At 71.2% G+C, this 55922-nt stretch carries 44 protein-coding genes (1 of these 44 only partly in view); 27 read left to right on the forward strand and 17 right to left on the reverse strand.

All coding sequences use genetic code 11. The features are described from left to right. From purE to IEY55_RS19940, 4 genes are all read left to right on the forward strand, one after another. Positions 1-335, forward strand: partial view of a 5-(carboxyamino)imidazole ribonucleotide mutase gene (gene purE / locus IEY55_RS19925; RefSeq protein ID WP_189060055.1) — the 3' portion only. 142 nt of this gene lie to the left of the window's left edge; 335 of the gene's 477 nt are visible here — the last part of the coding sequence; its start codon lies off the left edge, out of view; it ends in the stop codon at positions 333-335. A 159-nt stretch (positions 336-494) separates the two neighbouring features. Then, a complete protein-coding gene (locus IEY55_RS19930; RefSeq protein WP_189060013.1) occupies positions 495-1658 on the forward strand; it encodes an acyl-CoA dehydrogenase family protein in 1164 nt (387 codons plus the stop codon). A gap of 181 nt (positions 1659-1839) precedes the next feature. Next, entirely contained in the window at positions 1840-2697 is an 858-nt protein-coding gene (locus IEY55_RS19935) for an alpha/beta fold hydrolase (RefSeq protein ID WP_229686561.1), read from the forward strand. A 269-nt stretch (positions 2698-2966) separates the two neighbouring features. Further along, on the forward strand, positions 2967-3407 hold the full coding sequence (locus tag IEY55_RS19940; RefSeq protein WP_189060015.1) for a DoxX family protein: 441 nt from the start codon (positions 2967-2969) through the stop codon (positions 3405-3407). On the opposite strand, the gene IEY55_RS19945 is transcribed toward IEY55_RS19940, so the two are convergent. From IEY55_RS19945 to IEY55_RS19955, 3 genes are all read right to left on the reverse strand, one after another. After that, on the reverse strand, positions 3379-4125 hold the full coding sequence (locus IEY55_RS19945) for a TIGR03089 family protein (protein WP_189060016.1): 747 nt from the start codon (positions 4123-4125) through the stop codon (positions 3379-3381). The two genes, IEY55_RS19940 and IEY55_RS19945, sit on opposite strands and share 29 nt — an antisense overlap. 75 nt (positions 4126-4200) lie before the next feature. After that, positions 4201-5550, reverse strand: coding sequence for an LCP family protein (locus IEY55_RS19950; protein WP_229686562.1), 1350 nt, complete (start codon positions 5548-5550; stop codon positions 4201-4203). A gap of 148 nt (positions 5551-5698) precedes the next feature. Continuing rightward, on the reverse strand, positions 5699-7417 hold the full coding sequence (locus tag IEY55_RS19955) for an LCP family protein (RefSeq protein WP_229686563.1): 1719 nt from the start codon (positions 7415-7417) through the stop codon (positions 5699-5701). A 340-nt stretch (positions 7418-7757) separates the two neighbouring features. Between IEY55_RS19955 and rfbB the strand changes: the two genes are divergently transcribed. Both rfbB and rfbD read left to right on the forward strand, forming a co-directional pair. Continuing rightward, on the forward strand, positions 7758-8744 hold the full coding sequence (gene rfbB / locus IEY55_RS19960) for a dTDP-glucose 4,6-dehydratase (protein ID WP_189060019.1): 987 nt from the start codon (positions 7758-7760) through the stop codon (positions 8742-8744). Between the two features lie 159 nt (positions 8745-8903). Further along, positions 8904-9842: a dTDP-4-dehydrorhamnose reductase gene (gene rfbD, locus IEY55_RS19965; RefSeq protein WP_189060020.1), complete on the forward strand. Its 939-nt coding sequence runs from the start codon at positions 8904-8906 to the stop codon at positions 9840-9842. Between the two features lie 31 nt (positions 9843-9873). Here rfbD and IEY55_RS19970 read toward each other — a convergent pair whose 3' ends face one another. The 3 genes from IEY55_RS19970 to IEY55_RS19980 all read right to left on the reverse strand — a co-directional run bounded on the left by IEY55_RS19970 (position 9874) and on the right by IEY55_RS19980 (position 14568). Continuing rightward, entirely contained in the window at positions 9874-10974 is a 1101-nt protein-coding gene (locus IEY55_RS19970) for a glycosyltransferase family 4 protein (RefSeq protein WP_189060021.1), read from the reverse strand. After that, positions 10961-13501, reverse strand: coding sequence for a glycosyltransferase (locus IEY55_RS19975; protein WP_373290031.1), 2541 nt, complete (start codon positions 13499-13501; stop codon positions 10961-10963). Before IEY55_RS19975 ends, IEY55_RS19970 begins: the two co-directional genes overlap by 14 nt. A gap of 107 nt (positions 13502-13608) precedes the next feature. Beyond that, a complete protein-coding gene (locus tag IEY55_RS19980; RefSeq protein ID WP_189060023.1) occupies positions 13609-14568 on the reverse strand; it encodes a glycosyltransferase family 2 protein in 960 nt (319 codons plus the stop codon). A gap of 554 nt (positions 14569-15122) precedes the next feature. Here IEY55_RS19980 and IEY55_RS19985 point away from each other — a divergent pair. From IEY55_RS19985 to IEY55_RS19995, 3 genes are all read left to right on the forward strand, one after another. Then, positions 15123-16256, forward strand: coding sequence for a glycosyltransferase family 4 protein (locus IEY55_RS19985; RefSeq protein WP_189060024.1), 1134 nt, complete (start codon positions 15123-15125; stop codon positions 16254-16256). A gap of 194 nt (positions 16257-16450) precedes the next feature. Beyond that, entirely contained in the window at positions 16451-17581 is a 1131-nt protein-coding gene (locus tag IEY55_RS19990) for a glycosyltransferase family 4 protein (protein ID WP_189060056.1), read from the forward strand. A 29-nt stretch (positions 17582-17610) separates the two neighbouring features. Beyond that, positions 17611-18522, forward strand: a complete 912-nt coding sequence (locus tag IEY55_RS19995) for a glycosyltransferase family 2 protein (RefSeq protein ID WP_308424771.1) — start codon at positions 17611-17613, stop codon at positions 18520-18522. 387 nt (positions 18523-18909) lie between these two features. Here the strand turns inward: IEY55_RS19995 and IEY55_RS20000 are convergent, their stop codons facing one another. Next, on the reverse strand, positions 18910-19311 hold the full coding sequence (locus IEY55_RS20000; protein ID WP_189060062.1) for a hypothetical protein: 402 nt from the start codon (positions 19309-19311) through the stop codon (positions 18910-18912). 113 nt (positions 19312-19424) lie between these two features. Here IEY55_RS20000 and manB point away from each other — a divergent pair, with 113 nt between their 5' ends. The 3 genes from manB to IEY55_RS20015 all read left to right on the forward strand — a co-directional run bounded on the left by manB (position 19425) and on the right by IEY55_RS20015 (position 24571). Then, positions 19425-20537, forward strand: coding sequence for a mannose-1-phosphate guanylyltransferase (manB, locus tag IEY55_RS20005; RefSeq protein ID WP_189060025.1), 1113 nt, complete (start codon positions 19425-19427; stop codon positions 20535-20537). Positions 20538-21754: 1217 nt separating this feature from the next. Beyond that, positions 21755-22684 (forward strand): DNA-3-methyladenine glycosylase family protein, encoded by a 930-nt coding sequence (locus tag IEY55_RS20010; RefSeq protein ID WP_229686565.1) that lies wholly within the window; start codon positions 21755-21757, stop codon positions 22682-22684. A gap of 426 nt (positions 22685-23110) precedes the next feature. Next, positions 23111-24571: an acyl-CoA synthetase gene (locus IEY55_RS20015; RefSeq protein WP_189060026.1), complete on the forward strand. Its 1461-nt coding sequence runs from the start codon at positions 23111-23113 to the stop codon at positions 24569-24571. 504 nt (positions 24572-25075) lie between these two features. Here the strand turns inward: IEY55_RS20015 and IEY55_RS20020 are convergent. The 4 genes from IEY55_RS20020 to IEY55_RS20035 all read right to left on the reverse strand — a co-directional run bounded on the left by IEY55_RS20020 (position 25076) and on the right by IEY55_RS20035 (position 29055). Next, positions 25076-25615 carry an NUDIX hydrolase gene (locus IEY55_RS20020; protein ID WP_189060027.1) on the reverse strand — a complete coding sequence of 180 codons (540 nt, stop codon included), beginning with the start codon at positions 25613-25615 and terminating at the stop codon, positions 25076-25078. Positions 25616-25936: 321 nt separating this feature from the next. Further along, the gene (locus tag IEY55_RS20025) at positions 25937-27349 is read right to left on the reverse strand and encodes a coenzyme F420-0:L-glutamate ligase (protein ID WP_189060028.1); all 1413 of its coding nucleotides are present in this window, start codon (positions 27347-27349) and stop codon (positions 25937-25939) included. Continuing rightward, complete coding sequence (cofD, locus tag IEY55_RS20030) at positions 27285-28277, reverse strand: 2-phospho-L-lactate transferase (protein ID WP_189060029.1); 993 nt, start codon at positions 28275-28277, stop codon at positions 27285-27287. Before cofD ends, IEY55_RS20025 begins: the two co-directional genes overlap by 65 nt. A 25-nt stretch (positions 28278-28302) precedes the next feature. Then, positions 28303-29055 carry a site-2 protease family protein gene (locus IEY55_RS20035; RefSeq protein ID WP_189060030.1) on the reverse strand — a complete coding sequence of 251 codons (753 nt, stop codon included), beginning with the start codon at positions 29053-29055 and terminating at the stop codon, positions 28303-28305. A 239-nt stretch (positions 29056-29294) separates the two neighbouring features. On the opposite strand from IEY55_RS20035, the gene IEY55_RS20040 reads away from it, so the two are divergent. Beyond that, positions 29295-29543, forward strand: a complete 249-nt coding sequence (locus IEY55_RS20040) for a WhiB family transcriptional regulator (protein ID WP_189060059.1) — start codon at positions 29295-29297, stop codon at positions 29541-29543. 201 nt (positions 29544-29744) lie between these two features. Further along, complete coding sequence (locus IEY55_RS20045) at positions 29745-33095, forward strand: glycosyltransferase family 2 protein (RefSeq protein WP_189060031.1); 3351 nt, start codon at positions 29745-29747, stop codon at positions 33093-33095. Between the two features lie 38 nt (positions 33096-33133). Here IEY55_RS20045 and IEY55_RS20050 read toward each other — a convergent pair whose 3' ends face one another. After that, the gene (locus IEY55_RS20050; protein ID WP_189060032.1) at positions 33134-33601 is read right to left on the reverse strand and encodes a metallopeptidase family protein; all 468 of its coding nucleotides are present in this window, start codon (positions 33599-33601) and stop codon (positions 33134-33136) included. Positions 33602-33693: 92 nt separating this feature from the next. Between IEY55_RS20050 and IEY55_RS20055 the strand changes: the two genes are divergently transcribed. From IEY55_RS20055 to IEY55_RS20100, 10 genes are all read left to right on the forward strand, one after another. Then, the gene (locus IEY55_RS20055) at positions 33694-34044 is read left to right on the forward strand and encodes a DUF3499 domain-containing protein (RefSeq protein WP_189060060.1); all 351 of its coding nucleotides are present in this window, start codon (positions 33694-33696) and stop codon (positions 34042-34044) included. 532 nt (positions 34045-34576) lie between these two features. Next, positions 34577-35926, forward strand: a complete 1350-nt coding sequence (locus tag IEY55_RS20060; protein WP_189060033.1) for a phosphomannomutase/phosphoglucomutase — start codon at positions 34577-34579, stop codon at positions 35924-35926. An 18-nt stretch (positions 35927-35944) separates the two neighbouring features. Next, positions 35945-36175: a Trm112 family protein gene (locus tag IEY55_RS20065; protein WP_189060034.1), complete on the forward strand. Its 231-nt coding sequence runs from the start codon at positions 35945-35947 to the stop codon at positions 36173-36175. A gap of 2 nt (positions 36176-36177) precedes the next feature. Continuing rightward, positions 36178-37254, forward strand: a complete 1077-nt coding sequence (locus IEY55_RS20070; RefSeq protein WP_189060035.1) for an SIS domain-containing protein — start codon at positions 36178-36180, stop codon at positions 37252-37254. A 55-nt stretch (positions 37255-37309) separates the two neighbouring features. Next, positions 37310-38548: a mannose-6-phosphate isomerase, class I gene (gene manA, locus IEY55_RS20075; protein ID WP_189060036.1), complete on the forward strand. Its 1239-nt coding sequence runs from the start codon at positions 37310-37312 to the stop codon at positions 38546-38548. A gap of 134 nt (positions 38549-38682) precedes the next feature. Continuing rightward, entirely contained in the window at positions 38683-39900 is a 1218-nt protein-coding gene (locus IEY55_RS20080; protein WP_229686566.1) for an RNA-guided endonuclease InsQ/TnpB family protein, read from the forward strand. 5 nt (positions 39901-39905) lie between these two features. Next, positions 39906-40745 carry a 4Fe-4S dicluster domain-containing protein gene (locus IEY55_RS20085; protein WP_373290035.1) on the forward strand — a complete coding sequence of 280 codons (840 nt, stop codon included), beginning with the start codon at positions 39906-39908 and terminating at the stop codon, positions 40743-40745. Between the two features lie 43 nt (positions 40746-40788). Next, positions 40789-41709, forward strand: coding sequence for a cation diffusion facilitator family transporter (locus tag IEY55_RS20090; protein WP_189060038.1), 921 nt, complete (start codon positions 40789-40791; stop codon positions 41707-41709). A gap of 220 nt (positions 41710-41929) precedes the next feature. Continuing rightward, positions 41930-43453: an amino acid permease gene (locus IEY55_RS20095; RefSeq protein WP_189060039.1), complete on the forward strand. Its 1524-nt coding sequence runs from the start codon at positions 41930-41932 to the stop codon at positions 43451-43453. 856 nt (positions 43454-44309) lie between these two features. Beyond that, positions 44310-44870, forward strand: a complete 561-nt coding sequence (locus IEY55_RS20100) for a fascin domain-containing protein (protein ID WP_189060040.1) — start codon at positions 44310-44312, stop codon at positions 44868-44870. 219 nt (positions 44871-45089) lie between these two features. Here the strand turns inward: IEY55_RS20100 and IEY55_RS20105 are convergent, their stop codons facing one another. From IEY55_RS20105 to IEY55_RS20120, 4 genes are all read right to left on the reverse strand, one after another. Further along, complete coding sequence (locus IEY55_RS20105; RefSeq protein WP_189060041.1) at positions 45090-46385, reverse strand: Dyp-type peroxidase; 1296 nt, start codon at positions 46383-46385, stop codon at positions 45090-45092. Beyond that, positions 46369-46986, reverse strand: coding sequence for a copper chaperone PCu(A)C (locus IEY55_RS20110; RefSeq protein WP_189060042.1), 618 nt, complete (start codon positions 46984-46986; stop codon positions 46369-46371). Before IEY55_RS20110 ends, IEY55_RS20105 begins: the two co-directional genes overlap by 17 nt. Positions 46987-47008: 22 nt before the next feature. Next, positions 47009-47632 (reverse strand): SCO family protein, encoded by a 624-nt coding sequence (locus IEY55_RS20115; RefSeq protein WP_189060043.1) that lies wholly within the window; start codon positions 47630-47632, stop codon positions 47009-47011. Positions 47633-48311: 679 nt separating this feature from the next. Continuing rightward, the gene (locus tag IEY55_RS20120) at positions 48312-49169 is read right to left on the reverse strand and encodes an aldo/keto reductase (RefSeq protein ID WP_189060044.1); all 858 of its coding nucleotides are present in this window, start codon (positions 49167-49169) and stop codon (positions 48312-48314) included. A gap of 155 nt (positions 49170-49324) precedes the next feature. On the opposite strand from IEY55_RS20120, the gene IEY55_RS20125 reads away from it, so the two are divergent. Beyond that, the gene (locus tag IEY55_RS20125; protein WP_189060045.1) at positions 49325-50659 is read left to right on the forward strand and encodes a glutamate mutase L; all 1335 of its coding nucleotides are present in this window, start codon (positions 49325-49327) and stop codon (positions 50657-50659) included. Positions 50660-51062: 403 nt separating this feature from the next. Here the strand turns inward: IEY55_RS20125 and IEY55_RS20130 are convergent, their stop codons facing one another. Continuing rightward, on the reverse strand, positions 51063-53513 hold the full coding sequence (locus IEY55_RS20130; RefSeq protein WP_229686567.1) for a hypothetical protein: 2451 nt from the start codon (positions 53511-53513) through the stop codon (positions 51063-51065). A 191-nt stretch (positions 53514-53704) separates the two neighbouring features. On the opposite strand from IEY55_RS20130, the gene ahcY reads away from it, so the two are divergent. Further along, positions 53705-55168, forward strand: coding sequence for an adenosylhomocysteinase (gene ahcY, locus IEY55_RS20135; protein WP_189060046.1), 1464 nt, complete (start codon positions 53705-53707; stop codon positions 55166-55168). A 231-nt stretch (positions 55169-55399) separates the two neighbouring features. Beyond that, the coding region (locus IEY55_RS20140) for a YjdF family protein (protein WP_229686568.1) at positions 55400-55922 on the forward strand (523 nt) is incomplete at its 3' end.

Raw genomic sequence — 55922 nt, forward strand, 5'->3', positions numbered from 1 at the left:
GCGGGCTGCGCGTGATCATCGCCGGGGCCGGGGGAGCAGCGCACCTGCCCGGCATGGTGGCGTCGGCCACCGTGCTGCCGGTGATCGGTGTGCCGGTGCCGCTGAAGCACCTCGACGGGATGGACTCGCTGCTGTCGATCGTGCAGATGCCGGCGGGCGTTCCCGTGGCGACGGTCTCCGTTGGTGGAGCACGGAACGCCGGCTTGCTCGCGGTGCGCATGCTCGCTGCCACGGATTCCGCGCTACGTGAGCGGATGGCGACGTTCCAGGCCGACCTGGAGCAGCTGGTTCTGGAGAAGGACGCGGCCCTCCGCAGCCGACTGGCGCAGGGCTGAGGCCCAGGGAGCCGGCACCGACGCCGCAATGGTCGCGCCCCCGTTCGGGCGATCTACGCCGGGGTGGTGCGGGCCGATGCGATGCAGGGCACACGTCCGTTCGATGTGAACGAGGGCTAACATCGCGGGCAGCGATTCGGCTACCCGGAGGTAACAACGGTGGACCCGAGCTTCGGCACCTACCAGCTGGCCGAGGAACACGAGGCGCTGCGGGAGGCGGTTCGTGCGCTCGCCGAGAAGGAGATCGCGCCGCACGCGGCCGCGGTCGACGAGGAGGAGCGCTTCCCCACCGAGGCACACGATGCCCTGGTGAAGGCCGGCTTCGCTGCGGTGCACGTGCCCGAGGTCTACGGCGGCCAGGGCGCCGACTCGGTCGCCACCTGCATCGTCATCGAGGAGGTCGCCCGGGTCTGCGGATCGTCCTCGCTCATCCCCGCGGTGAACAAGCTCGGCACCGTGCCGATCCTGCTCTCGGCCGCCGAGGAGCTGAAGAAGCAGGTGCTGCCGACGATCGCCGGCGGTGAGGCGATGGCCTCCTACGCGCTCAGCGAGCGCGAGGCCGGCTCGGACACCGCCGCCATGCGCACCCGCGCCCGGCTGGACGGCGACCACTGGGTGCTCAACGGCACCAAGTGCTGGATCACCAACGCCGGTGAGTCGGCCTGGTACACCGTGATGGCGGTCACCGACCCGGACGCGGCCAAGCCATCCCAGGGCATCTCCGCGTTCGTGGTGCACAGGGACGACCCGGGTTTCGAGATCGGCCCGAAGGAGCGCAAGCTCGGCATCAAGGGCTCGCCGACCCGGGAGATCTACTTCCAGGACTGCACCATCCCCGTCGACCGCATCATCGGTGAGCCGGGCACCGGCCTGAGGACGGCGCTCGCCACCCTGGACCACACCCGGCCGACCATCGGCGCGCAGGCGGTGGGCATCGCACAGGGTGCGCTGGACGCCGCGATCGCCTACGTCAAGGACCGCAAGCAGTTCGGCAGGGCCGTCGCCGACTTCCAGGGCGTGCAGTTCATGCTCGCCGACATGGCGATGCGGGTGGAGGCCGCGCGGCACATGGTCTACGTCGCGGCGGCCCGGGCCGAGCGCGGCGAGCCGAACCTCGGCTTCATCTCGGCCGCGGCCAAGTGTTTCGCCTCGGACGTGGCCATGGAGGTGACCACCCAGGCGGTGCAGCTGTTCGGCGGCGCCGGCTACACGCGGGACTTCCCGGTCGAGCGGATGATGCGGGACGCCAAGATCACCCAGATCTACGAGGGCACCAACCAGATCCAGCGCGTCGTCATGTCCCGCGCCCTGCTCAGGGCCTAGATCACCGATCGTGCCGAGGGCCTGGAGGCGTTGGCAGCCAAAGATCGGGCCGCCGATGAGCCGTCCGTCGTCTGCACGGTCTGACCTATGCTGCTTACCTGCCGGCTCCCGGGCTTTGCACCCGGGAGCCGGCAGCATGTTGGCGGCACGACGGAAAACAAGCGAACACTGGGGGTGTTTCGTGGCCGAGAAGATCGTCCACGTCGGTGACGTGGACATCTGGAGTGAGGCGCTGGGCGAACCAGGTGCGCCTCCGCTGCTGCTCATCATGGGGGCGAACGCGTCGGCCATGGGCTGGCCGGACGAGTTCGTCGAGCTGCTCGTCCAGGGTGGACACCGGGTGATCCGATACGACCACCGGGACACCGGGCGGTCCACCCACATTCCGCCCGCGGACGCGACCTACGAGATGGCGGACCTGGCGCGCGACGCCCTGGCCGTGCTCGACGCCCACGATGTCCGGTCGGCCCACGTCATGGGGATGTCGATGGGTGGGCTGATCGGTCAGCTCCTGGCTGTCGACCACGCCGACCGGCTCCGCTCGCTGACGCTCGCCCTGACCGGTGCGCTGGACATGGGCACGGTGGACGACACACCGCCGGACGCGGAGCGGTTGGAGGCAATGCTCGCGCTGAGCACACCGGGCGGGGACCACGAGTCCGAAGTGGATCGACGCGTCGCGTTGTGGCGGGCGCTGCACGGCACCGTCCTGCCGTTCGACGAAGCGGAGTACCGGCGCCTGGAGGAGCGGGTGATCGCGCACGCCGGGACGTTCCTCCCCGCTACGGGGCACATTCGGCTCGCTTCCATCCCCCTGGAGCGAGGTGGTGATGATCTGCGCGGGTTGATCACGCCGACGCTGATCATCCAGGGCACCGAGGACCCGTTCTATCCGACCGGCTATGGCCGGTACCTCGCGCAGTTGATCCCGGGCGCCGTGCTCGAGCTGATCGACGGCCTGGGGCACAGCCTGCCGCGAGCAGTGCACAAGAAGGTCACCGACCTCGTGCTCGCACACACCCGGCAGCACGTGGCGTAGGAACAATTTCCTGGTCCACGCCGTGGTGGTGGCGCCGCAAGCGCCCCACCACGGCGTCCCTCCGAGGGCACTGCCACCTTGAACGCTGATCAGTGACCAGCGCCACGGGTCATTAGTTGAGATTTCATTCAATGATAGGCAGGCTTGTGCCATGCGTCCCGCTTGCGGTTGCATGCCACCGCAACGTTGCGCATCTCTCGCTCTCCGAGCACGGCCTTCCACCCGACCAACGCCATCACTGCCGCCGCGCAGATCCGGAGGAGATGACCATGCGGTTGCCGGAACCCGTTCGTGACCTTGTCCTGCTGCTCGCCCGGGTCGCGCTGGGCGCCGTCTTCATCGCCCACGGGTGGGACAAGCTCGCCAACAAGGGCATGGACAACGTGACGACCGCCTTCGAAGGCATGGAAATCCCGATGCCGGCGCTGTCCGCCTGGTTCGCCGCGCTCGTCGAGCTGGTCGGTGGCGCGGCCCTGATCGCCGGCCTGCTGCTCCCGCTGGCCGGCGTGCTCCTGGCGGCCAACATGCTCGGCGCGCTGTTCCTCGTGCACCTCGAGGGCGGGCTGTTCCTGCCCCAGGGCTACGAGTACGTGCTCGTGCTGGCGGTGACCGCGCTGGCCCTCGGGTTCAACGGCGGCCGGTTCAGCCTCGACCGGGTGTTGTTCCGCCGGTGGTTCACCGTCAACAGCACGGAGCCGACAACTGCCTGATCCCGGGCACCGTCACGCCCAACGTGGCGGTGACCCGCTCGTTGGTTGCCCTGGCGGGCAGCGCCGCGGGGTCCGGATGGTTCACCTGGACCAACGATGCGCTGGCCGCCAGTACCGCGAGCAATCCGTCGAGCAGGTTCTCCGGGGTGTCCCAGTCCATAGTGGACAAGACGCGCTCGTTGCTGTCCAACCCAAGATTGGTTGCACGCTTGCGGGAAGACGCAATCACTTCGTCCACAGTGGATCCATCGAGCGCGGCAGTATCACCCTGGACGGGGAACAACGGCTGGAACGTGTCGCCATGCACCCGCGCGGAGGAGATGTAGTCGACCATCCCGGCCGGCGGCCCGGACAACCCGCGGCCCATCGCGTCCAACGACACCGCGGCAACCAGCTCGGCGCCGGGTGCCGCGCCCGTGGGCGGCACGAAAGCGACCGCGGCGCCCGCCGGATCCATCGTGACCTCGGCACCGCACCACCACGCCCCGAGCAACACGCCCACCGTCTGCCAGTGCGCCGGCAGCAGCACCGCCACCGTGCCTCCCGGCTCGACGTCCAACTCGTCCACCAGCCAGTTCGCGGTCTTGGCGGCCCAGTTGGCGGTCGTTGCCCAGGACAGCTCGATCCGTGCGCCGGTGGCGTCGTCATAGTGCGTGATCAGGGGTCGACCGGGCTCGCTCCGCAGCACCGGCCCCAACAGCCCCTCGGTGACGCTCATCCCAGCAACGCTCCTCGTCTCGCACGGGCGGCCGCGCACAACTTAGCTTGCTCGGTCGAGCAAGGAGCAACGCCGTCAGTTCACGCAGGGCACGCCGCCGGTCGTGATGGGTTCCCCGGCCGGTGGCGCGGGGGACTTCGGCACGGGCTCGCCCTCCGGGCGGAACGCCCGAGGACCCGTCAGTCGGTCAGTGCCCGGTGCCGCAGCGGGCGAGGACGTCGACGCGCCGGGCCGAGCCGGCTCAGCAGCCGCACCGCGGGCGAGGCCGGCCACGAACCGGTGCACCTTCTCCCGGTCGACGGTGATGATGTTCTGGCCGCGCTCGTTCCGGGCGCCCACGGCCTCGACCGGGATGGTGACGAACCGAACGCTCCCGCCCGCGATCTCCTGCATCCGCTGCGCGAACCGCAACACGTCCCAACGCTCGTCGATCACAACCGACTTCTGCGCCGCCTGCAACAGGCCGTCGAGCTTGCCCCGGTCGGTCAAGGTGCCCGACGACAGCACCCTGTTCGCGGCGGATGCCATGAACGCCTGCTGCCGCACGATCCGGTCGAGATCACCGCGGGGCAACCCGTGCCGCTGCCGGACGAAAGCGAGCGCATCCCCGCCGGAGATGGTCTGGTTCCCGGCACGGAAACTGGCGCCGGAGTTCGGGTCGCTGGTTGCCTGGTTGAGACATACCTCCACGCCGCCCAACGCCTCGGTGAGCAGGTAGAAACCGTAGAGGTTGACCTCGGCGTAATGATCGACGCGGCTGCCGGTCAGCTCCTGCACGGCCTGCACCAGAGCTCGCCGGCCCTCCTGGTCCGACCCCGTCGCGATCTTGGCCTCGTCGCGCTCGCCGGCATCCCGCATCCGTTGCGCCACGCGAAACTTGGTCGCCCCATAGGCGGCGTTGATCTTGTCCTCGCGGTAGTTCGGGATCGGCACGTAGGTGTCCCGGGGAATCGACACCGCGTGCGCGCGGCCACCGTTGTGCGGCACGCGAAGCAGGATGAGCGTATCCGTATTGAGCGTGTCGGTGCTCTCGGTGCGCAACAGCTCGAGAACGCTCTGTGGCAACGGATTGCCCTGCGCGTCGGTTCGGCTGTCGTTCCCCACCAACAGGATGTCCGTGGCGCCGTCGTCCTCCGGACCGCTGTTGGGAATGTCGTCCAGTACGTTGGTCGTTGTCACGTTCTCGTTGAACCGACCAGCGGTCGACCACGCGATACCCGTTGCGGTCAACGCAACCGCGGATGTCAACGCGAGCAGCGTGCGTCCCGCAGCGCGTGCTACCCGCCGGACCCGGCCACCCGCCCGGGCCTGCGCATTGCCCGGTCCATCCGCGTCGACACCCGTGGCATGCCCGGAATCCACCTCCGCCGACGGCGCGGGCCGTGCTGTCTCGTCCCGCTCCGGCCTCGTCGGGCGGTCATCCACGAATGTCCTCCTCACGCGCCGCCGGCCGGCCACCGGCGTTCCCCCATCAGCAGAGGCTAACCAGGACGGGTGTCGTGGGAGAAAAGGGTGCCTGCCTGGAGTAGCACCACCACCAGCGGAAACCACCACCATGGTGGAGGGTGTGGGCTCAGTTCACGCAGACGACGCCGTTCGCGGTGATCGGCTTCTGCTCCTCCGAAGGCTGCGGTGCCGGGGACGGCGACGGTGGAACGGCAGGCGCACGGCCGTCCGGCCGCAACAGGCCGGAGCCGGCGAAACCACTCCCGTTGCCCGGACCGGAATAGTCGGTGCCCAGCAACACCTGCACCCGGCTCGGGGGCAGGGTCGTGTCCAGCTCGGAAGGGAGATCACCGAGCAGCTCGGCCAGCCGGCGACCGGCGGCCTCCATTCCCTTGGCGTACCGCACCACGGAAACCGAGCGCGGGCTCGCCGCGTTGCCCGCGTCCCCGCGCCCGAAGCCCTGCGCGCCCACCGCGTCCAGCACACGGGCCGCCAATCCCGGAACGCCCGTGCCGTTACGCACGTCGACGGTCACCGACGCCGGGTTCACCTCCAGCGCCTCCGCCGCCGACCGGTCCTGCCTTGGCTTGGCCCCGATCGCGCTGGCAACGAAGTCCCGCACCTGCACCGGGTCGACCTTGACGGCCACGCCGTCGCTGGCGGTCTGCAACTCGGTGGAAAGGACCGGGATCGTCTGGAAGGAGATCTCGCCGCCGGCGATGCCCTGCATCTGCCGGGCGAAGCCGAGAACGTCCCAGCCCTGGTCCAGCACCACCGACTGCTTGACCGCGTCGATCAACGCGTTGAGCTTGCCGCTGTCGGTCAGCGTGCCGGTGGACAGCATCTTTCTGGCCAGCCCGGCCATGAACACCTGCTGCCGCACCACGCGGTCGAGGTCGCCGCGGAGCAGGTTGTGCCGCTGCCGGACGAAGGCGAGCGCGTCGCCACCGGAGATCGTCTGCGGGCCGGCGGGGAAGTTCGCCCCGGAGAAGCTGTCCCGGGTCGGCTGGTTCAGGCACACGTCGACACCGCCCACGGCCTTGGTGATCTTGTAGAAGCCGAGCAGGTTGACCTCGGCGTAGTGGTCGATCGTGGCGCCGGTGAGCTTCTCGATCGTGCGGATCAGCGCCAGCCTCCCCTCGGCCTTGGCCTTCTGCTCGGCCTCGCGACCGTCCATCCCCTGCTGCTTGAGCTCGGCCACCTTGTCGTTCTTCGCCCGGCCGAAGGCCGAGTTGATCTTGTGCTTGCCGTAGCCGCCCGGAATGTCGACGAAGGAGTCGCGCGGGAAGGAGATGCCCACCGCCTTGCGCCCGTCGTTGGGGATGCGGACCAGGATCAGGGTGTCGGTCAGCTCGCCGTCGTTGTCCCCGGCCCGCAGCTGCTGCAGGACCTCGCTGGGCAATGGGTTTCCCTGCGCGTCCGTCCGGCTGTCGTTGCCGACGAGCAGGATGTCCGTGGCGCCGTCGGCGGGCTTGGGGCCCTCCCGCCGGGCGATGACGTCGGTCGTGATCAACCCGTCGGTCAGGTTGTTGTACTTCGTCCAGGCAAAACCTGTGACGCTTATCACCGCAATCGAGACCAGGGCGACCACGGTCTTGCCCGCGGTCAGCGCGGCCCGTAGCGAGCCACCCCGCCGGGGCCGAGGGCGTGCCTGCCCGCGCGGCGGGCGGCCCGCACCCGACTCGCGGGTCCGGGAGGTACCGCGCCGGCCGTTCCCGGCCGGCCTGGAGGCGCTCCGACGCGGCTCACCGGCGACCGAGCCCGCCGCCGACACCTGGCCGCTGCGGGCGTGCGGCCGCGGCGTCCGCAGCCGCCCCGGCAGGTCGGCGGACGAGCCCCGGCCCACCCCCGGGGACGGACGGCCGATGTGCCCACGGCGTGCTCCTCGACCGGGGACCCCACCTGTCCCCCCCGGCCGCGGCGGCCGTTCGTTCACGCGCACCTCCCGAACACAGGCAGTAGCCGACGCCAGGTCGGCATGTCGTCGGCCCCACCCGGCGACTGCCACCGGACCGACGCGCGAGCACACCGGACCGGGCATCCAGGCTAACCAGCCGACGCCTCGGAACCGGGCGTTTCCGTCCTAGAGGGGACGTCGGTCAGGGGGCCAGGGTTGCGTTTGACATGACACACTGCGACCGACACGCGGGCCGGGGGAGCCCGCGCGGGTGGCCGAGGAAGGTGCGATGCGGATTCTGGTGACTGGGGGTGCCGGGTTCATCGGCTCCCACTACGTGCGTCAGCTTGTGGGGGGTGCCTACCCACGGCACGCCGACGCCGAGGTGGTCGTGCTGGACAAGCTGACCTACGCGGGCAACGAGGCCAACCTGGCACCGGTTGCCGACAACCCGCGGCTACGCCTGGTCCGGGGTGACATCTGCGACGCGGAGCTGGTGGGCAAGCTCATGACGGGCGTGGACCTGGTGGTGCACTTCGCCGCCGAGTCCCACGTCGATCGCTCCATCCTGGGCGCGGCCGAGTTCGTGGTGACCAACGTGGTGGGCACCCAGACCCTGCTGCAGGCGGCGCTCGACGCCGGCGCCGGCCGGTTCGTGCACGTCTCCACCGACGAGGTGTACGGCTCGATCGAGGACGGCTCGTGGCCGGAGGAGCACCCCCTGGAGCCGAACTCCCCCTACTCGGCGTCCAAGGCGTCCTCGGACCTGATCGCGCGCGCCTACCACCGCACCCACGGCCTGCCCGTCTGTGTCACGCGCTGCTCGAACAACTACGGGCCGTACCAGTTCCCCGAGAAGGTCATCCCACTGTTCGTGACGAACCTCATGACGGGGAAGAAGGTTCCGCTCTACGGCGATGGCCTCTACGTGCGGGACTGGCTGCACGTGGACGACCACTGCCGCGGTATCCAGCTCGTCGCGGAGAGCGGCCGTCCCGGTGAGATCTACAACATCGGCGGTGGTACCGAACTGACCAACAAGGAGCTGACCGGGCGGCTGCTGGAGGCGATGGGCGCCGACTGGTCCATGGTGGAGCAGGTGCCCGACCGCAAGGCCCACGACCGCCGCTACTCGGTCGACATCACCAAGATCAGCCAGGAGCTGGGATACCGGCCGCAGGTGTCGTTCGACGAGGGCCTGGCCCGGACGATCCGGTGGTACCGGGCCAACCGCGAGTGGTGGGAGCCGCTGAAGCGGCGGGCCGCGCTGGGCTGAGGCGCCCGCTTCCGGCGGTGATCCGGCCGGCTGTCCGGCCGGGCGGATGTGGCGCCCGACACTGACCGGCCGGCGGGCGTCCGGCACACTGCTTTCCGCTTTCTCATTCGCGCCCGCCGGCCGGTGCGGGTGCGTGGCCAAGAGCACGGGAGCTTGACCATGACGCACGTCCTCGTCCCGGACCGGACGTCACCGGCGCTGGCGATCCTCGTCCCGGGTGGCCGGGGCCAGCTCGGGCGGGACCTCGCCGTCGCGGCGGACTCCGAACCCGCCGTGGAGTTCCTGGACGCACCGGGCTCGGGCGAGCTGGACGTCACCGACCCCGAGGCCGTGCGCGACTCGGTGGCCACGTTGGCGTCCTGCGCCCGCGACGCCCGGGCCCGTCCCGTGGTGGTCAACGCCGCGGCCTACACCGCCGTCGACGCCGCGGAGTCCGATGTGGACACCGCGTTCGCGGTGAACGCCGAGGGGCCGAAGCTGCTCGCCACGGCGTGCGCCGAGCGGAATGTTCCGCTGATCCATATCTCCACCGACTACGTCTTCGCCGGCGACAGCGACCATCCCTACGAGCCGACCGGTCCGACCAGCCCGGTGTCCGTCTACGGCAGGAGCAAGCTCGGCGGAGAGCGCGCAGTGCTGGGAACGTGGGATCGGTCCTGGGTGGTGCGCACCTCCTGGGTCTACGGCCGGTACGGCAAGAACTTCGTGAAGACCATCTGCCGGCTGGAAGGCGAACGCGACATACTGTCCGTCGTGGACGATCAGCGCGGATCGCCGACCTGGACGGCGGATCTCGCCTCCGGTTTGCTCGAGCTGGCCCGTCTCGTGGTGACGGGCAGGGCGCCGGAACAACGCGTTGTGCACTGCACCAATGCCGGTGAGACGACCTGGTTCGGTTTCGCGCGGGCAATTTTCCAGGAGCTGGGCAAGGATCCCGAGCGGGTGCGGCCGTGTACGACGGCGGACTTCCCCCTGCCCGCGCCGAGGCCGGCCTACTCGGTGTTGTCCAACGCTTCCTGGTCGGCCGCGGGACTCACCCCGCTACGGTCCTGGCAAGAGGCACTCTCCGCGGCGTTCGCCAGCGGTGCCTTCGCCTGACCACGGATCCCTTCCCGGCAGGAGTGCCGGATCAGCCGGCGGCGCGGCGATAGGCGGCCACCGTGGCTTCGGCGCAGCGGTGCCAGGTGAACTCGGCGGCCCTGCCTCGCCAGGCGGCGAGTGTCTGCGGATCCTTGGGGGCGTTCATCGCCTTGCCCAGCGCATCCGCCAACGCCTCCAGGTTCCCTACCGGGACATGGAATGCGTTGCCGGCCGACACCTCGCGCAATGCCGGAACGTCGGAGCAGACGACCGGAACGCTGCAGGCGAGCGCTTCCAGCACCGGGAGGCCGAAGCCCTCGTCCCGGGAGGGAAGAACGAGGGCCCTCGCGCCCGCGACAACGCTACGAAGGTCCACATCGGACATGTAGCCGGTGCGCAGCACGCGATTGGGCTCCAGGGCGAGTTGCGCGTGACCACCCGGGCCCGCGAGCACCAGCGGCGGCAGATCGGGCCGGGAGCGGTGGGCCGCCAGCAGGTTCGTCAGACCCTTCCGTGGCCCGTCGGCACCCACGAACAGCAGGTACTCCGCCGGCAGCCCCACCCTTCGCCGAAGCTGGTCCCCGGGCGGCCGGGCCGCGAACCACGCCGGATCCACGCCCAGCGGCGTCACCGTCACCTTGTCCGCGGGCACGTCGAGGCGGTCCATCACCACCTCGGCCACCGCCCGGGTCGGCGTGCAGATCACCCGGGCCCGCCGGGCAGACTGTCGCACGAGCTCCGGCAGGTCCCGCTCAGCCTCGGGCAGTTCGCTGGGTACGTCGAGGAACGCCAGGTCGTGGATGGTCAACACGCCGCGCGCCCGCGCCGACGGGGGCAGCACGAAGTTGGTCGCGTGCACCACGTCCGCGGGCCCGGCGAGCAACTCGATCGGCGGGAACGGCGCCCGCAGCCACGAGCGGCGCAGCAGCCGGGCGGACGCCGGGAGCCCCCGTGCGCGCAACCGGTGCGGCAATACGGACCGCAGCGCCCGCCAGCCCCGAAGCGTGAACGCAACCGCCCGTACATCGATGTCGGGCATGCTCGCCAGCTCCTCGGTGAGCGCTGCGGTGTACCGCCCGACACCGGTGCGGTGCCCCAGCAGCGGGGTACCGTCCACCAGCACCCGGACCCGGCGCCTACTTCGTGCCATGCGCACCACCGCTGCCTCGCAACCGTTCCCCGGCAAGCCGGCGCAACCGGCCCGCGGCCCGCCGCGCCACCTCGGTCGGCCCACCTTGGTCGAGATACTCCCGCAGCAGGCCCAGATCCCGACGCAGGCGGCCGGCCGGTGTCAGCGGCGCCGTGCGCACCAGCGGTGCGCTCCCGCGCAGCCGGTCGGCGGCCGGCCGGGGGTCACGGCAGAACGCCACTAGCGGGGAAAGCACGTTCTCCCAAGTGAAACGCTCCCGCACGACCGCGATCCGATCCCGGCAGCCAGCGGCGAACTCCGCGTCGTAGAGCACGTTTTCCAGCGCTGTGGACAAGGCCCTCGGGTCCTCCGGCGGCACCACGACGCCGAGCCGTTCCCGACGCACGAGATCGGCGAACGAGTCGCCGTCGGTTGTCACGATCGGCAGGCCCGCCCACAGGTAGTCCAACACCCGGGTGCGGAACGCGAACTCGGTCTCCACGTGCTCGAAGTGCGTGGTGACACCGCAGTCGCCGTCGAGCAGGTAGTTCTGCCGCTCCCCGTAGGGAACCCATGCCTCGTTGAAGAACACGTGCTCACCGACGAGGCCGAGCCGACGGGCCAGCGCCCGCGTCCGGACACCGATGTCCATGTCCGGCACCTCGGGATTGGGATGCTTCATCCCCAGGAAGAACAGTCGCACGTCGTCGTGGTCGGCACGGAGCAGGTCGATCGCGTGCACCAACGTCAGCGGGTCGAACCAGCTGTAGACGCCACCGGCCCACAACACGACCTTGTCGGACTCACCAATGCCCGGCACCACACCCTTGATCGCCGGCGCGGTGCGCACCGGGGGCTTGCCCGGCAGCCCGAACGGGACCTCCGCCAGCAGCGAGCGCACCGTCGGGTCGTTGTCGTAGAGCGAGGGGGTCAGCCGGCCCAGCGCGGCCAGGTGGCCCAACCAGAAGTGCCGCTGCCGCCGGGACGCGCACAGGAAGAAGTCACCGCGCTCGAGCTGCGCGTTGAGTACCTTGGTGACGCCGACCAGGTCGGCCACGCGCTGCTCGTCGGGTACGTCCTTGCCCTGCTCCAGCAGTTCCAGGTGCATCGGGTCGTAGACGTCGCAGACCACGATCTTGGTCGAGCCGGCCCGCTTGAGCTGTGGCGCCATCTCCATGGCGTGGCCCTGCAACACGATCACGTCCGCCCAGTCGACGTGCTCGGCGAGACCACGGGGCCGGCTCTGCATGACCGCGAACGGCGCCGGCGGGGGTGCGCACCGCGGGTTCACCGTCACCAACCGCACATCGTGCTCGGCGGACAGCACATCAGCCATGTGCCAGGCACGGATTGCCGGACCGGCCATCTGCTCCCCGAGCGCGTCTCCGGTCACCACCAGGATCCGGCGGGGCCGGCCGAACACCTCGTCCAGCGCGAACGCTTCCACCAGGACGTCGTGGGCGGCGAGGTACCGCGGCAACGGGTAGGCCGGCTCCATCGCCTTACGCATCAACGGCACGAGGTCGGTGTCCGAACGCACCCGCGCCGCCTGCTCTGCCCGCCGCGCCTCGGCCAGCGCGGGCAGCATCTCGACGAACTGGTCGATGGCCAGCACCCCGGCCAGCGCCTCGCGGGGCACCGGCACCGGTGCCTCGTCCGCGGCCCGGTCGGCGGGGCGGCGCGTGATCTCCAGCTGGGTGGCGTCCAGGTCACCGCGGGCGGTGGCGCGGCGCACGGCCAACGCCAGGGCGGCCGGCAGGACGCGGGACAACGTCTCGTCGGAGAGGTTCTTGTAGAGCGTCGCCAGGGCGTTGCGCTCCAACAGGTAGAACTCGCGGGCCGAGTGCACCTCACTCATCGAGGCGTGGTGGCGGTGGTAGGTCACCGAGCGCGGCTCGTACCGGACCCGCCAGCCCCGCAGGTTCAGCCGCCAGCCCAGGTCCACGTCCTCGTAGAACATGAAGTAGCTGTCGTCGAAGCCACCCAGCTCGCGGAACAGTTCGCTGCGCACCAGCAACGCCGAGCCGGTGCCGAACAACACGTCGCGCGGGGCGTCCACCAGGTCGGCGGGCACCTCCTCGACCGGCAGGCCCGCGTGCCGCTTGTAGCCCATGCCGAACCAGGTCAGGCCACCGTCGACAAAGTCGACGTGCCGGCCCTCCCAGTCCAGCACCTTGCTGGCCACCGCGCCGACCGTGGGCTCGGCCCGCAGCACCGCGACCGCCGCCCGCAGCCAGTCCGGGTGCGGGCGGGCATCGTTGTTGAGGAACGCCAGCACCTCGCCGCGGGCGTGCCCGGCACCGAGGTTGCAGCCGCCGGCGAAACCGAGGTTCTCCGGCGACTCCACCAGCTCCACGCCCGGCACGGCCGCGCGGATGCGGGCGGCCTCGTCGTTGCCCGAGGCGTTGTCCACGCAGGTCAGCTGCAGGCGGTCCGGTGGATAGTCCAGCTCGGCGCGCAGTGCGCGCAGGCAGGTGATCGTGTCATCGGCGCCGCGGTGGTTGACCACCACCACGGACACCAGGGGCAGGACCCCCTCCTCCGGCACCTCGGACTCCTTCCCGTCTCCTGGGTGCATAAGCGTGCCTCATCACGGGCGGTGCCGGGACAGGTACCGGTGAGTTGACGGTGCGACACCGCCCGCGTGGCGGGACGTCAGCGGCCGGACCAGCGACGCCACACGTCCGAACGGCCGGCGGTCGATCGTCGCCGGATCTCCCGGCGCGCGACGAGCGTGGCGGGCAGGCCGGCCAGCACCTCGGCCAGGACCCGCAGCCGCAGGGAGGTCCGGAAGTTGGGCGTGTCCGGGACCTGGCGTCCCATGCGGCGCCTGATCGGCAGCGCGACGGTGATCGCGACGAACCGGGCGAGCTCGCGGGCGGCGACGCCGGCCGGCGCGCACCTCAGCAGGGTGCGCAAACGGTTGCGCTCGTTCCACAGGTGGAAGTGGGTGGAGCCGAGGCGGGCGCTCGCCCCGTGCCGGTGGCGGACCCGCGCGGCCGGCACGGTCCGGATCTCCCAGCCGGCCAGCCGCAGCCGCCACGCGGTGTCGGTGTCCTCGTAATAACAGAAGAAGTCGGCGGGAACCTCGCCCACCGCTTCCAGGGCGTGTCGCCGCAGGAGGACCGCGCCGCCGCAGAAGCCGAACGCCGTGTCACTTTCGGTCTCCGTGGGGATGTCGGCACCATGTCCGTCGGCGGTGAGTCGCACGCCCGCTGACTGGACCCGGCCGTCCGGGAGGGTCAACACCGAGCCGGCGGCGGCCAGGCGGGGATCGTCGTCGAGGGCGCCCTCCACCGTGTCGAGCCAGTCCGGGGCGGGGACGGCGTCGTCGTTCAGCCACGCCACGAACGGCGTGTCCACCTCGGGCAGCGCGGCCGCGATGCCGCCCGCGTAGCCGACGTTGTGATCGAGCCGGAGGACGTGGGGCCGGCTCGGGTGGTGCGCGAGTACCTCGGCGGTGCCGTCGTCGGAGGCGTTGTTCACGACCAGGGTCCGATGTGGACGGCGCTGGGTGGCGAGCGCGTCGAGGCATTCGCCGATGTGGTCCCGGCCCCGCCAGGTCACCACGATGACGGTGGTGCGCGTCTCCAGCTCGGCCACGGCCAGCACCATAGACCTTGTCGGGGATTCCTTCGGTGGGGGCCGACCCGCGCCGCGCCTGCCGCCGGCTGCTGGGGCCGGTTGAGGAGCTCGACGGTTCTGAGCGGACGGGCAGGCATCATGTGGAGCGGGCTCGGGGCGCCGAGGAGTGGCGTCTGGTGTCGCGAAGTAGCGGACCGGCGCAATTCAAGTGGGTGAGTGGTCGTCGGTCGGGGCGTGCTGGTGTCGTTGTGCTGGCGTCAGCGGGCGGGTTGATCGTCGCCTCCTTGATCCGTGACACGGGGGTGAGCCGCGGCCCGCAGGATCCAGCAGCGCAAGCGTTGGGGTGTGACGCGACTCGAGCCGGTGGAAGGTCGTCCCAGCCGGTGTCCCACCTGTGGTCTGGGTGGCGTCAGCGGGTGGTTTGAGTGACATCTGCACGTTCCGTGCGGTGAAGTTGGGGCGGTCACTGCACTCCAGAGTTAGGTCAGAGTTAGGTCGAATTCACCGGGTCATGAGCATCCCCGGTGGAGCGGATCACGCCACGTCGTGGGAGTTCGGTGGCCGGGCGTGGGAGGCTGACCGGCGTGCCCGAGCTCGTCGTGATCACCGAGCAGCTGCTCGCGCCGGTTCCCGGCGGCACCGGCCGGTACACCCGCGAGCTGGTCGCCGTCCTGGCCGCGACCGCGCCTGCCGGCTGGGAGGTGACCGGCGCGGTGGCGCGGCACAGCGATCCGAGCGCGGCGATCATCCCCGGGGTCGCCGGCCCTCGGGTCCTGCCGCTGCCGCGGCGCGCTCTCGCCGCCGCGTGGGAGCACGGTCTGCCGCTGTGGCCGGGCGGAGACTCCGTCCATGCACCCACCCCGCTCGCCCCGTCCCGGGCCCGACGCGGCCGCGGCCTCGTCGTCACCGTCCACGACACGGTGCCCTGGTCCCACCCGGATACCCTGACCGCTCGCGGTGGGCGTTGGCACCGCAAGGTCATCCGGCGGGCGGCCACGCACGCGCACGCCCTCGTCGTCCCCACGACGGCGGTGGCGGCCGAGCTGAACACGCTGGCGATCGGCCCGGCCCGGGTCCACGTGGTGGGGGAGGGCGTGCCCGCGGCTCTTGCCGCCGAGCCCCCGGCGGACACCCGCACCCGGGTCGCCGCCGACCTCGCCCTCCCCGACTCCTACGTCCTCGCGGTCGGCACCCTCGAGCCACGCAAGGGCATCCCCGTGTTGATCGAGGCGATGGCGCGCGCCGACGCCCCCGACATCCCGCTCGTGCTCATCGGCGCGCGAGGCTGGGGCGGGATCGACCCACATGCCCTCGCTCGCGAACACCGTCTGCCGAAGGAGCGCCTGCGCGTCCTGGGGTGGCTCGACGACGAGGCACTGTCCGTCGTGCTGCGTCGCGCCAGCGTGCTCGCCGCGCCCAGCCTCTCGGAGGGCTTCGGGTTGCCGGTGCTGGAAGCCATGGCCGTCGGCGTGCCCGTGGTGCACTCCGACGCACCCGCGTTGGTGGAGGTGTCCGGCGGCGCCGGCCTGATCGCCAAGCGTGGTGACCCCGTCGCGCTGGCCAATGCGCTCCGCGCGGTGGTCACGGATCAGTCACGACGATCGGTGATGGTCGCCACTGGAAAGCGCCGTGCCGCGCGCTTCCGCTGGCGCCGCGCGGCCGACGATATCTGGCGGATCCATCTGGACATCCGTCGTGCGCGTCTTGGACATCCTTGAGCAACAAGAAGATTCCGTGCCGCGGGCTTGATCCATGATCGAGTGAGGGTAGGTGTCACCGAACCGGTGATGGCTGCGCACCATGATCACCCTGCAACAATGGGATAACGCCAGCGGGTTGCGGTTCTGCCATTCCGGCCTCACACGGTCATTACCCGCCGTACTCTGCTCCGGTGCCCCATCCCGAACCCAGCGTGCTCGTCGACGCCACCGCCGTGCCGGCCGACCGTGGTGGGGTGGGCCGTTACGTGGACTCGTTGGTGGCCGCACTGGCGGTGGACGGCGCCTGGCTCAGCATCGTCTGCCAACCCCGCGACGCCGAGCTGTTCACCCGGCTGGCCCCCGGGACCCGGGTGGTGCCCGCCGCCGAGTCGGTCGCCACCCGCACCGCACGGCTCACCTGGGAACAGGCCACCCTGCCCCGGCTGGTGCGCAAGCTGGCCGTCGACGTCGTGCACTCGCCGCACTACACCACGCCGCTGGCCAACCCGGTGGCCTCCGTGGTGACGCTGCACGACGCCACGTTCTTCACCGACGTCGGGCTGCACTCCTCGGTCAAGGCCCGGTTCTTCCGCGCCTGGACCCGCGCCTCGCTGCGGCGCGCCGAGCTCAACATCGTGCCCAGCCGCGCGACCGCCGACGAGTTGGTCCGCATCGCCGGCGCCGACCGGCGTGTGCTGCACGTCGCCCACCACGGCGTCGACACCCATCGGTTCCACCCGCCGACCCCGGAGGAGATCGCCGCGGTCCGCGCGGATCTCGGGCTCGGTGACACCCCCTATGTGGCGTTCCTCGGCGCGCTGGAGCCGCGCAAGAACGTGCCCGCGCTCATCCGTGGCTTCGCCCGGGCCTGCCAGGGGCGCGCGGACGCGCCCGCCCTGGTGCTGGCCGGCCAGCCCGGCTGGGACAGCCAGGTGGAGCGCGCCCTGGACGCGGTGCCGCACCGTATCCGCGTGATCCGGTCCGGCTACCTGCCCTTCGACCGGCTCGCCGGGTTCCTCGGCGGCGCCGCACTGGTCGCCTACCCCAGCCTTGGCGAGGGGTTCGGCCTGCCGGTGCTGGAGGCCATGGCGTGCGGTGCCTGCGTGCTTACCACCCGCCGGCTGAGCCTGCCCGAGGTGGGCGGCGACGCGGTGGCCTACTGCGGGGTCGGTGCCGGCGACATCGCCGCGGCCATCGGTGAGCTACTCGACGATCCGGCGCGGCGGGCCGCGCTGTCCGCCGCGGCACAGCGCCGGTCCAAGGAGTTCTCCTGGTCGGGCAGCGCGACCCGGCACCGGGAGGCCTACGACCGCGCCACCGTCCTGCACCGGCGTGGTCGCTGACCGCGTCCCGACCGGCAGAATGTGACGGCGTGAGCCTGCCGAGCCGTCACCCCTCCCCCCGCCCCGCCGCCACCGACTACGGCGACGAGCTGGCCGTCGTCGTTGTCACCTACTCGCCCGGCGACACCCTGGAACGCTTCCTGGACACGATCGCCAAGGCCACGAGCCGCAAGGTGCGGGTGGTGCTCGCGGACAACGGCTCGGTGGACGGCGCACCGGAACGTGCGGCCGAGCGGGACCATGTCGAGCTGCTGCGGCTCGGTGAGAACCTGGGATACGGCACGGCGGCGAACCGGGCGATCGTCCAGCTGCCGCGCGAGGTGGGCTGGGTCGTGGTGGCGAACCCGGACATCGAATGGTCGCCCGGTGCGCTCGACGTGCTGTTGGCCGCGGCCGAGCGGTGGCCGCGGGGCGGCTCGTTCGGGCCGCTGGTGCGCGAGCCGGACGGCAGCGTCTACCCGTCGGCGCGGCTGGTTCCCTCACTCGGCAAGGGGGTCGGGCACGCGTTGCTGGCCCGGCTGTGGCCGGACAACCCGTGGAGCCGCGCCTACCGGCAGTCCGACACCGCGGTGACGGAGCGGGCGGCGGGCTGGCTGTCCGGCTCCTGCCTGCTGGTACGGCGGGCCGCCTTCGACTCGGTCGACGGCTTCGACCCGGGCTACTTCATGTACTTCGAGGACGTCGATCTCGGCGACCGGTTGGGCCGCGCCGGGTGGCTGAACGTCTACGTGCCGGAGGCGGCGGTGACCCACATCGGTGGGCACGCGACCAAGCGGTCCTCCTCGCGGATGCTGACCGAGCACCACCGCAGCGCATACCGGTACATCGCGGACCGGCACCGGGGAGCCCGCTGGGCGCCGCTGCGGCTGGTGGTGCGTGCGGGTTTGGCGGTGCGGGCTCGCGCGGAGGTCTGGCGTGCGAGCCGCACCGGAGAACGGTGAGTCGGACAGAGGTCTTGATCGCTCGTCCGCAGCAAGGATCCCCGCTGACGTCGTTGTGGTTCGGTTGTGCGGATGAGCGGCTGATGTGGCGGTAGACCCAGCCCCGGGAGCCCTGCTGTGGTCGGCACCGGGGAGCCAGGTGGATGGCGGTGCGCATCGGGCTGGCGGTAGAGCGGATCACCCGTACCGAGGAACGCCGGTCGGCGAACGGCATCGGCGCGGTCGCCGACCCGTGAGCGAAATGCGACCAACGGGGCAGTCGGGTGACGATGCCTCGGGTAAAGGGCGCCTCGGGCGGTGCGTCGAATCGGGTAGCCCCAGGAGCGGGGCCGGCCCTGTGCGCCGGCTCACCTCGGTGGCGTGAAAAGTGTCACCGGAATGGCGTAGTCAGCGGCTGGGGCGGCGGTGGTGCCGGGGCGGCGGCCCGTGCGGGTTGTGCTGTCCCGGTCCACCCTGCGGGTTGATCACCCCGCGCTGGCCGGTGGACCCTCGATGACCTGCGGCGGGATGCCCCTGCTGAACCATGCCCGGGTGCTGCGGTGCCACCCCCTGCTGCCCCGCCTGCGGGGGTGGCACCGGGGGGAATGCCTGCGTCTGGGCGGTCGGCAGCACCACCGTCGAGTCGGGGTCCAGCTCGTTGCGTGGATCGTTCGCGTCGACCACTATGCGCGGGATCTGGACGGTGTTCGCCGCGTCCATGGGCGACGTGGCATCGTCTGGAGTGACGACGTACCCGCCACGGGCACGAGCCCTCGCCAGGAGTTCGTCGGCACGCTCGCGGGGGTCCATCGCGCTGACCTCTCCAGGGGATTGCGGCGGGTCCGACGCCCGCGTGCTGGGGTTGCTCTGCAAGAGTATTCCCCCTAACGGGGACCGGTCAGGACAGAGGGAGGAGTCAGGGCATGTCGGCCTCGCCGAACCAGCACCTCGCGGTGGGGGAGCCGCTGCACGGGGTGGACGCGGTCGTGCTGGTCGGTGGCAAGGGAACCCGGCTGCGGCCGCTGACGCTGTCCGCGCCCAAGCCGATGCTGCCCACCGCGGGCGTGCCGTTCCTGACCCACCTGCTGTCCCGGATCCGGGCCGCCGGTATCACGCACGTGGTGCTCGGCACCTCGTACAAGGCCGAGGTGTTCGCCGAGCACTTCGGCGACGGCTCCGCGCTGGGCCTGGAGCTGGAGTACGTGGTCGAGGAGGAGCCGCTGGACACCGGCGGCGCGATCCGCAACGTCGCCGACCGCCTGCGCGCGGACGACGTCATGATCTTCAACGGCGACATCCTCTCCGGGGTCGACCTGCCGGCCGTGCTGGGGACCCACCGCGAGGCGAACGCCGACGTCACGCTGCACCTGGTGAAGGTGCCCGACCCGCGCCGGTTCGGCTGCGTGCCCACCGACGCCGAGGGACGGGTCACCGCGTTCCTGGAGAAGACGGACAACCCGCCCACCGACCAGATCAACGCCGGCTGCTACGTGTTCCGGCGCCCGGTCGTGGAGAGCATCCCCGTCGGCCGCCCGGTCTCGGTGGAGCGGGAGACGTTCCCCGGTCTGCTCGAATCGGGTGCGCGGTTGCAGGGACACGTCGACGCCTCCTACTGGCTCGACCTGGGCACGCCCGCCGCGTTCGTCCAGGGCAGCGCCGACCTGGTGCGGGGCATCGCCCCGTCGGCGGCATTGCCGGGTCCGGCCGGGCAGGCGATCGTGCTGGACGGCGCGCGGGTGCGCGACGACGTGGAGCTGACCGGAGGCACCACGGTCGGTACCAACTGCATGATCGGCAACGGTAGCCGGATCGACGGCTCGGTTCTGTTCGACGGCGCGGTGATCGGCTCCGAGGCGGTCGTCGAGCGTTGCGTGATCGGCGCGAGCGCCAAGATCGGCGATGGCACCGTGCTCCGCGACGTGGTGATCGGTGACGGCGCGGTCATCGGTGCCGGCTGTGAGCTGGTTGATGGTGCCCGTGTCTGGCCGGGTGTCGAGCTGCCGGACGGTGCGGTGCGCTTCTCCTCCGACTGCTGACCACACGAATCTGTGCGCTGAGCGCGCGCTCATCGGGGTTCCTGCCACAACATCACGGGCAGGATGCACTCTCGCGATACCAACATCCATGCACGGGACGGGTACTGCCCGCCGGACGGCGTGCCGACGCCACGCCGAGAACACCAAGGTGCACCCGTAGGGCGCGTTAGCGCCTCTCCGCGGCAGGTGAAATGCGCGTTGGAATGACGCCAGGGGTGCGCGTACGAGGGGCTCGTACGCGTTGGATGACGGGGCAGGTGCGCGTGAGATGAAGGCTAAGCGAGTGTGTCGTACATCCATGAGCCGCCCGCATAGCGTGCTTTGTCCACGTTCGCCACGGGCGAGTGCCGAGTACGGACGGATCGCTGCCGTCGACAGATCGCTTTGTCGACTCCGAGAACGCGTTGGGGGGCGTCCTCACAGTGCGGCATCGGCCGCGGCTGACAGGTTCGGCGTGCGGTGCCACGGCCGGGCGCCCGGGATCAACCGGTCATACCGGCCCGACCGGGACTTCCCCCACGCCGAGGACCGTCTGAAAGCCCCCGCGATGGGCGCAACCACTGAGCGTGGCCGAAGGACGCGGGCGAGCCGCTGACAGCCGAAATCAAGCGACCAACCGGGATCAGCCTGGGACTTCATACCCGCTCTGCGGAGAGATCAACGCGCGCCGGAGGTACTCGGTAGCCCCGCCAAAAGCGTGAACGAAGGCGACCAAGCACAGTCAGGACCGCTACTGCATCACTCGTATGGCGGTGTCTGACGGGCTAATCGCGTCACAGGGCTTGATCTGTCCGCTGGAGCGCTCGGTATGGTGACAGTGCGGGAGGGTGACCGCTCCTGTCGACCCTGCGGGGTCTGACTTCACCGAACGGCTGTTGCGGCGATGCGGCACCCTCCCGTCCAATGTCCGGGTTGTTCCACCACACCCGCGCACGCTTTCGGCGGCTGACTGGATCACTCCCCGTCTCAGAGCGTGGGGAGTGGCCACTCGGTGGTGACCCACCCTGGCCATACCACCCGCGCCGCGCACCCACTCGTGGCTGGTCCCCGCGTCCTGCAGGTCGATGTCGCGACACGCGCTCAGGCCGGCGGGGCCCTCCGGGTGGCCGGCTGTGGCCCGCGACGGCGAGGCCGGGGGAGTGTGGCGGCGGGGTTCCCGCTCACACGCCGGGTACCGGTGCCGCGGCAGGCGCGCGGACACTTCCTAGACTTGGCCCGTGACCAGCGCGGAAGAGGCATCACCACGGCCGTTGAGCCGGTCGTGGCGACCGGGCTTCCCGCTCGATCTTCCCGCCGTGCTGGCCCCGCTGCGCCGGGGAACGGGCGACCCCACCCTCCGCGTCGAGGAGGGTGCGGCATGGCGGGCCTGCACCACGCCCGAAGGCCCCACCACCCTCCGGCTCACCCGGCGCGACGGTGCGGTCCACGCGACGGCATGGGGGCCGGGAGCCCACTGGGTGCTGGACGGGGTGCCCGCGTTGCTGGGCGCGGAGGACGACGACAGTGACTTCGAGGCACACCATCCGCTGATCGCCGACACCCGGCGCCGCAACCCGGGCCTTCGCCTGGGAACGACCGGCCGCGTGTGGGACGTCCTCGTGCCGGCGGTACTGGAACAGAAGGTGACCGGCCGCGAGGCGTGGCGCTCCTGGCGTGAGCTGTGCCGGCGCTACGGCACACCCGCGCCCGGCCCGGCACCCGCCGGAATGCGGGTTCCACCCACCCCGCAGGCGATCCGGACGATTCCGGACTGGGAGTGGCACCGAGCGGGGCTCGACGGCGCTCGTCGCCGCACCCTCGTCCGGGTCGCCGGCGTCGCACGCCGGCTGGAGCGAGCGGTCGAGTTGGGTGGCGAGCGCGGTCGCCAACTGCTGCGCCTGGTACCGGGTATCGGCGTATGGACCGCGGCCGAGGTCGCGCAGCGGGCATGGGGTGACGCCGATGCGGTGAGCGTCGGCGACTTCCACATTCCTTCGGTGGTCGGTTGGGCCCTGCTCGGTCGACCGCTCGATGACGACGGCATGCTCGAGCTGCTGGCGCCCTACGCACCGCACCGCCATCGCGCTGTCCGCTATGTCGAGGCGTCCGGTTTCCGTAAGCCGCGGTTCGGCCCCCGCACCAGCCCACGTGACTACCGGCGCATCTGATCGTCTCGGTGGATCCAGGCACCCCACACGATGCCCGATTTGAGTTGTACGTTGAGATGTGGGGATTTCGACTCGCCCAACTCCCGTCAATGGATGCCCAACGTTGAGCACCAAGAACGCGAATGGAAGCGGCGACCGGGCCTCGGCCGTGGGTTGAACACAGGTCGTGGTGCCGGTGCCCGTGACGACTCCCACGTGAGATCGTCGGCGGCCCGCCCGGCCCGTCCGTTGGTGGCGAAGCTCAAGGAGGGGACAAGGCAGACGCCGACGGGCCGTCTCGCGAAGCCCAAGCCTCCAGGAGAGGGAGCCCGCGTTTGAGCGGGGGAGCGGACAGCCATGACGTCCCCTACGGGCGAGCATCACTACCGCGATTCGTGACAGGGCTGCAACCATCAGCCCGTTGCCATCGACGGCGGGAGGAACCGTATGAACGCGCCGCTGCTCCCCGCGCTCACCGAGCCCGACCAGCGGGAGGCGATCCGGTTCGGTCAGCACACCCTGACCTACCGGGACCTGGCCGGCACCGCCGGTTGGCTGGCGCGGCAGGTCACCGGCGCCGGGCGAGTGGCGGTGTGGGCGGACTCCTCGATCCACACCTGTGTGGCGGTCGTGGGGTGCTTGCTGGCCGGCGTCCCGGTGGTGCCGATCAACCCGAAGGTCGGCGAGCGGGAGCTGACACACATCGTCAACGACAGCAAGCCCTCCGCGGTACTGGCCGCACCGGGTGTCACCGTGCCCTCGGCTCTGGCCGGCCCGCGGCAGGTCCACGTTGACATCGAGGCGCGCGAACCGTGGACCGGGGAGGAACCGCCGGCGGATGCGTCCGCGCTCATCGTCTACACCTCGGGCACGACCGGCTCACCGAAGGGCGTCGTGCTGCCGCGTCGGGCGCTCGCGAGCAACCTCGATGCCCTGTCCAAGGCATGGGAGTGGACCTCCGAGGACGTCCTTGTCCATGCCCTGCCCCTGTTCCACGTGCACGGTCTGGTCCTCGGCGTGCTGGGGCCGCTGCGGCTCGGCGGGACTGTGCAGCACCTTGGGCGATTCGACCCCGAAGGCATAGGGACCGCGCTCGCCAGAACGGCGACCATGATGTTCGGCGTTCCCACGATGTACCAACGGCTTCTCGCCTCGGCCGAGGCGGACCCCGAGCTTGCGCGGGCGCTCGGCCGGGCGCGCCTTCTCGTGTCCGGATCGGCGGCCCTGCCCGCCACCGTGCACGAGCGCATCCACGAGGTGACCGGGCAACGCGTCGTGGAGCGCTACGGCATGACCGAGACGCTGATGAACTGCGCCATCCGCGCCAGTGGCGACCGCCGGCCGGGCACCGTGGGACCCGCGGTGGACACGGTGGACCTCCGGTTGGTGGACGAGACCGGCCAGCCGCAGGACGTCTACGACGACGAAACCGTCGGCGAGATCGAAGTTCGAGGCCCCAATCTGTTCCTGGAATACCTGAACCGCCCCGACGCCACGGCCGCGGTGTTCCACGACGGGTGGTTCCGTACCGGCGACATGGCGACGCGCGCTGCGGACGGCTACTACCGCATCGTCGGTCGACGCGCGACCGATCTGATCAAGAGTGGTGGCTACAAGATCGGCGCGGGGGAGATCGAGAACGCCCTGCTGGAGCATCCGGACGTCGCCGAGGTCGCGGTCACCGGGGAACCCGACGCCGACCTGGGTGAGCGGGTCGTCGCCTGGGTGGTTCCCGTCGGCGGGCGCCACCCCTCGGAACAGGAGCTCACCGACCATGTCGCGCGGTTGCTCGCCCCGCACAAGCGGCCACGGACGGTCCGGTACCTGAATGAGTTGCCTCGCAACGACATGGGCAAGGTGGTGAAGACGCGGTTGATCGCGCCACCGGCGTGGTCGAAGGACCGGTAAACGCCGGCCCGGCGCACGACGGCGACCACGTTTTGGGACCGCGCGAGGTTGGCAGAGAAGTCAGCACGCCCACCCGAATCCGGCTCCGCTCACGCTCCGCCGGGTGCGGTTGCCTGCCGGATCACCTTCCGACTTTCGAGTCGGCTTCATGCTCAATAGCGCGCGAACACTGAGGAGGCATTGGGGTTCGCCTCCGTCTCGGTGACCTGTGAGCCGAGCGGTCACGCGCGGGCGTGGGGCGGAGCAGATCGCGTCGAGCAGTTACCCGCGGGCGCGGGCAAGGCCGGTGAGCATAGTTCTGCGGCTCCTCTCCCCACGCCGACTCGCTGCACACAGGAGAACAACGCTGATGCTGTCCTGTTGTTTGGCTGGCAGCCAGCTTCGCGCGGACGCCGGCATGCTGGGCGGCCAACAGGCACGCAGGGTGACAGGGTGGTGTAGCGGACGCCGTATGTTCTTGCCCCGCCGGCGCGCGATGAGGGTCCGCAACTGCCCTGGTGCCAACTATCCCCGAGCGCGGGCGAGACGGACGAGTTCCGGAATGGTGTCCACGTTGGACGGAAGCGCACCGACCGGCCACCATTGCAGGTCCACCGACTCCGCGCTGCGCACCGCCCGCGCCCCGACCGGCGCGCGCACCAGGAAGCGCACGTCCAGGTGCCGCGTGGGAACACCCAGCGAGCACGTGATCGGGTGCACGTCCAGGTGCAGCGGGCTTGGCTCGATCCACAGGTCCGCGATACCCGACTCCTCGACCGCCTCCCGCAGCGCGGCGCCGAGCAGGCTCGTGTCCTCCGGCTCGCAGTGACCGCCGAGCTGCAACCACCGGCCCACCCGCGGATGCAGGGTCAGCAGCACGTGGTCACCGCTCGCGTCGAACACCACCGCGGAGGCGGTCAGATGCCCCGGCTCGCACGACCGCATACAGCCGTCCGGCCGCGCGGCCAGAAAGGCCAGGAACGCATGCCGCAACGCCTCCTGACGCTCGTCGTCCGGACGCCACTCGAACAGGGTGCGCACCGCGTCCGCGTGCAGGCTCACCATGAACCTCCGTGGATGTTTCGGGTTTCGGCCCAGGGGAATCGGACCTCTGCTCAGCAGGGCCTGGGCTGTGGATCGCGCGGTGGTGTTGCCGTGCCGTGGTGAATACCCTCGCCGCGTGCCCGCATACCTCCGTTCTTGAGACCGGGGCGAAGCCGGGCAACTGAACGGGTACCAATGGTCGACCACGTGCCCCGGGGCGTCGGCTCCCGATGTGTGCAGGTGGTATCAGACCCTCCGACAACGCTCGGGCGGCAGCCGGGCGCAAAGCGGGGACCCTTGCCCCGAAGGACACGGGTCCCCGTGCTTCAGCGCAGGCACGGATCAAAGCTCCACCAAACCCCCACCGACGTCGGCCAGCGGCCGCGGGGCCGCCGGCCCCTCGGCGGGATGACCCACGGCGACCGCCCCCAGCGGCTGCCAATCCGTCGGGAGGTTCAAGACGCCCCGCACCACGTCGGGGCAGAACAGCGTCGACGACACCCAGCACGAGCCGAGCTCCTCGGCGGCCAGGGCCACCAGCAGCCCCTGCACGGCCGCCCCGCCGGCAACGGTGAACATCGTCCGCTCCGCGCCCGACCGCCGCTGGTCCGGGTAGCTGTGCGCGCCCTCGCACACCAGGAACGGCAACACCAGTTCCGGCGCCGCAAACAGCAGGTCGCCCCGCCGCACCCGGCGGTCCACCCGCTCCGGCGACATTCCCTCCGCCGTCAGGTCCGCGCGCCACGCCTCCCGCATCGTGGTCAGCAGCTTCGCCCGGAGCACACGATCGCGGACCCACACGAACCGCACCGGGTGGGTGTGGTGCGGCGCCGGGGCGGTCAACGCGGCTCCGACCGCACGCCGCACCGCGTCCTCGGGCACCGGCTCGTCGGAGAAGACCCGCACCGAGCGGCGCAGCAACACCGCCTCCCGGCGGCCCTGGGCGATCGCCTCGGCGGTACCCAACCGGAACAGGTCCTCCTCGACGGGTCGCACGAGATCGCGCGCGGTGGAGCCGTCGTCGTCGACACGAAGCCCGCGAACCACCGCCACGGGCACCCCACCCAGCTTGCCCTTCACCAGGTCCGCGGCGGCCGCCAGCTCGTCGGCCACCGCCACCGCGGTCACATACAGCTCGTTGCCCTGCTGGTCCGTGTGGCCGGCGTACGGGTGCAACACGGGCAGGCCCGACGAGCCGATCGCCGCGTCGGTCTGGCCGATCCGCCACGCCCGGCCCATGGTGTCGGTGATCACCACGGCCACCGACACGCCCAGCCGCCCACGCAGCTCCGACCGCAGCCGGGCCGCCGAGGCATCCGGGTCGACCGGCAGCAACGCCAGCTCCCCGGTCGCCACGTTCGAGTTGTCCACGCCGGCGGCCGCCTGCACCACGCCGATCCGGTTCTGGCTGATCACGGTGTTGCGGAAGCGGGCCAGAACCCGCACCGACTCCTGCTCGACCAGCCGGCGACGCGCCGCGTCCCGGGCCTGCGGCTCGGTCGGCACCGTCACCAGCCGACCCTCCACTTTGGACACGATCTTGCTCGTGACCACGAGCACGTCACCATCGGCCAGCCACGGGGCGGCCGCGGCGATGGCACCGGCCAGGTCATCACCCGGCCGGAACTCCGGCAGCCCGGCCACCGCGAGCAACTCCACCCGCCCGGCGGCGTGGTCGCCCGGCACCTGCTCAGCCAACCGACACCCCCGCCAGCTCGAAGGCGGCCCGGGCCATCGCCGCCGTGGCATCCACATCGGACATCAGCAGCGGTACTGCGCGCACCGCCACACCCGGCACGTCGGCGGTGTCGCCGGTGTGCACCAGCCACCCGTCGAGCACACCGCCCTCGCCCCGGGAACCGTAATGGCGTCCAACCGCCTCCGCGGTCGTCTCGACCCCGATCGCCGCCAGGCACGCGTCAGCCATCCCACGCAGCGGCCGGCCCGCGATGATCGGGGAGATCCCGACCACCTTGGCCGGCGTCTGGCGGATCGCCTGCCGGATGCCCGGGACCGCCAGGATCGTGCCCACGCTCACCACCGGGTTGGACGGCGCCAACACCACGACGTCGGCCGCCGCGAGCGCCTCGGCGACGCCCGGGGCGGGCTTGGCCTCGTCCGCACCGACCGGGACGATCGCGTGCGCCGGCAACCCGGCACGGTGCCGCACCCACCACTCCTGGAAGTGGATCGCGCGGCGCTCACCGCTGTCCGGGTCGTCCACGACCACGTGCGTCTCGGACCGGTCGTCGGTGGCCGGCAGCAACCGCACGCCGGGGCGCCAGCGCGTGCACAACGCCTCGGTGACGGCGGACAGCGGGTAACCGGCCCGCAGCATCCGCGACCGGACCAGGTGGGTGGCAACGTCCCGGTCACCCAGTCCGAACCAGGTGGGCTCGGCGCCGTAGGCGGCCAGTTCCTCCTTGACCGTCCACGTCTCACCGGCGCGGCCCCAGCCCCGCCCCACGTCGATCCCGCCGCCCAACGTGTACATGCACGTGTCCAGATCCGGACAGACCCGAAGACCGTGCATCCACACGTCGTCACCCGTGTTGACCACGGCGACGACCTCTTGCTTCGACTCCCCCTCGGCGGCGCCGACGGCGGGCAGACCCAACGCGGACTTCACACCGAGCAGGAACCGCGCACCACCGACACCACCCACGAGCACGACGACCCTCACGGGAGGCGATCCTCGCACGCCGGGGTCAGTCCCAGACCATGAGCTTGCTGAAGTAGAACGCACCCCCGCCGGCGAGATCCCGGTCGCCGCCGATCACGTCGAAGACCGTCGCGGAGAGCGTGAAGAACGCCTGGCGAACCGGCGGGAGGCCGATCAGCGCCGCGAACAGGATCAGCGGCGCCCACGGGCGGGCCTTCTCCGCGAAGTGCTGGGTCTTCGGCGAGACCCAGGGCTCCCAGATGCCGAACCCGTCCAGGCCGGGAACCGGGAGGATGTTGAGGACGAAGGCAAAGATCTGGATCAGCGCGAGGAAGGACAGCCCGAACGCCAGCCCGGGCGGCATCGGCACGTTCGCCACCGCCGCGGTCAGCAGGATGCCGAGCGCGAGGTTGGTTGCGGGTCCGGCCAGGGACACCATCGACTCGACACGCCGGGAACGCAGTGCGTGATGGTTGATCCACACCGCGCCACCAAAGAGCGGGATGCCACCGAGGGCCAACAACAGCAAGGGGATCAGCAGACTGAAGATCGGATCGGTATAACGGCGGATGTCCAGCGTCAGGTAGCCCTTGTCCCGGACCGAGAAGTCGCCGCCCCGATACGCGACTATGGCGTGTCCGAACTCGTGCAGACACAACGAGACGGCCCAACCGCCGAGCACCAGCACGATGATGCCGATGGTCACGGTGTCGGCGAGTGTCGCGAGGAAGCCGCCGATGACCGTGATCGCGAGGATGGCCAGGAACAACGGGCTCAGTCGGGCATGAGAGTGCGTCACTCCTCCAGTCTGCCCAGTTAGGCGATCCGCCTCTCGTCCGTTCGGAGTCTTCCCCGGACGGGTGTTCTCCGCTTGCGTCGGTGCTGTGACACAGGTGTAATCACATCGGTGTCATTCGTCGTAGGGACGGCGAGTCCGCCAACCGGGGAGTGCGGAAGGCGAGGAGGCGGACGGACATGCATGGGATCCAAGGGAGCCGTGTGACGGAGCGGGGGGCCGCGGAACCGGCCGGCGTCGACATGCTGGCCCAGTTGTTCGGCGTGGCAGAGGAACAGGATTGGCAGGAACGCGCCCTGTGCGCGCAGACCGACCCGGAGGCGTTCTTCCCGGAGAAGGGCGGATCCACCCGGGAGGCCAAGCGGATCTGCGCGGGGTGCGAGGTGCGTGCCGAGTGCCTGGAGTACGCACTGGCGCACGACGAGCGCTTCGGCATTTGGGGGGGACTGTCCGAACGGGAACGACGCAAGCTCAAGCGGCGCGCGGTCTAGCCCGGTCGACGCTGCGGTTGTGAGCGGGGCCACGCCCCGGTTCGCCCGTCAGGTCGTACCGTGTTGGCTTGCTCGGCTCCGGGCTTCGCTGCGCACCTTGTCGCAGCGAAGCCCGCTTCGCCCGTCGCCTCGCAGTGTTCAACCACCCGGTGCCGGGGAAGCACCGGCCGGGTTGGGACAAGGCGACGCACGGGAGGGCCGGTGCCGAGGACAGCTCCGCCCCTGTTACGGACCGCGCCCGTACTCGCGGTACTGGTGTGCCACGACGGCGAGCCGTGGTTACCCCAGGTGCTGTCGGCGCTGCGCAACCTGAGCGTGCGGCCACGACACGTCCTCGCGGTGGACACGGGTTCGGTCGACGGCACCGCCGACCTGCTGGCGGAGGCCGCCGAAGGTGAACGCGGCACACGGTTGCTCGACGGTGTCCTGACACTGCCGCGCGAAACCGGCTTCGGTGCGGCGGTGTATGCGGCGGTCGACCACGCGGTGGATCGGTGGGGCGACCCTGGCTCGTGGGTGTGGCTGCTGCACGACGACTGCGCTCCCGAAGCCGATGCGTTGGTCGCCATGCTCACCGCCACCGAGATGTCACCGTCCGTCGGTGTCGTGGGACCGCTCGTGCTCGACTGGACGGATCCTCGACTCGTGGTCGAGGCCGGGCTCGCGACCGACGCGTCCGGGCACCGGCAGACCGGAATCGGCCCGGCCGAATTGGACTGGGGGCGTTTTCACACCGACGACGGTGACCGTGCCGGCACCATTGGTCGGTTCGAGCAGAGCACAGAGGTGCTGGCCGTCGGGACCGCTGGCGCGCTGATCCGTCGCGACGTGTGGGAGGAGCTGGGCGGCTTCGACCCGGCAATGCCGTTGGCGGGCGAGGACATCGACTTCGGCTGGCGGGCCAACGAAGCCGGCCACCTCGTGCTCTGCGTACCCGGCGCACGGGTCCGTCACGCCCGGGCGGCCAGCCGTGGAAAGCGAACGGTCGACGCGTTACCCGCGTCGCTGCGCGGAAAACAATCGGGGACACGGTTGGCGGCGGCCGAACGGGCGCACGGGCTCCGCACCTTCCTCGTCAACTGCGCTCCACTGTCATTCGTACTCGGCCTGCCCCGACTGGCCGCCCTGACCCTGTTACGTGCTCTGGGTTTCACGTTTCTCCGGCGGTTCGACCGGGCGCGTGCCGAATGGGCCGCGCTCGGTTCTCTTGTCGGTGGAAGGGCGCGGCTTCTTGCCGCACGACGGGAACGCCGACGAACCCGGCGGGTTGGGCGCGGGGCTCGCGGATTGCTCGTCGGGAGGATTTCTCGTCTCCGCAACGCTTTCCGAAACGCAATCGCTTATCTGGTACGGCGCCGGATACAGGCCGACATGTCACTGGGTCGATTGCCCACCGGCGCCGGTCAGCTCGCGGTATGGGCCACCACAACGGAACCCGGCCGTCGCCGCCCGGTCGGCCCGGAGACGTTGCCCGCCGGTGCGATCGCCCGCCGGGACGCCGGCCGCGTGGGACTGCGTCAACCCGCACGCACGGTCGTTGTTCCCGTTGATACTGCGGCGCCAAGACCGCGTCCGCGACCCGGCCCCGGTGGCAGGGACGCCGCTCCCGATCTCGTGCTGGTCGACATGGGCGCCGGCCGCGTCCTCCGCGAACTCGCGCTGGCGCCACCCGTCCTGCTCGTTGCCGCGCTGACCCTGCTGGCCCTGGGCATCCACTCCGCACGGCTGGGCCTGGACCCGGCCGGCGGCCGGCTGCTTCCCCTCGGGGGGCTCGCCGACACCTGGCGGGAGTACCTCGCCGCATGGCATCCGGTGCACGGCGGCACCGCGACGCCCGCCCCGGCCGCGCTCGCCGTCGTGGGCCTGCTCGGCGCGGTGCTCGGTGGGCCACCGGCCGCGGTGGCCCTGCTGATCCTGTCGCAGCTCCCGCTGGCGGGGCTCAGCGCCTACTTCTCCACCCGGCGCGCGCCGGTGCACCGTCCGGTCCGCGCGGTGGTCGCCGCCGGCTACGCACTGCTCCCCGCGGCCACGGCCGGAGCCGCACAGGGGCGGCTGGACGCCGTGGTGGCCCACGTGCTCATCCCGCCGGTCCTGGCCGGTGTCGTCGCGGTCCTCTGGCCACCGGCCCGGGGGAACGCGCCCACCTCCTGGCTGTCGACCGCGGCCGCGACGGCGCTCGGTCTTGCCGTGCTCGGTGCCTTCTCCCCACTCGGACACCTGATGGTCCTCGCCGTCGCGTTGGTCGGCTTCGTGCTGGTGCCGGGACGCCCCGGGGACGGCCGGCGGCGCCTGATCGCCCTCGCCACGGTCGTGCTCGCGCCCCTGGCGGTGCTCCTGCCGTGGCCCGCCGCGGTGCTGACGCACCCCGGCGTGGTGCTGCACGGGATCGGGGCGGCCGTGCCCGAGCAACCGGTTCCGGGCGCTGGGCTGATCGCCCTGTATCCCGGTGGGCCCGGCGCAGTGCCCTGGCTGGGCGTGCTGTTCGTGCTGGCCGGGGCGGTTGCCGTGCTGATCCGGCCCCGTGCCGTCCTGCCCGGGCTCGGCGTCGTGGCGCTGGCGGCGCTGGCGGTTGGGGCGCTGCTGGTTGTTCCCGCGGCGCATCCCACTGGCGGGCCGGCCCAGCACGCGTGGCCCGGCGTCCCGTTGCTGTTCGCCGGCTGCGGCTTGCTGTGGGCAGTGCTCGCCGCGTGCCAGCCGGGGCCGGTGCGCCGGATTCCGGACAGGACGGTGGCCCTCGCCTCGGTGATCGGGATCGGGGCGCTCGCTGCGGGCGCCCTCTGGGGCGGGCGCGAAGGCCCCCTGCGCATGACCGGCGGGCCGGCCTTGTCGACGACCGTGGCCGAGGAGGCCGCACGTGCCGGAAGCGGCGTCCTCTTCCTTGCCGACGGCCGGGCCCGGCTGGTCGCGGGCCGGAGCCCGCGGTTCGGCGACGACGATCTCGCACCGACCGGCGGGGCGAGCACGCGGCTGGCGAGCTGGGGGAAGGCGTTGCGCAGCGGGAGCGAGGTCGACGTCCGCGCGACCCTGGCCGCCCTGGCCGCGTCGGGTGTGCGTCACCTCGTGCTTCCGGACCGCCCGACGGCCGACCGGATCCGGGTGGCAGCAGGCAGGGGAGCCATCGATTCCTCGCCCACACCCGACGGCCGACCCGTCCTCCGCGTGCTTCTCCCGAACGCGCCGGCAGTGCTGTTGTCCGCGGAACAGGCAACCAGAGCGCGCTCCGGCGGCACCCCACCGGCCGAGCCCGGAGCCCGCGGTGTTGTTGTGGTCGAACAGATTCCGTCCGATGTCGCGGTGCGGACGTCGGACGGTCCGAAGGGGCGGCTGCTGGTTCTCGCCGCCGCGCAGGAGCCCGGCTGGCGCGCCGAGATCGACGGCAAGCCGGTCGAACTCGCCACCGCATGGGGACACCAGGTGGCCGTTCCGGTACCTGCCGGCTCGGCCGAGATCCGGGTCGACCCGCCCGCCCCCCTGCGCCCGCTCCTCCTACTCGTGCAGCTCGCCGCGACCCTTTTCCTGGTGATCACCGCCGTTCCCGCCAGGCGGCGCTGAGCGGGTCGGCGAAAGCTGGCGTGGTGCGGGGCGCGGAGTCACTCGCCCTCGACGACGTCCGGGTCCAGGCCGAGGTAGGTGGCGACCTGCTCCACCAGCACGTCGTGCACCAGGTCGGACAGGTCGTGGCCGTCCTTCGCCCTGGCCTCCAGGGGGCGGCGGTACAGCACGATGCGGGCCCGGGTCGGCAGCCCCCGCCGGTCCACCCCGGCCGGCACCAGGCGGGCCAGCGGCACGTTGCCGTCCTCGACGACGTCGCTGCCCCACATCAACTCCTCCGGGGAGGTGACGTTCACCTCGGGGACGTCGTCGACCGCCACGTCGAGCTGGGTCAGCTCGGTGTGCCAGCGCTGCTCGATCGGTTCCAGCGCCTCCAGCACCAGCTGGTCGAACCGCTCGGCCCTGGTCCGGGCCGCCGGAAGCGACGCCGGGTAAAGCGGTCCGCGCAGGCCACGGCCGTGCCGGTCACGGCGCCGCCGGACCCGCGGGGCCTGACCGCGTGCCATCACCACGGCGCTACAGGGTACGCCGTGCGTGTCACCCGCGTGCCTGCCACGCTCCCACTCGGCGTGGCGCTATCGTCGCCCCCGTGCGGAGCGTGAGGCGGTGCTCTCGGACCGGGTGCGCCAACCCGGCCGTTGCGACGCTCACCTACGCCTACGCCGACTCCACCGCGGTGGTCGGTCCCCTCGCCACGTACGCCGAACCGCACAGCTACGACCTGTGCGAGGCGCATGCGATGCGGCTGACCGTGCCCCGCGGGTGGGAGGTGGTGCGGCACGAGGGTGAGTTCGCCGTCCCGCAGCCCTCGGCGGACGACCTGACCGCGCTCGCGGAGGCGGTGCGGGAGGCCGGTCGCGCCGACCGGCCGGTCGAGACGTCCGACGCGGCCGGTGGCACCGGCCGGCGCGGACATCTCCGGGTGCTGCCCGACCCCGTCGACGACTGATGATCGACCCCGCGCCTGCCCGAGCGGGCTGATCGTGCTTCGTCCGTTGTCGTGCTTGCCTCCCGAGCGCCCCACGACCCCCGTGGTGACCTCGCTTGCGGTTGACCGGAGGAGAACAGCCCCGCCCCGGGACGGCCCCCGCCCTCTCCGGGGGCCGACGCCCCGCGTCCAGCCTAGTGATCAAGAAAACCGCAGGTCAAACGGGTGTCCACAGCGGAGGCTGGTTATCCACAGCACGTCGATGACCGGTTGACAGGCGCGACGCACCCGCCCACCCCGGCAAGGTGAAGCTCACCCACACCGGGCAGGGCACAACTCACCCGGGCCGACCACACGGACGGGCGGGATACACGCACCGTGCACGGCACGCACCTGACGGTTCGCGCTGGTCGTGCCGGCAGCTCCGGGTGTGACACGTTCGGCCCACAGATCGCCGGCAGGTGCCCCATCCGACGCGAGTCCGGCACCGCGCGCCTCGCCCCCGTCGGTAGGCTGCCGCTGGCAGCACGAGCGGAGCAAACGGGGAGAAGGCGTGCGCGACCTGTCGGGGATCGTCAAGGCCTACGACGTCCGGGGCGTCGTAGGCAAGGAGCTCGACACGGATCTGGTGCGGGACCTGGGTGCCGCGTTCGCCCGGCTCGTCGGCGGTCCGGCCGTCGTGGTCGGGCACGACATGCGCGAGTCCTCGCCGGGCCTTGCCACCGCCTTCGCCGAGGGCGTCACTGGCCAGGGCGTCGACGTGATCAGCATCGGCCTGGCCAGCACCGACCTGCTCTACTTCGCGTCCGGTCGGCTGGAGCTGCCCGGCGCGATGTTCACCGCCAGCCACAACCCCGCGCAGTACAACGGCATCAAGCTCTGTCGTGCCGGCGCCGCCCCGGTCGGCCAGGACAGCGGGCTGGCCGAGATCCGCGAGATGGTCGAGCAGGGCGTGCCCGAGTTCCTCGGCCAGCGCGGCACGCTCAGCGAGCGCGACATGCTCGACGAGTACGCCGCCTACCTGCGCACCCTGGTCGACCTCACGCACATCCGCCCGCTGAGGGTCGTGGTGGACGCCGGCAACGGCATGGGCGGCCACACCGTGCCCAAGGTCTTCGACGGCCTGCCCGTCGAGCTGGTCCCGATGTACTTCGAGCTCGACGGCACCTTCCCCAACCACGAGGCCAACCCGTTGGACCCGGCCAACCTGGTGGACCTGCAGGCCAAGGTCCGCGAGGTGGGCGCCGACGCCGGCCTGGCCTTCGACGGCGACGCCGACCGCTGCTTCGTGGTCGACGCCGCGGGCGACCCGGTCTCGCCCAGCACGATCACCGCCCTGGTCGCCGTGCGCGAGCTGGCCAAGGAACCCGGCGGCACCATCATCCACAACCTGATCACGTCCAAGTCCGTGCCCGAGATCGTCACCGAGCACGGCGGCCGCCCGGTGCGCACCCGCGTCGGCCACTCCTTCATCAAGCAGAAGATGGCCGAGAGCGGTGCGATCTTCGGCGGCGAGCACTCCGCGCACTACTACTTCCGGGACTTCTGGCGTGCCGACACCGGCATGCTCGCCGCCCTGCACGTGCTCGCCGCCCTGGGGGAGCAGGACAAGCCGCTGGCCGAGCTGACCCGCGACTACACCCGCTACGCCGCCTCCGGGGAGATCAACTCCACCGTGGACGACCAGGCCGGCCGGATGGCCGCGGTCCGCGCCGCCTACGCCGACGCCGACGGCGTCCGCATCGACGAGCTGGACGGGCTGACCGTGGAGCTGCCGGACGGGTCCTGGTTCAACCTGCGGGCCTCCAACACCGAGCCGCTGCTGCGACTCAACGTGGAGGCCAAGGACGCCGAGGCGGTCGCGGCGCTGCGGGACGCGGTGCTGGCGATCGTGCGCGGCTGAGGAGACGGGAGAGCGCACATGGCGGTCCAACTCGACCCCCAGCTGCTGGAGATCCTCGCCTGCCCGTGCCCGGCGCACGCCCCGCTGCGCGTGGGTATCCCGCAGGACCCGCAGGCCGACTACCTGACCTGCACCTCGTGCGGGCGACGGTTCCCGGTCCGCGACGGCATCCCGGTGCTGTTGCTTGACGAGGCGGAACAGCCACCCCCCGGGGGCGACGACCAACCCGGCGGCGGCCAGGCGAGGTAGCGGTGCTGGACGACAGCCTGCTCGACGACCCCGCCCGACTGGGCGAGGCGGACACCGGCGGGCTGCTGCGGGCGGCCGCCACCGGGGGCGCCCAGCTCCGGTCCACGCTGGAGACCGCGGCCGAGCGCGGCCTGGCCGAGTTCGGCGCGGACCGGCCCCGCGCGGTGGTGTTGCTCACCCGCCCCGGCGTGGGAAGCACCGCCGCCGCGGTGCTGGCCGCCCTGCTCGGGCCCGGCTGCCCGGTCCCGGTGGTGCTCTGCGATGCCGCGCCGAGCTGGATCGGCGCGCTCGACGTCGTCGTGGCGCACACCGACGACCCGGGCGACGTGGTGCTGGCCGAGTCGATCGACCTGGCCGTTCGCCGCGGTGCCCGGGTACTGCTCACCGCCCCGGACTCCGGTCCGGTCGCGGCGGCGGCCGCCGGCCACGCCGTGCTGCTCCCGCCGCGCGTCCCGGCACCGGCCGGGCTCGCCTTCGCCCGCGCGCTCGGCGGTGGCCTGCTCGCCGCCACCGGGCTGGGCCTGCTGGGCACCGACCTCACCGCGATCGCCGACGAGCTGGACCGCGAGGCCGAGCGCAACCACCCGGCCCATGAGTTGTTGGTCAACCCGGCGAAGGCGCTGGCGCTGCGGATGGCCGAGCGCCGCCCCCTGTTGTGGGGGCTGGACCCGGTGGCGACCGCGGTGGCCGGCCAGGCGGCGCACGCGCTGGCCACCTTCGCCGGTGTGGTGGCCGACGCCGTGGGCTACCCCCAGGCGGTCAACCAGACCGCCCTGCACCGCGCCGCCGTCCAGGTGACGTCGGGCGCGGACCTGTTCCTGGATCCCGAGGAGGTGCCCGGCGGCCTGCCGCGCGTGCTGCTGCTCGCGGTGCGCCAGGGCGGGGTTGGTGAAGCCGCCCGGCGGGCCGCCGAGGACACCCTGCCCGGGGCCGACGTGGTGGCCGTCGCGGAGGAGGTGGCCGAGTCCTCGGCCGGGGACGCGCCGCTGGGCGCGGCGGTGCTCGCCGCCCGGTTCGACCTCGCCGCCCTCTACCTCGGGCTGGCCACCGGGTCGTGGGGTGGTCCCGGCGCGGGTTGACACCGCCAGCCGGGACCGACGTCACGACCACCGATGAAGGAGCGAGACGACAACAGTGGACCTGCTGCGGAACGCGGTGCGCCCCTACGCGTGGGGGTCGCGCACCGCGATCGCCGACCTGCTCGGCCGGGAAGTCCCGGCGCCGCACCCGGAGGCGGAGCTGTGGCTGGGGGCGCACCCGGCCGACCCGTCACGGGTGGTCGGCCCGGGCGGTCGGGAGACCTCCCTACTGGACCTGCTCACCGCCGACCCGCGGCGGCAGCTCGGCGCGGCCTGCACCGAACGCTGGGGCGCCCGGCTGCCGTTCCTGATGAAGGTGCTGGCGGCCGAGGAGCCGTTGAGCCTGCAGGCGCACCCCTCGGCGGTGCAGGCCGCGGAGGGCTTCGCCCGCGAGGAGGCGGCCGGTATCCCGCTGGACGCGGCGAACCGGAACTACAAGGACTCCAGCCACAAGCCGGAGCTGATCTGCGCGCTGACCGAGTTCCACGCCCTGGCCGGGTTCCGCGACGCGCACCGCACGCTGGAACTGCTGAAGTCGCTGGAGGTGCCGTCGCTGCGGGCGCACATCGAGCTGCTCGCCGCCCAGCCCGACGCCGACGGCATGCGCGCGTTGTTCACCACCTGGATCACCCTGCCCCAGCCCACGCTGGACAAGCTCGTCCCGGAGGTGCTGGACGGCTGCGTGGCGCACCTGCGGGAGCGTGGCCCGTTCGACCGGGAGTGCCGGACGGTGTTGGAGCTGGGGGAGAGCTATCCCGGTGACGCCGGCGTGCTGGCGGCGATGCTGCTCAACCGGATCGTGCTGCGGCCCGGCGAGGCGATCCACCTGCCCGCCGGGAACCTGCACGCCTACCTGCACGGGACCGGCGTGGAGATCATGGCCAACTCCGACAACGTGCTGCGCGGCGGGCTGACGCCGAAGCACGTGGACGTGCCGGAGCTGTTGCGGGTGCTGGACTTCGACTGCGGCGACGTGCCGATTCTGCGCGGTGACGTCGAAGGGCACGTCACCACCTACCGGACGGCCGCGGCCGAGTTCGAGCTGTCCCGGCTGGACTGGTCGGCGGCGGAGACGGCCGAGGAGACGCCCGACGAGGTGCGGCTGGCCGCCGACGGGCCGCGGATCCTGCTCTGCACCGCCGGCCGGTTGCGGCTGGCCGGTGACGACGGGACGCCGATGGAGCTGGTGCGCGGCCAGTCGGTGTGGTTGCCCGCCGCCGACCCGGTGGTGCACGTGCGGCCGGCCGCCGATGGTCCTGCCCAGGCATTCCACGCCAGGGTCGGGGTGGTCTGACCCGGCCGGGTCGACCGCACCGCCGGTATGAACCGGACCTTTGTCCGCGCAAGCCCCGGTCTTCGGGCCGGGGATAGCCGATCCTGTTCTTCCGGCCGCGTTGCGGCTGACCCCTGTCGGACGTTCCCGTTACGATGATCTTCGTGTTGGCCCGCTACCGGTATCGCATCGACCCGACACCAGGTCAGCGTGAAATGCTGGCCCGCACGTTCGGCTGTGTCCGGGTGGTGTTCAACGACGCGATCCGGGCGCGTGAGGCCGCGTACTCCGCTGCGGAGAAGATCACTCCGACCGAGGTGCAGCGTCGCGTCATCACCCAGGCCAAGGGCACCGACGAGCGCGCCTGGCTGGGCGAGGTCGCCTCCGTGGCGCTCGTCCAGTCGGTGCGGGACGCGCACAAGGCGTACGCGAACTTCTTCGTCTCGATCACGGGCAAGCGCGAGGGTCGGTGTGCCGGTCGACCGCGCATGAAGTCGCGGAAGGATGCCCGGCAGTCGTTTCGGCTCACCCGCAACGGCTTTGCCCTACGCCCCAACGGCCGCCTGTACCTGGCCAAGATCGGTGAGGTACAGGTCCGCTGGTCGCGGGAACTGCCGAGCGTGCCCAGCTCGGTCACGGTCATCCGGGAGCCGGACGACCACTACTACGCCTCGTTCGTGGTCGAGGTCGACCCCACCCCACTGCCCGAGGTCAACCGAGAAGCCGGGGTCGACCTCGGCCTGTCTCGGCTGGCCACCGTGGCGACCAGCGACGGCAGCCGAACCGATGTGCCGAACCCGCGCCACCTAGCGGGCAAGCTGCGCAAACTCGCGCGCCTGGAGCGGGAGAAGGCCCGCCGCGCCAAGGGTAGCAACCGCCGCGCCAAGACCCGGCTCAAGGTCGCGAAACAGCACGCCACGGTTCGCCGCACCCGGCTGGACCACCACCACAAGCTGGCTCTTGGCCTAGTCCGCGAGAACCAAGCGGTCCATGTGGAAGACCTCAACGTGGTGGGCCTGGCGCGCAACCGCCAGCTCGCCCGCTCCATCTCCGACGCGGGCTGGTCGATCCTCGTCCGCCTCCTACGGGAGAAGGCCGAACGCTATGGGCGTACCGTACACATGGTGGACCGCTGGTTAGCGTCGTCGAAGACGTGCGCCGACTGCGGACGCCGCATGACGGAGCTGTCACTCCAGGTACGTACCTGGACATGCCCAGGATGTGCCGTGGTCCACGATCGGGACCACAACGCCGCCAGGGTCATCCTCGCCGCCGGGCGGGCGGAGAGGCAAAACGCCCGTGGAGCCCACGTAAGACCGCGCCGTGGTGCGGCTGAGGGTGTCGAAGCGGGAAGCACCCCGGACGCGGCGTGAGCCGCATGGGAATCCCCGGCCGGGGAGCACGTCAAAATGCCAACTACACCTTCGCCGAGTACGCGGGGCGCAACGTCGGTGACCGCGTGGTGGTGTGCGTGCTGGAACAGAACTACTCCGCCACGCAGAAGCTCCCGTCGATCGTCTCCGAGCAGGCCGCGCTGAGCACCTACGGAGAGCTGGAGGACCGGATCTCGGCGCTCGCCGGCTGGCTTCGGGCCTCGGGCTACCGGGCCCGGCCGGAGACGTTCGACGGCGAGTCGATCTTCATCTACTACGGGGTGGAGGCCGGCCTGGGCCAGCTCGGGCTCAACGGGCAGCTGCTGACCCCGCAGGCCGGCTCCCGCTGCCGCCTGGAGGTGTTGACCACCGACGCCCCGCTGGAGTTCGACCAACCCGTGGACTACGGGATCGAGGGCATCTGCGACCGCTGCCAGGTCTGCGTGCGCCGCTGTCCGGTCGGGGCGATCCCCGCCAGTCGCCGGGACTATCGCGGGGTCACCAAGGCCAAGCTCAACACCAAGCGATGCCTGCCGCTGGTCACGCAGGTCTCCGGCTGCGCGATCTGCATGAAGGTCTGTCCCGTCCAGAAGTACGGCCTGCCGGCGGTCCTGGCGGAATACGACCGCACGGGGCGGATCCTCGGCAAGGAGACCGACGACCTCGAGGGTTACGACTGGCCGCTGGACGGCAAGCACTACGGCCCGGGTGCCAAGCCCCGGGTACCGGACGAGATCACCCGACCCGCCGGATATCCCTTCGACCCGGACCGGACGGAGCCACCCGGCAACACCGTGCCCCCCGCTCTCGCCAGACTGCAGGAGGCCCAGCCGGATCAGTATTAGGGTCAGCCCGGCCGGTTTTCGGGCGACGCGCGGAGGAGCAGGGGTGGCAGCGGAGGGCGGGGTCAGGGCGATCGTCGCGGCGTTGCTCGCGAACGCGGGCATCGCGGTGGCCAAGTTCGTGGGATTCTTCATCACCGGCTCGTCGTCGATGCTGGCCGAAGGGGTGCACTCGGTCGCCGACACCTCCAACCAGGGCCTGCTGCTGCTCGGCCGGCAACGCGCGCGGCGCCGGGCAACGCCCGAGCATCCCTTCGGGTACGGCCGGGAGCGTTACTTCTACGCCTTCGTCGTCGCACTGTTGCTGTTCGCCCTCGGCTCGATGTTCGCGATCTACGAGGGCATGCACAAGATCCAGCATCCCGAGCCGCTGCAGTCGCCGCTGGTGGCGGTGATCATCCTGCTGGTCGCGATCGCGCTGGAGACCTGGAGCTTCCGCACCGCGATCGCCGAGTCGCGCAAGCTCAAGGGCTCGGCGAGCTGGGTGAGTTTCGTCCGCCAGGCCAAGACCCCCGAGCTGCCCGTCGTCCTGCTCGAGGACGCCGGCGCGTTGTTCGGCCTCGTCCTGGCGCTGGGCGGTGTCGGCCTCACCGTCGTCACCGGAAACCCGGTGTGGGACGGCATCGGCACGCTCGCCATCGGCGCCCTGCTCGGCGTCATCGCCATCGTCCTGATCGTCGAGACCAAGAGCCTGCTCATCGGCGAAGGGGCCCACCCCGACCTGCTGCGGGTCATCACCGGCGAGCTGGTCGACGGCAAGGTCGAGCGCGTCATCCACGTCCGGACCCAGTACCTGGGGCCCGAGGAGCTGCTGGTCGCCGCGAAGATCGCGTTGGTTCCCGGCTTGGCCACCGCGGACATCGCGCAGGCCATTGACGACGCCGAGTCGCGCGTGCGCACGCGTGTGCCGGAAGCCCGATTGATCTACTTGGAGCCGGCCCTGTCTCGAAATGGCTACGAACGGTAATCGTTTTGGTGAGCTCTTTCCCCCACTAGTCACACCACCGGGTGTATGGCGCACAATGGCGCGGCTCGGGCTGCCCGCCATTCGGACGGGCAGCCCGGTGCGCGGGAGAGCACTGTTCGGCAATCGGACGATTCGAGGGACGCGGCTGCTCAGGGCGCGCCGCCCCGGCTAGGGTGTCGCCCTCGATCGGATGTGATCCGGACCACGACAGGAGGGCATCGTGCCGGGTACGGGACTGTGGCGCACCAAGTCCGTTGAGCAGTCCATCGCGGACACCGACGAACCGAATACCAAACTGCGGAGGGATCTCTCCGCATGGGACCTCACGGTGTTCGGCGTCGCGGTGGTCATCGGCGCCGGCATCTTCACCCTGGCGGCCAGCACCGCCGGTGACGTCGCCGGCCCGGCCGTCTCGGTGTCCTTCGTCATCGCGGCCATCGCCTGCGGCCTCGCCGCGCTCTGCTACGCCGAGTTCGCCTCCACGGTGCCGGTGGCGGGCAGCGCCTACACGTTCTCCTACGCCACCTTCGGCGAGTTCATCGCCTGGATCCTCGGCTGGGACCTGATCCTGGAGTTCGCCCTGGCCGGCGCGGTGGTCGCCAAGGGCTGGTCGGTCTACTTGACCCAGACCACGGACCTGTTCGGATTCGGTGTTCCCACCGTGGTGAAGCTCGGCGGCCTGGAGTTCGACTGGGGCGCGGTGCTCCTCGTCGGGGTGCTGTCCGTCCTGCTCGCCCTGGGTACGAAGCTGTCGTCCCGGGTCAGCCAGGTGATCACCGCGATCAAGGTCGCCGTCGTGCTGTTCGTGATCGTGCTCGGCCTCGGCTACATCAACGCCGACAACTACCAGCCGTTCGTCCCGCCCGCGCAGGAGGCGGCCGCCCACAACACCGGGCTGGACCAGTCCCTGCTGTCCCTGCTGATCGGCGGCGAGACCAGCCACTTCGGCATCTTCGGCCTGCTGGCCGGCGCCTCGCTGGTGTTCTTCGCCTTCATCGGCTTCGACATCGTGGCCACCACCGCCGAGGAGACCCGCAACCCGCAGCGTGACATGCCGCGCGGCATCCTCGGCTCGCTGGCCGTCGTGACCGTGCTCTACGTGGCGGTGGCCCTGGTGCTCACCGGCATGCAGCACTACACCGACCTCTCCACCAAGACCCTGCCCGACGGCACCACACAGAAGTCCACGCTGGCCACAGCATTCTCCGCGCACGGCGTCGACTGGGCGGCAAAGATCATTTCCTTCGGCGCGCTGGCCGGCCTGACCACGGTGGTCATGGTGTTGCTGCTCGGCCAGACGCGGGTGCTGTTCGCCATGTCCCGGGACGGCCTGATGCCGCGCTTCCTGGCGCACACCGGCCAGCACAGCACGCCGGTGCGGTCGACCGCGACGGTCGGCATCGTGGTCGCGATTGCCGCCGGTTTCTTCCCGGCCGGTCGCCTGGAGGAGATGGTCAACGTCGGCACCCTGTTCGCGTTCATCCTGGTGTCGGCGGGTGTCCTGGTCCTCCGCAGGACCCGGCCGGAGCTGCCGCGGGGCTTTCGCACCCCGTGGGTGCCGGCCGTTCCGATCCTGGCGATCCTGGCCTGCGTCTGGCTGATGCTGAACCTGACCGCCCTGACCTGGGTCCGGTTCCTGGTCTGGATGGTGGCCGGCATGGCCATCTACTTCCTGTACGGCGCACGGCATTCGGTACTCGGCAAGCGTCAGCGTGAGGGGGCCAAGATGGTCGCCGGTGACTGACCGGCGCATCACGGGTTCGGCCACGAGCGGGCCCGTCGCTCCCACCCGGAGCGACGGGCCCGCTCTCGTTCGACGCGCTCCCGCCCGCCTGTCGCATCGCTGCCGGTGTCGACCAGCAGAGGACAGCGATGCAATCGTTGCCCGCCAACGGTCCGGAGCAGACGAGACCGCGGAGATGCTGGGCTTGTCCGTGGTTGCGCTGCCGATGCCCGTGAGAGACGAACAGTCGTGAAGGTGGGCCACCGATGGTTCGGCGACGACGGCTGCACGTCGCATGGCCGGGCTCGAGCCCCCTGCCTCGCCACACTGGTGGCAGTGCTGTCGGGGGCGGGCGATCTCGGGTCGCCGCCTGCTGGAGGCGTTCCGCCAAACGCGCGAGGCCGGGGCGCCGGCTCAGAACGTCTGGGAACGCCCCGCGAGGGGCACGGATCGCGGCCCAGGGAGACGGCGTGGAGCGCTGACAGTCGAGCGAGCGATCAGGCGGTCGGCCTGGGACGCGCCGCTCACGGCGGTTGGTCGGCTTGCGCGGCCTGCCCCTGTTCCTCGCCTCGGCTGCTGCCGCCGAGTGCGGGTGCACCACACCGCGAGCCGGTGCGGAGTTCGGGCCGGAACGGGGGCGCCCCGCTCGCGCGGATGCTGTCGCATTTTCGGCGCAGTCACCGTTCCGGCAAATTCCGCAGAATGATCGTGATGGGCCATGACCACCCGTCTGGCGCAGAAATCAGCTGCGAGGTTTCGCCGGTGTCGACAACCATTCTTTCGGCGCATTGCGCCTGGTTGGCTCCTTCGTAGTGTGGGGACCGCGTCCGCACTTGGCGGGCGCGGGAAACCGTAAGGAAAGCAGGGGATCAGAGTCGTGCGTCGTTCATTGATTCTCGGCGCGTTGATGAGCTTGTTGCTGGGGCTGTTCGCCGCCACGTCGACGGCCGCCGCGACGCCCGGTGGGGTAGCCGCTCCTGCCGGCTGGACCAAGGTCACCGAGCCGGCGGACGTGCCCGCCGGCGTCACCCTCTACTCGGTCGCCAACGGGCGGTACGTGTCCACCGAGCTGGGATATTCGGGGGCCGACTACGCGATGCTGCGGGCGCGGGCCCTGATGGCGTCGAGGTGGGAGCAGTTCCGGCTGGAGTTCCGCCACGGGGCAACCGTGATCAAGTCGCGCGCCAACGGGCGTTACGTGTCGGTGGAGACCGGCTACCGGGGTGGCAACTACGCGATGCTGCGGGCGAAGTCGCACCGGATCGGCATCACCGAGAAGTTCACCCTTTACTACCAGCCGGGTACCGGCAGCTTCGCGTTCCAGTCCTGGGCGAACGGTCGCTTCGTCACTACGGAGCTGCGCTACACGGGAGCGGACTACGCGATGCTCCGCGCCTGGGCCGTCAAGATCGGCCCCCGGGAACGTTTCGTGCTGTGACGCCATAACTAGTTGACCGGTTTCATCGGGCCGGACGGCCTCGGGCCGCCCGGCCCATCCCTGGGCCGGGTTACTCTCATTGGGGTGGATTACGTTTTCCGTGCGCAGAAAAGTCCACCCGGATGAGATGGTTTTTCCCGGTTCGCCGAACCCAGGCGGGCAGGATCTACTCCGGCCATCCGTCCTCGTACCGCACGACGCGCGTTACGGCGGCCCGCTTCAGCTTTCGAGCAGCTGCTGCCCCACGTAGCCGCCCTTCGGGGCGGCCGGTGGAATCGCGTACAGGCCACTCGCCTCGTGCGCGATGAACTTGTTGAGCGCGTCGCCGGCCTTGGCCAGCTTCTCCATCACGGGGATGAAACCACGTCGCGGATCGGCCTGGAACGCCAGGAAGAGCAGGCCCGCGTCACGGGTACCGTCCGCGCGGTACCCGTCGTCGTAGTTGAAGGGGCGTCGGTACATCCGGGCCCCGCCGTTCTTGGTGGGGCTGGCCAGCCGGATGTGCGCGTCCAGGGGCACCGCGTGCCGCCCGTCGGGGCGCTTGAGTACCAGGTCCACCTGGTCCTCAAGGCGCTGCCGGCCCAGCGGAGCGCCGGTCGCGGTACTCCGGCCGATCACGTCGTCCCGCCGCTGCACCGGCTGGGCGAACCAGTCGTCCAGCACCATCCGGATGCGCCGTACCACCAGGTACGTGCCGTTGACCATCCACTGTGGACGAGCCCACTCCGGGACCCACACCGTGGTGTCGAACAGCCCGGTACCGGGCTCGGGGTTGTTGACGCCGTCGACCTGGCCCATCAGGTTGCGGGCGGGCGGGTTCGGCCCGGACCTCGCCTCCAGCGCGCGGAAACCGTTCTGCGCCCAGCGCAACCGCAACGCGCCACCGCTCGCCCGGCGAAGCAGGTCTGCCGCGCCGCTGGCCACCAGCTCGTCCTCCGCACACACCTGCAGCAGCACGTCGCCATCGCCGCGTGCGGCATCGAGCTGGTCACCGGGGAACTCCGGCATGTCCACCAGCTGCTCGGGCCGCTGACCGTCAAGCCCGAGCTTGCCAAGCAGGCTGGCGCCGAACCCGATCGTCACGGTGGCGTCGCGGGTGTCCAAACCGGCGAAGGGCTCGGCCCGCTCGGCACGACCCAGATCCCCGCTGCGCAGCTGGTCGGTGACCTGTTGCCACTCGGCCAGCACCCGCGCCAGCGCGCGGCGGTCCTTCCCCTCGGCGACGGCCGGGTCGAGATCGAAGGCGAGCAGCCTCAGCTGCGCGGGCAACGGAGTGGCCACGCCCGGCTGCCGGCGCGGATCGGCCGGCGGCGCAGGCGCACCCGAGGTGGGGGTGGGTGCGGCCGGTTCCGGCTCGCGGGCCGCGGTGACGCCGGCGCCCAGCGCCGCTCCGGTCACTCCGGCGGCGCCGAGCAGGCCGAACAGCCGGCGGCGCCCGAGCGCGGACTGGGCTGCCGTCGGCTGCTCGTCCGGACGACCCTCGTCGGTGCCCGGGCCGTCAGTGCCCGTTGCCATGCCCGTTTGCGCCGTTGCCGGCGGACGCCTCGGCCGACCCACCCGGGGTGCTCCTCGGCGCCTGGTCCGGACTGAGCACCGGCAGCTCGGCGGACAGCTTCTTGCCGCTGGCGAACCGCAGCTCGACCGTCACCTTCTGGCCGGCGGCCAGCTCCCGCTTCAGGTCGACGAGCATCAGGTGCTCCCCACCCGGACGCAGCGCCACGTCCTGGTTCGGCGGCAGCGGGATCTCGTTGACCTTCACCATCTTCTCGGCGCCACTGCCGGCGGTCTGCGTGGTGTGCAGCTCGGGCCGGCCGGCGACGTCGGTGACCACGGCGGTCAGCCGGTCCTCGGTGGCGCCGGTGTTGCGCAGGGTGAAATAGCCGGCGGTGCGGTCCTTCTTCGGCGGGACCTTGACCCAGCCGTCGGTCAGCCGGATGCCGTCGACGGTCGCGCTGGCCAGCTCGGCGGTCCGGTCCGCGGTGGTCGTGGACCTGAGGACCTTCGGCGTCGTGGTGGTCGCCACCGTGCTGGCCTCCTCGCTGTTGCTGCAGGCGGTCAGCAGGGCGGTCGCGGCCAGGGCGGCAGCCGCGGCCCACCGGATTCTGGCGTGCGCCATGGGCGTGGATCTCCTTTTCGGATCAGCGGTCGAGCAGCGCCCGCAGGTCGGTCAGCATGTCGTCGGAGCTGGCCCCACTGCGGTAGTAACCGGTTGCCTTGGCTTCAGGCGTGTACAGCAGCACCTGGGCGCCGTGCGTCACCTCGTAGTCACCGCTGTCGTTGGCCTTGGGTGCCTCCAGGCCGATCGCAACGGAGTGGGCTGCCTTGACGATGTCGTCGACCTTCCCGGTGACGCCCACGAAGTCGGGGTTGAACTGGCGCAGCCACTCGCCGAACGCCTCGGGCGTGTCCCGGTCCGGGTCGGAGGTGACCATCACGACCTGCGCCCGCTTGCGCTGGCCCTCGTCGAGCTGCTGGTAGGCCCGCGCGATGTCGGCCATCGTCGTGGGGCAGACGTCGGGGCAGTTGGCGTAGCCGAAGTACAGCAGCGTGACCTTGCCACGGAACTGCTGCGCGAAGTCGTAGGGCTGGCCCTTCAGATCGACCAGGTCCGGCTTGGGCACGTCCAGCGGCGAGGGGAACGACGCCGCCTTGAGCTGCGGTGGGGGCGTGGTGGCGGCGGGGCTGTCGGCGTTGCCGGACGAGCAGGACGCCAACAGCAGCGCGGCGCCCAGTGCCACGAGGGCACGTCGCAGTGCTCGCATGCTCTTCCTCCCGCACACATCCGCGGCACTCGTCACGCGCCGCGTCGTCGCGGCCGCCAGGGGACGACCGAGTAGACAGGCTACTCATCGGATGGGGGGCATTCGGGGGTGGGGCAGGGCCACGCGATCCAGCTCACACGGCCCGCGGAGACAGGCTTCTTCCACCGTGTGGCGCCGTTCGAGGGAACCGGGCGTGGAGGGCTGGGCGTGTGGCTTCACCTGCCCTGGATGTCGTGCGCCGGCCTGCGGATGGGGACAGCCGCGCAACACGGCCGTGGCATCGGTGAACGTGCTGGGCCGGGAGGATCGTTCGGTGCGAGGAAACGAGCCTACCCAGGGCAGCCAGCTACCCGACAGAGGGTCTTCTCAACACGCAGGGAATGGTTCTCTACTGAAGCCGAGAGATCACCAAAGCGCCGACGCCGGTAGGGAAACGCGCCAAGCCAGCAGGCAGATCAGGACACCCACGGCCGGGAAAGCCGCTCGGCGGCGAGGGCGCTCGCCGCGAGGGGACGACGCGGGACCCCGTGCTCCGACGAGTCCAAGCCGACCCGAGTCTTCCGCACGCCTCCAGCGTGTGGGACAGGGCCGACGAGCGCGCGGGGACCACTGATCTTCACTGACTCCACCACCCCCGGGGCACATCAATGCCCGGGCCTGCCTCCAGGCCGCTGGCGGTTCACACCGCGTCGAGGGCGGCGATCTCGTCGTCGTGCAGGCGCAGCTCGGCCGCGGCCGCCGAGTCCAGGATCGTTTCCGGCCTGCTCGAGCCGGGAATCGGGATCACCACCGGGGCCTTGGCCAACATCCACGCCAGGCAGACCCGCTGCGGGCTGACCTCGTGCCGTTGCGCGACCTCGGCGAACGCCCCGTGCTGGGCGCCGAGCTGGCTGGCGTCGGCCATCCCGCCCAGCGGGCTCCAGGGCAGGAACGCCACCCCCAGCTCGGCACACAGCCGCAACTCCGGCTCGCTGCTGCGGAACGCGGGCGAGAACTGGTTCTGTACCGCCGCGAGCCGCCCGCCCAGCGTGTCGTTGGCTTCCTTGATCTGCTCGGTGTTGACGTTCGACACCCCCACCGCGCGCACCTTGCCGGCGTCGAGCAACTCCGCCAGCACACCCACCGACTCCGCGATCGGCACCTTCGGATCCGGACGGTGGAACTGGTAGAGCCCGATCGCCTCGACCCGTAGCCGGCGCAGCGACTCCTCACACGCCGTGCGCAGGTACTTGGGGTGCCCGTTGAGATCCCACGAGCCGTCCGCACCGCGGGTGTGACCACCTTTGGTCGCCACCAGCACGTCCGCGCCCAGCGGATGGTTGTGCAGTGCTTCGGCGACCAGTTCCTCGTTGTGCCCGAAGTCGTCGGCGCCCAGCGAGTACGCGTCGGCGGTGTCGATCAGCGTGACACCGACCTCGAGGGCCGCGTGGATCGTGTCGATCGCCTGCTTGCGGTCGGGCCGGCCGGTGACGGACAGGGGCATGGCACCGAGCCCGATCGCGGACACGTGCAAGCCCCCGATGCTGCGTTGCTGCATGCCCTCCTCCTCGTCCGGTCGCGGCGACCTCACCGCTTGCAAAGACCAGCTTTTCCCAACCGCGCCCGCGGCGCCAGCCGGTAACGTGCCGTCATGACCACGCCGCGGGTGATCGTCACCGGCTCCCGGTCCGCCGCGACGAGGTGGGCACGGCCGTGACCAACGTGCTGTGCCTGGACGTTGGATCGACGTGGACGAAGGCCGCCCTGGTCACCCCGGACGGCACGGTGGTGGGCACCGCGCAGCACCGCACCACCCCGCCGGAGGTACTGCGCGGCATCGAGGTCGTGTCGGCGGAGCTGGCCGCCGGCGACGGACACCTGCTCGCCTGCTCCTCGGCCGGAGGCGGGCTGCGGCTGGCCGTGGTGGGCCAGGAGCGGCTGGTCAGTGCCGAGGCGGGCTACCGCGTCGCGCTGTCGGCGGGCGCGAAGGTGGTGCACGTATCCGCGGGCGAGCTGAGCGGGGCCGGGGTGCGCGAGCTCCGCGCGGCCACCCCCGACGTCGTCCTCCTCGTCGGCGGAACCGACGGTGGCGACACCCGCGTCCTGCTGCACAACGCCCGCCGGCTCGCGGCGAACCGGCTTCGCTGCCCGATCGTGCTCGCCGGCAACGGTGCGGTCCGTGCGGAGGCCGCGACGGTGCTGCGGGCGACCGGCCGCAGGGTCGTGCCTACCGAGAACGTGCTGCCGGACGTGGGTGAGCTGGCGCCCGGACCGGCTCGGACCGCCATCCGGCAGGTCTTCCTCCAACACGTGATCGGCGGCAAGGGGCTGTCCAGGGGGCCCAGGTTCCGCCAGATGGTCCGCGCCGTCACACCGGACGCCGTCCTGCACGGTGTCTCCCGCCTCGCTGCGGTGCTGGGTCGCCATCCGGACGCCCCGGGCGCGGTGCTCGTGGTCGATGTCGGCGGCGCCACCACCGATGTCTATTCGGCGGTCTCGGCCACCGACGACGAGACGGGGCGGCACACCGTGGAGATGCCACCGGACCGTCGCACGGTCGAGGGTGACCTGGGGATGCGGTGGTCGGCACCGGGCGTGGTGGCCGAAGCCGCGGCCGAGCGGCTGCTCGAGGACGCCGAACGCGACACGTTGCGCGTGGCGGCGGAGCGGCGGGCCGCGGATGTGCACTGGGTGCCGGACGAGGCAGTGGAAGCGGAGCGGGACGGGCGGCTGGCGGCGCTGGCCGCGACCGTGGCGTTGCGTCGACACCTGCGGCTCGTCGAAGGCCGGTTGGGGCCGCACGGGGCGGGCTTGCTCGTGCTCTCCGGCGGCGTCTTCCGGCATGCTCAAGCGGAACTGCTCGGCGCGGTCGAGCAGACCCTGCGCGGCGATCCGGTGCTGCGCCCGGTCCTCCGCAACGCCCGGCTCGTGGTCGATGCCCGCTACGTCCTCGCGCCCGCCGGCCTGCTGGCGGACAGCGGGCGGATCGAGATCGCCGATGAACTGGTGCGACGCCACCTGGCCCACGTCGAGGTGCCGGTCTCGTAGCCCGGCAGCGTGCCGCAGGGAATGTTCACGGAGGCTGCCATCGTGAGAGCACGGCGGGGGCCAGGGAGGCGGCGATGCGCCCATCGCCACTCCCGCCACAACGACAACTCGCCCTAACCGAGCACCTGTTGAAGCCGGTCCGCCCATGATCGAGTTGGTTGACGACACCCTCGCGGTTTGACCCGGAATGGCACGGCGGCCGTACCATCGAAGGAGTCGCTGTTCGCTCGGCTCAGTGACTGCTCGCATTGACCGCCGCGATTACGCACAGGTGCGCCACCTGCCACCCGTGTCCGGGCCGCCCATCGCGCTCGATCAGCCCAACCAGTTCCCCGGACACACGTTCCCTCGCATCACACCCGCCCACACACCAGGGTCAACAGCCAAGATCCTCGGTGATCCTCTAGTGCGTCGGGGCGTCGTCACTGTCCTTGACCGGCCGCGGCTCCGGCATGCTGGGGATCGGCGGACGCAGCACCGCCGGGCGCGACAACACCGTCCGGGTCGGTGGCAGCGCACCGCGCAAGGGACCGTCCGGCACCCGGCGCCGCCGCTCCGGCAGGCTCGGTTCCGGCTCCAGCCCGGCGGCCACCCCCACGGCAAGATCCCATTCCGGGTCGGCGGTGTAGTCCCGGTGGCCGAGAACGCCCGGGCTCCACCGGCGGCCGTCGGCGGGCTCGGGCCGTGGGTCGGGTAGCCAGTGGTCGCCGCCGAGCACCAGCGCACCGGTCGCGCTGCGCGCCGCCGGCGGCAACGGGCCATGCGCACCGTCCTTGCGGAACCCGACACCCAGCAGCTTCCCGCCGTAGACCTGCCGACTCCAGGTGCACACCGCCCCACCCAGCACGTCGGTGCCCCGGCACAGCGACCGCCACCGACCGCCCAGCTCGGCGTGCAGCTCGGCCAGGGAGGAGTACGGCACAACCGCGGGGAACGCGCGCGCATACGCCCACTGCAGCTGTGACCCCGCCGTCACCAACCCCACCCGAGCCCGGTCCGACTCGGGCAGTGTCCGCAGCAGCCGCGCCACCGTGGCCACCGCCAGCAGGCTGCCCTGGCTGTGTCCGACCAGAACGACCCGTGTGCCCGGGTGCGCCAGGTGCTCCATCGCCCGCGCCGCCAGCTCCGGAACCACCTTCAACGCGTAGCAGGGCGGCACGATCGGGTGCGCCTCCCGGGGCCAGAACGCCGCGAGATCGGCGAGCAAGCCCAGCCGGCGCGCGATGTCGGGCTGCCGAGCCGCGAGGTAGACGCCGCGCAGCAGACCCGCCGCCAGCGCCGCCAGCACCGCCACCCCGACGGCCGACAGCGGGGCCGCCCACGCCGGCATGGCGAGCCGACTGACCGCCACCGCACCCGCCACGAGCACGCCAACGGTGAGCGCCGCGGCGGCCCCCAGCACCAGCCGGTGCACGTGGCGATGCTCCAGCTCCGCGAACCACCAGGCGCGGGCTGCCACCCGGCCGTCTTGTGTCCGGTCCGCGTGCAGCAACCCCAGCTCGGTGTGCGCCGGCCGGTCGGACCGCTCGGCGACGCGGCGCGTCAGCGCGAGGACCAGCACGGCAACCGACACCCCAGCCACCCACAGCACCGCCCCGACACCCCAGGCCAGCGTGACCCCGCGATACACCACGGGTAACTGCGGTTCCGGCGCGTTGAGCAGCTCGCGCAGGGCGAACGCCAGGCCGGCGCCGAAACCCGCCCCGAGCAGGCCGGCCACCACCAGGACCGGCGCCGCCATCCAACCGCCGGCCCACGGCCGCAGCTCGGGCGGCAGGCCCGCCGAGGCCGGCCGGGCCGCCCACGCCGCGAACGCCAGGACCAGCGCCACGACGCCGCCGGCCGCGGCCAGCGCCACGCCGAGCAGCAACACCGTGTCACCCGAGCCTGGCAGCGGTCCGGCCAGTGGCGGTGCGAAGACCACCGCGGCGACCATGACCAGCGCGCCGGAAGTGATCAGGACACGCCGGGCGAGCGGGCCGAACATTCGGCGTGCGCGGAGTCCGGGACGGGTGGCCGTCGGGTCGTCCAGCACGATCACGCCCGCCCCGGTGACGGCGAGCAGCACCGCGGACACCACCCACGGTGCCGCCCCGGTGGACGACAGCGGGCCGGCTGGCCCGCCGAGGGTGACGAAGGCCGCGATCGCGAGCGCACCCGTGGTGTGCAGGGCCCGCAGCGCCGGGGTGTCGGGGTCGGCGACGACGCTCGCCGCGGGCATGTTCGACAGATGCTGGGCCGGCACGGCCGGAGCCGGCTGGTTCGGCCGCCACTCCACCATCGACACCTTGTGCAACCCGAAGACGACCAAGGCGATGGGCAGCAGCCCGAGCGCGGCGCGCAGCACGTTCGACCCCCGCAGCCACGAGGGCGCGGCGGGTAAACAGCTCGAACCGGACGAAAGGCATTGTGTCGCCAGTAAATCCACGGTCACGACTGCGAGCTGCGTCACCAACAGCAGCGTGAGCATCAGTGACAGGAGTCGCAGCAACGCCCGCATCACGGTTCCGGCCATTCGGGCGGCCCGGTTCCCCTCCGGCACCGGAGGCAGCATCCAGTGCGCCACGTTGGCCAGCGAGAACGGGAACAGCAGGGCCCAGGTGGCCTTGGCCCATCCGCCCGAGGTCATCCGACCCCAGACGTAGCCCTCCACCGTGCGGGGGACCGACCGGCCACCGGCCTGCAGCACCGGTCCCGGGGCCGGCCGGCGCATCCGGTCGGCGGGTCGCACCACCCGGCCCACCCCGTCCCCGGCCACGTCCACCGCGGCCACCGAGTCGGTCAACGCCTTCGCCGTGGTGCCCAGCACCCCGTGTACCCGCAGTTCGACGACCCGCGTGTCTGGCCCGGGCATGAGCACGGCTGCCTCCTGGAAAGCTGCGTCGAACCAGCCCGCCGTCGGTGTGGGCCTGCGCCGGCCGATCGGCGACTGATCGGGGCAGGTCCCCATCTTGGGCCACGTGGCAAGGTCACTGTGGCTTTTCTGCGGCAAACGGGTGTAGCGGGGATAGGGTCACGGTAGGCACCAGATGGGAAGGAAAGCGCATGTCCATCGTTGAGCCGCAGGTACGCAACGGCATCGAGTTCGCCGTGGCGGACCTGTCGCTGGCCGAGTTCGGCCGCAAGGAGATCCGCCTCGCGGAACACGAGATGCCCGGTCTGATGGCGCTGCGGCGCGAGTACGCCGAGGTCTACCCGCTGCGAGGTGCACGGATCTCCGGCTCGCTGCACATGACCGTGCAGACGGCGGTCCTGATCGAGACGTTGGTCGCACTCGGCGCCGAGGTGCGGTGGGCGTCCTGCAACATCTTCTCCACCCAGGACCACGCCGCGGCCGCCATCGTGGTCGGCCCGCACGGCACCCCCGAGGAGCCCAAGGGTGTGCCGGTCTTCGCCTGGAAGGGCGAGACGCTGCCCGAGTACTGGGCGTGCACGAACCTGATGCTCACCTGGCCGGACGGGTCCGGTCCGAACATGATCCTCGACGACGGCGGCGACGCCACCCTGTTGGTGCACAAGGGCGTGGAGTACGAGAAGGCCGGGGCCGTGCCGGCGACCGACGACAACGACCCGGAGGAGTGGCAGGTCCTGCTCGACCTGCTGCGTCGCTCCCTGGAGGCCGACGCCGGCAAGTGGACCAAGCTCGCCCCGGGCATTCGGGGTGTGACCGAGGAGACCACCACGGGTGTGCTGCGGCTCTACCAGCTGGCCGCCCAGGGTGAGCTGCTGTTCCCCGCGATCAACGTCAACGACTCGGTCACCAAGTCGAAGTTCGACAACCGCTATGGCTGCCGCCACTCGCTGATCGACGGGATCAACCGCGCCACCGACGTGCTGATCGGCGGCAAGGTGGCCGTGGTCTGCGGTTACGGCGACGTGGGCAAGGGCTGCGCGGAGTCGCTGCGGGGGCAGGGCGCGCGGGTGATCGTCACCGAGATCGACCCGATCTGCGCGCTGCAGGCGGCGATGGACGGCTACCAGGTCGCCACCCTGGACGACGTGCTCGAACAGGCCGACATCATCATCAGCGCCACCGGTAACAAGGACATCGTCACCGTCGAGCACATGGCCCGGATGAAGCACCAGGCGATCCTGGGCAACATCGGCCACTTCGACAACGAGCTCGACATGGCCGGCCTGGCCCGCTACCCGGGCGTGCGGCGGATCAACATCAAACCCCAGGTCGACGAGTGGGTGTTCCCGGACGGGCACTCGATCATCGTGCTCAGCGAGGGCCGACTGCTGAACCTGGGCAACGCCACCGGCCACCCCTCCTTCGTGATGTCGAACTCCTTCGCCAACCAGGTGATCGCGCAGATCGAGCTGTTCACCCGGCACGGCGAGTACGACAAGGAGGTCTACCGGCTGCCCAAGAAGCTGGACGAGAAGGTCGCCCGCATCCACGTGGAGGCGCTCGGCGGCAAGCTCACCAAGCTCACCAAGGAGCAGGCCGAGTACATCGGCGTCGACCCCGAGGGCCCGTTCAAGCCCGAACACTACCGCTACTGATTCGATCACCCGTTCGAATGGAGCGGGAACAACCTCCTTGCGAACCGGCGTGTTGTCGATCATGATCGATGGCACGCCGGTTCGTGCACGGCGCGACAACTGAACATCACTTGACTGGACGAATCTCGCGGCCCGGTTGGTAGTCCGGGCGGTCGCACATCGCGGCTCGTTGTCCCGTTCCGGGAAACCAGGACGGCCAGGTCTGCTACGGCATACCTGGAGGTACCTGAGATGGGCGGGAGTTTCACCGTTTATCACGACGGCCAGTTCTGGGTCGGCGTGCTCGAATTGCAGGAAGACGGCATACGGGCGGCCCGGCACGTTTTCGACGCCGAGCCGACGAACGCCGAGTTGCTCGAGTTCGCCACGGGTCGCGCGTTTCTCGCGGTCTCGGCGGCGGCACACGCGGCACCCCCGGTGTCAGCTGAGCAACGTGAACAGCAATGTCGTCGCAGCCGGGTCAATGCCAAGCGACTCGCCAAGCTCGCCACACGGGAACAGCGGGCGGGAGGACCGGGCACCGCATCCCAGCGGGGCCTGGCGGAGTTCCACGCACAGCGGACCACAGCATCCAGCAGCGGCGCAAAGCAAACCGGGAGGCCGAGCGCGCGCACAAGCGTGCGATCGCTCGCGCCAAAGCCAAAGCCCGGCACCGGGGTCGGTGAGAGGCAACCAGGCGAGGCGGTGGCGGGGTGGGGGGTGTCTCTATGTCGGTTGTCAAGCGGCGGCTGGGGTGTTGTCGGGTTGGTGTGGC

It is taken from the genome of Longimycelium tulufanense, from assembly GCF_014645795.1.
In the GTDB taxonomy this organism is placed as follows: Bacteria; Actinomycetota; Actinomycetes; order Mycobacteriales; family Pseudonocardiaceae; genus Longimycelium; species Longimycelium tulufanense.

Coding starts and splice junctions, on each gene's coding strand:
- IEY55_RS20040 (WP_189060059.1), top strand. CDS start 29,295: ATGCTGGCCCAGTTGTTCGGCGTGGCAGAGGAACAGGATTGGCAGGAA.
- IEY55_RS20130 (WP_229686567.1), bottom strand. CDS start 53,513: ATGCCCGGGCCAGACACGCGGGTCGTCGAACTGCGGGTACACGGGGTG.
- IEY55_RS20085 (WP_373290035.1), top strand. CDS start 39,906: ATGGGAATCCCCGGCCGGGGAGCACGTCAAAATGCCAACTACACCTTC.
- IEY55_RS20025 (WP_189060028.1), bottom strand. CDS start 27,349: ATGTGGATGCCACGGCGGCGATGGCCCGGGCCGCCTTCGAGCTGGCGG.
- IEY55_RS20110 (WP_189060042.1), bottom strand. CDS start 46,986: ATGGCGCACGCCAGAATCCGGTGGGCCGCGGCTGCCGCCCTGGCCGCG.
- IEY55_RS19940 (WP_189060015.1), top strand. CDS start 2,967: ATGCGGTTGCCGGAACCCGTTCGTGACCTTGTCCTGCTGCTCGCCCGG.
- IEY55_RS20120 (WP_189060044.1), bottom strand. CDS start 49,169: ATGCAGCAACGCAGCATCGGGGGCTTGCACGTGTCCGCGATCGGGCTC.
- ahcY (WP_189060046.1), top strand. CDS start 53,705: ATGTCCATCGTTGAGCCGCAGGTACGCAACGGCATCGAGTTCGCCGTG.
- IEY55_RS20065 (WP_189060034.1), top strand. CDS start 35,945: ATGGCGGTCCAACTCGACCCCCAGCTGCTGGAGATCCTCGCCTGCCCG.
- IEY55_RS19945 (WP_189060016.1), bottom strand. CDS start 4,125: ATGAGCGTCACCGAGGGGCTGTTGGGGCCGGTGCTGCGGAGCGAGCCC.
- rfbB (WP_189060019.1), top strand. CDS start 7,758: ATGCGGATTCTGGTGACTGGGGGTGCCGGGTTCATCGGCTCCCACTAC.
- IEY55_RS19980 (WP_189060023.1), bottom strand. CDS start 14,568: ATGGTGCTGGCCGTGGCCGAGCTGGAGACGCGCACCACCGTCATCGTG.
- IEY55_RS20015 (WP_189060026.1), top strand. CDS start 23,111: ATGAACGCGCCGCTGCTCCCCGCGCTCACCGAGCCCGACCAGCGGGAG.
- IEY55_RS19970 (WP_189060021.1), bottom strand. CDS start 10,974: ATGGCACGAAGTAGGCGCCGGGTCCGGGTGCTGGTGGACGGTACCCCG.
- manB (WP_189060025.1), top strand. CDS start 19,425: ATGTCGGCCTCGCCGAACCAGCACCTCGCGGTGGGGGAGCCGCTGCAC.
- IEY55_RS20080 (WP_229686566.1), top strand. CDS start 38,683: ATGATCTTCGTGTTGGCCCGCTACCGGTATCGCATCGACCCGACACCA.
- rfbD (WP_189060020.1), top strand. CDS start 8,904: ATGACGCACGTCCTCGTCCCGGACCGGACGTCACCGGCGCTGGCGATC.
- IEY55_RS20050 (WP_189060032.1), bottom strand. CDS start 33,601: ATGGCACGCGGTCAGGCCCCGCGGGTCCGGCGGCGCCGTGACCGGCAC.
- IEY55_RS20115 (WP_189060043.1), bottom strand. CDS start 47,632: ATGCGAGCACTGCGACGTGCCCTCGTGGCACTGGGCGCCGCGCTGCTG.
- IEY55_RS20105 (WP_189060041.1), bottom strand. CDS start 46,385: ATGGCAACGGGCACTGACGGCCCGGGCACCGACGAGGGTCGTCCGGAC.
- IEY55_RS20020 (WP_189060027.1), bottom strand. CDS start 25,615: ATGGTGAGCCTGCACGCGGACGCGGTGCGCACCCTGTTCGAGTGGCGT.
- IEY55_RS20000 (WP_189060062.1), bottom strand. CDS start 19,311: ATGGACCCCCGCGAGCGTGCCGACGAACTCCTGGCGAGGGCTCGTGCC.